This is a genomic window from Xanthomonas arboricola pv. guizotiae (genome assembly GCF_002940205.1).
Taxonomy (GTDB): Bacteria; Pseudomonadota; Gammaproteobacteria; order Xanthomonadales; family Xanthomonadaceae; genus Xanthomonas; species Xanthomonas arboricola_C.
This window is the reverse complement of record NZ_MDSK01000036.1, coordinates 1-51,192: the sequence shown is the minus strand read 5'-3', so window position 1 is coordinate 51,192 and position 51,192 is coordinate 1. Positions and strand designations below refer to the sequence as shown.

The following is a 51,192-nucleotide window of genomic DNA, read 5'->3' as shown; positions in this document are numbered from 1 at the left end:
CACCGGCGTCCGCACCAGGCGCTGGGAATGAAGACACCCGCCGAGGCTTATGCTTTAGCGGCATGACCTGTGCAGAAACCACTGGGTCATTACACCTGTGGCGGGGACCGCCGCGCTGGTGCAGAGCGCCCTGATCGCCGACGGCAAGCCGCCGCTGACACCTGCGGCGCTGGAGCGCCTGCTCAAGCGCAGCGCACGCGCGTTTCCGGTGCAGTTGCCGTTGAGCACGCCGGCCGGAAGCGGCATCGTGGATGCCGGCGCGGCCATCGATCGCGCACTGCGCCGCTGCGACAGCGGCGATGTGAGTTGCCAACTGGACGCGCAGACGCTGCGCAACAGCGTGCCCGAGCGCGGCGTGTCCAATGCGGCCGGCGATGCTGGCGTGTTCGCCTTCGAAGCGAATGCGGGTGCGGTGCTGAGCTTCATCAGCTTCGGTGGCAGCGGGCAGGCGGCGCTGTATGTCGCCTTGGGCCGCGCGCCGAGCGCGACCGACAACGACGGTATGTCCCGCCGCAGCGGGACCAGCCAGACGGTGCGCTTCACCGCACCGCGTGCCGGAACCTATTTCATCCGGCTCGACGGCAGCAGCTTCGATGGAGTGAGCCTGCTGGCGCGCCAATGATTCGACACCCGGCGGCACGACGGGGGTCCGTGTGTCGGTTTCCTGGCGCAGCGATGCAGGTCGAACCGGTCGCAGCGTGGACCATGACGGGCTGAGCCGTCGGCGCGGGGAGCGCTGGCCCGATTCCTGACCTATTCGTCGCGCGGTTTTGCGCAACCAAGCCTGCTGGCGTCCTGCCAGCGGGTTTTTTTGTCTGTTGCGGACATGCGCATTCAGCTTGGAAATGTCTCGCAAGACATGACCTAGATCGCTGTTTTCCAAAGAATTATCAAAAAAACAACAAAAGCAAGCGGAACTGTGATGAAAAGCACACGCAGCTTCGCTTTCTGTCAAAAACTTGACGTCCGATTTAACCTCTGTTAACACTCCGCTCAGTTCTATGGTTGGGTAGCGTTCACTTTTTGACTATCCAGGGTGCAGCCTCCCGCGCACCGCCATTTGGCCCATGGCGCCAATCACCACGGGGAACCGCAGCGGCTGGAAGGCCTCGCGATGGTGGGTGTTCGTCAAAAAACCAGTCCCAACATTCAGGAGCAGTGCGTCGATGAATCGGATTTATCGCAAGGTCTGGAACAAATCGTTAGGCGTGTGGGCCGTGGCATCGGAGTTGGCCAGCGGCGACAGCCCGGGCGCAGTGAGCAGCGCCGCATTCATCGACCGCCGCCAGAGCCGTTGCCTGGTTGCCGCGATCGCCCTGGCGCTGGGGAGCGCCGGCATCGCACTCCCCCTTTCTGCGATGGCGCAATCGGTCGAGGTCGGCCGCGGCGCGTCGGCACCTGCCGCCAATGCCACCGCCATCGGCGCCGGCAGTCGCGCCAGCGCCACCGGTGCGCTCGCCAGCGGTGCCGACAGCAGCGCCAGCGGCGTCAACAGCAGCGCGATCGGCCGCCAGACCAATGCGATCGGCGAAAACGCGGTGGCCATCGGCTACAACAGTTTCGTACGCCAGAGCGGCGAAAACGGCGTGGCGCTGGGTGCCAACGCCGGTGTGACCGGCGCCAACTCGGTGGCGCTGGGCGCAGGCTCGCGCACCCACGAAGACGATGTGGTGTCGGTCGGCAGCGGCACTGGCCGCGGCGGCCCGGCCACGCGCCGCATCACCAACGTCACTGCCGGCGTCAACGCCACCGACGCGGTCAACGTGGCGCAGTTGCGCGACGTGGCCGATGTGGCCGAAGACACCGCGCTGTTCTTCAAGGCGAGCCCGGGCGAAGACAGCGTGGGTGCCTATGTCGAAGGCGATAGCGCGCTGGCTGCCGGCGATGCCGCCAATGCGGTGGGCACGGCGACCACCGCGCTGGGGACCGGTGCCAATGCGGTGGCCGACAATGCCACCGCGGTCGGCGCCAATGCGCTCGCCTCCGGGCAGAACAGCGCGGCATTCGGCCATAACGCGAAGGCCAACGGCCCCGGCAGCGTGGCCGTGGGCGGTGCTGCGGTGGACGAAGACGGCGAGCCGTTGGTCACCAACGGCGGCGTGCCGGTCACCACCGGCGCCACCAGCGCCGGCGTCGGCGGAACCGCAGTCGGCGCCAGCGCCAATGCCGATGGCTTCGCCGCCTCGTCGTTCGGCGTCGGTGCGTATGCGGCCGGGACGCAGTCTTCCGCGTTCGGTGCGGTGGCCAATGCGACAGGCGATTACGCCACCGCCGTGGGCACGCAGACCAGCGCCAGCGGCACCAGCAGCACCGCTGTCGGTGGTCCGGTCGATTACATCCCGGGTCTGGGTTTCTTCGTGCAGACCCAGGCCAGCGGCGAAGCCTCCACTGCGCTCGGCGCCGGTGCGATCGCATCGGGCACCTACACCACGGCAGTGGGCACGCTCAGCGAAGCCTCCGGCACCGAAGCCACCGCGGTGGGATACTTCGCCTATGCGCCTGGCGAAGGCGCCACCGCAGTTGGCCCGGAATCCTGGGCCAGCGGCGAGCTGAGCACCGCGCTGGGTTACTACAGCACCGCACGCGGCGCCAACTCGGTGGCCCTGGGTGCCAATTCGGTGGCCACGCGCGCCAACACCGTGTCGGTGGGTGCGGCCGGCGACGAGCGTCAGATCACCAACGTTGCCGCCGGTACCGAAGGCACCGATGCGGTCAATCTGGATCAGCTCACCGCCGTGTCCGACGTCGCCGCCACCACCGCGCGCACGTTCGTGGCTACCGGCGAGGGCGCTGCGCTTGCCGAAGGCGTGGACAGCGTTGCGGCCGGTTCCAATGCATCGGCTTACGAGGATTACAGCACTGCGCTGGGGTCGAGCAGCCTGGCGTCAGCGGTCAACACCACTGCGGTCGGCAGTGGTGCGGTTGCCAATGTCAACAATGCCACCGCGCTGGGCTTCAACAGTATCGCCAGCGACCGCTATGCCACCGCCGTGGGTGCCGACAGCACGGCATCGGGTTTCTACGGCACCGCGGTCGGAGGCACCAGCGTGGCCAATGGCCGCGGCGGCACCGCGATCGGTTTCGAAAGTATCGCCAATGGTCTCGAATCCACCGCGCTGGGTTTTGCCAGCGTGGCCTGGGGTGACACCAGTACCGCAGTGGGTGCGGAAAGCACGGCCTACGGCGCGCGCAGCGTCGCGGTGGGCATCACCTCGGCCGCCAGCGGCAGCGTCTCGGTGGCCGTGGGCGATAACGCCTATGCCGGTGGTGGACGTGCGATCGCCCTCGGTTCGCAATCGGTCGGATACGGCGATCGCAGCATTGCGCTGGGCGCCGAAGCGTTCGTCGAAGGCGCTGACAGCATCGCAATCGGCGACAGCGCGCGGGTTTCGGTCGACAACAGCGTTGCGCTCGGCGTCGGCGCAGTGGCCGATCGCGCCAGCACGGTGTCGGTGGGCACGGCTGGCGGCGAGCGTCAGATCACCAATGTCGCCGCCGGTACCGAAGGCACCGATGCGGTCAATCTGGATCAGCTCACGGTAGTGTCCGATGGCGCCGCCAACACCGCGCGCACGTTCGTCGCCACCGGTGACGGCACGGCGATTGCCGACGGCGCCAACAGCGTTGCGGCAGGTTCCGATGCGTCGGCGCTTGCCGACAACAGCACGGCGCTGGGTGCCGGCAGTGTTGCCAGTGCCAGCGGCGCGACTGCGCTCGGTTACGAAAGCATCGCCAATGGGGCGGACTCCACTGCGCTGGGCGCGGGCAGCGTGGCGTTCGGCGACACCAGCACCGCCGTGGGTGGTGCGAGCGTGGCATTCGGTGCCGATAGTGCTGCCTTCGGCGCCAACGCCGCAGCCGGCGGTAGTGCATCCACCGCGATTGGCGCAAACAGCACTGCCTTCGGCGAGCGCACTGTTGCGTTGGGCGACTCCAGCAATGCGTCGGGCGACGACAGCATCGCGCTTGGTGCGAGCAGCCAGGCCGCTGCAGACGGCACCACGGCCGTCGGCAGCAATGCCAATGCCAGCATCGCCAACGCCACTGCGGTGGGTTTCAACAGCACTGCCTCGGCAGAGTCCAGCACCGTCGTTGGCAGCAGCAGTATCGCTAGCGGCCGCGGTGCAACCGCGGTCGGCTACGAAAGCATCGCCAATGGCGCCGCATCCACTGCGTTGGGTCTGACCAGCGTGGCATGGGGCGAGGGCGGCACCGCCATCGGGAGTGAAAGCGTGGCATACGCCGACAACAGCGTTGCGCTGGGTGCGGGTTCGCTCGCCGATCGCGCCAACACGGTGTCGGTCGGAACGGCTGGCAGCGAGCGTCAGATCGCCAATGTTGCAGCGGGCACCGAGGGCACCGATGCGGTGAATCTCGACCAGCTCAACGCCGTGGCTGGCACTGCTGAAACCACTGCGCGGTTGTTCGCAGGCACCGGAACCGGCACTGCCGATGCGCAGGGCGAAGACGCCACCGCAGCTGGTTCCAATGCTACGGCTGATGGCGATTACAGCAGCGCCTTCGGTTCCAGCAGCCAGGCCACCGCAATCGGTGCCGTGGCCATCGGCAGCGGTGCCAGCGCCACGGCGCAATACGCCAATGCAGCCGGTTACAACGCAGCGGCCAGCGGTTTTGGCAGCGTGTCCAACGGTGCCTTCAGCCAGGCCAGCGGCGACTACGCCGTGGCCGTGGGTGGCGAAAGCGAAGCGGCCGGTGCGCAGAGCACGGCGCTCGGTGCAGCGGCCGGCGCGTATGGCGATGGTTCGCTGGCAGTCGGCGCGTTGAGCGAGGCGCAAGGCAGCGAATCCACCGCAATGGGCTATTTCGCCAGTGCCAGTGGCGAATCGGCGACTGCCGTCGGTGCGGAAAGCGTGGCCAACGGCACCACCGCGGCGGCCTTCGGCTTCGGTGCCGAAGCCACCGGCAACTACACCACCGCCTTAGGTGGCTATTCCAGCGCCAGCGGTTTCAACAGCACCGCGCTGGGTAATTTCAGCACCGCCAGCGGTTCCAGCACGCTGGCCGTGGGTAGCGATGCAACCGCCACCGGTGCCTACAGCGTGGCGGCCGGCCAGGGCAGTGTGGCCAGCGGCTATAACAGCGTGTCGGTCGGTGGTGCCTTGCTCGGCTTGCTGCCCACCGAAGCCTCCGGCGATTTCTCCACTGCAGTGGGCGGCGCGGCGTGGGCGCCGGGTCTCAACAGCACCGCGCTGGGCAATTTTGCCGAATCCACCGGCGAAAGCAGCGTGGCGCTGGGTGCCGATTCGGTGGCCGATCGCGACTTTGCGGTCTCGGTGGGCAGCGCCGGCAACGAGCGTCAGATCACCAACGTGGCCGCCGGTACGCAGGGCACCGATGCGGTGAATCTGGATCAGCTCAACGCCGTTGCCGAAACCGCGCAATCCACCAGCAAGTACTTCCAGGCCAGCGGCAGCGATGACAGCGATGCCGGCGCCTACGTCGAGGGCGACAACGCGCTGGCCGCAGGCGAGGGCGCCAATGCCACCGGTAGCGGCGCCACGGCGTTGGGTGCCGGTGCGCAGGCGGTGGTCGATAACGCAACAGCGGTCGGCGTCAGTGCGCTGGCCAGCGGAACCGGCGCAGCAGCGGTGGGCAACAACGCCCAGGCCACCGGCGAAAACAGCAGCGCCGTCGGCAGCAATGCCCTGGCCAGCGAGGTCGGCGCCAGCGCAAACGGTGCCGGCGCGCAGGCGATTTCGACCTATACGACCGCGCTGGGCAGCGAAGCGGTGGCGTCGGACAACCAGGCCACGGCGGCCGGTTTCCGCAGCACCGCCTCCAATGTCGGCAGCGCCGCGTTCGGTGGCTACAGCGAATCCAGCGGCAGGCTGTCGTCGGCGCTGGGCTATGGCGCGGTTGCGTCCAGCGACTACAGCACCGCCGTGGGTGCCGCCGCACTGGCCTCCGGCGCAAGTGCAGTGGCCGTCGGCGAATTCAGCGAAGCCACCGGCGAAGAAAGCGTGGCCGTCGGCGGCAGCACGTTCTTCGGCTTCATCCCGGCGCGTGCCTCCGGCACCGGCGCCGCCGCATTCGGTGCGGGCGCGTGGGCCACGGCCGACTACACCACCGCCATCGGCTGGAATTCGTATGCCGACGGCGTCAATGCCACCGCGCTCGGTCAGAGCGCGGCGGCCCTTGCCGACAATACGCTGGCCCTGGGTGGCGGCAGCCGCGCCGATGCGGTCGGCGCCAGCGTGGTCGGTGTGGATGCCTCGGCGACCGGCATCAACAGCACCGGCGTCGGTCGTCAGGTCAACGCGATCGGCGAGAACGCGGTGTCGGTGGGCTACAACGCGTTCGTGCGCCAGAGCGCGGTCAACGGTGTGGCCCTGGGTGCCAATGCCGGTGCGACCGGTGCCGATTCGGTGGCGCTGGGCTCGGGCTCGCGCAGCTACGAAGCCGACACGGTGTCGATCGGTAGCGGCAACGGGCGCGGCGGCCCGGCCACGCGCCGCATCGTCAATGTCAGCGACGGCCAGGCGGCGACCGATGCGGTCAACAAGGGCCAGCTGGATGCCCTGGCGGCCGATGTGCAGACCACCAACGGCATGGTGCAAACCACCGGCGAAGGGGTGGCCAGCGCAACCGGTGAGCGCGCCACTGCCGCAGGCGCCGGCGCCACCGCCAGCGGCGCACGCAGCGTGGCGATCGCCTCCGGCAGCCGCGCCTCGGCCACCGGCGCCAGCGCCATGGGCGTGGATAGCAGCGCCAGCGGCGTGAACAGCACCGCGATGGGCCGGCAGACCAATTCCATCGGCGAAAACGGTGTGGCGCTGGGCTACAACTCCTTCGTGCGCCAGAGCGGTGCCAACGCGGTGGCGCTGGGTGCCAATGCCGGTGCCAGCGGGGCGGACTCGGTGGCGCTGGGCTCGGGCTCGCGCAGCTACGACGCCGACACGGTGTCGATCGGTAGCGGCAACGGGCGCGGCGGCCCGGCCACGCGCCGCATCGTCAATGTCAGCAACGGTGCGATTGCCGGTGCCAGTACCGATGCGATCAACGGCGGCCAGCTGTTCCAGTCGCTCAGCAACGCCGCCAGCTTCCTCGGCGGTGGCGCGGCGATCGGTGCGCAGGGCGTGTTCGTGGCGCCGACCTACGTGATCCAGGGTGCCGGCTACAACAACGTCGGTGCGGCATTGACCGCGTTGGACAGCAAGGTCACCGAGCTGGATGCGCGCGGCGGTACCGCAACGGCCAGCACCGCGGCACGCACGCTGTCGCTGCGCACTGCAGGGGTGCCTGCCGTGGCCACGAGCGCGGTGAGCGCATCGGGCAACGCCGTTGCCGATACCGGCGCAGGCGTGCAGGGCACGCCGACCGCCGCAGTGGTCGGCAGCATCACCCCGGCCGCAACGTCCACCGCCGTGGGCACGGCTGCAGTGGCCAACCACGTGACCGGCACGGCGATCGGCGGCAGCGCGTATGCGCATGGCCCCAACGACACCGCGATCGGCAGCAACGCACGCGTCAATGCCGATGGCAGCACCGCGGTCGGCGCCAACACGCAGATCGCGGCGGTGGCGACCAATGCGGTGGCGATGGGCGAGGGCGCGCAGGTCAGTGCGGCCTCCGGCACGGCGATCGGCCAGGGCACACGTGCCAGCGCGCAAGGTGCGGTCGCTCTGGGTCAGGGGTCGGTTGCCGATCGCGCCAACACGGTGTCGGTGGGCAGCGTCGGCGGCGAGCGTCAGGTGGCCAACGTGGCCGCCGGCACACGTGCCACCGATGCGGTCAACAAGGGCCAGCTGGACAACGGCGTTGCCGCGGCCAACAGCTATACCGACAGCCGCTACAACGCGATGGCCGACAGCTTCGAGACCTACCAGGGCGACATCGAAGACCGCCTGCGTCGGCAGAACCGTCGCCTGGATCGTCAGGGCGCGATGAGTTCGGCGATGTTGAACATGGCCGCCAGCGTCGGTGGCATCGCCACGCAGAACCGCGTCGGTGCCGGCGTCGGTTTCCAGAACGGCGAGTCGGCGTTGTCGGTGGGCTACCAGCGTGCGATCAGCCCGCGCGCCACCCTGACGGTGGGCGGCGCACTCAGCGGTGACGACCGTTCGATCGGTGTGGGTGCCGGCTTCGGCTGGTAACGCGCTGCTGCATGACACGCGGCGGCGCCGATGTGCGCCGCCGCGCCAGAGCAAGGCCTGGGGGGGCGGGCAAGGACCGTGGCTGGGCCGGCCAACGGATTCGATGGAGTGATGGCCTTACCGGGAGTGGCTGATCGAACGCGGCGCGCTGCATCGCAGTTGCGCCGCAGTTTCGAGAGCCGCTCCCAGCTGATCGACGAAAAACACGAAGAGGACTTCACCGTGATCGACAAGAATTTCCGTCTCTCCCCGCTGACCGGCGCCATCCTGATGATGGCGCTCGGTGCATCGGGCACGCTCGCTGCTGCCCCGAAACTGCTGGTCAAGGAACCGACCCAGGCAGCATCGGCCGGCGCTGCGTTCAGTAGCCGCCTGATCGTGCGCTACAAGGACAACACTGCTGCCGCGACCGATCGCGCCAGCAAGCTGAGCGCGGTACAGGCTGCGGTCGGCCGTGTCGGTGCGAGCACCGGCGCACGCAGCAGCGCAGCCGCCGCCAAGGCGACGTATGTGCGCACGCTCGGCATCGGCTCGGACCTGATCAAGCTGTCCAGCACGCTGACCACCGCCCAGGTGGACAAGGTGGTGGCCGAGCTCAAGAACGACCCGTCCGTGGCCGACGTGCAGATCGATCGCATGCTGCGCCCGGTCGAGATCAAGAAGAGCGTCGCCGCCACCGACGTGACCCCGCAACTGGTGCCCAACGATCCGCTGTACGCGCAGTACCAGTGGCATCTGAGCAACCCCAACGGCGGCATCAATGCGCCGGCCGCTTGGGATCTGTCGCAGGGCGCGGGCGTGGTGGTGGCCGTGCTGGATACCGGCATCCTGCCGGGCCATCCCGACTTTGCCGGCAACATCCTGCAGGGTTACGACTTCATCACCGATGCCGAAGTCTCGCGTCGTCCCACCGATGCCCGCGTGCCGGGCGCGCTGGATTACGGCGACTGGGAAGAGGCCGACAACGTCTGCTACACCGGCTCGGTGGCGCAGGAAAGCTCCTGGCACGGCACCCATGTGTCGGGCGCCGTGGCCGAGGCGACCAATAACGATGTAGGCATGGCCGGCGTGGCGCCCAAGGCGACCATCCTGCCGGTGCGCGTGCTCGGCCGTTGCGGCGGCTACACCTCCGACATCGCCGATGCGATCGTCTGGGCGTCCGGCGGCACGGTCGCTGGCGTGCCGGCCAACACCAACCCGGCCGAGGTGATCAACATGAGCCTGGGTGGCGGCGAGCCCTGCGATTCGGCCACCCAGCTGGCGATCAACGGCGCGGTCGCGCGCGGCACCACCGTGGTGGTGGCGGCCGGCAACAGCGGCGAGGATGCGGCCAACCATTGGCCGGCCAGCTGCAACAACACCATCACCGTGGGTGCCACGCGCATCACCGGCGGCATCACCTACTACTCCAACTACGGCAGCAAGGTCGACCTGTCCGGCCCGGGCGGCGGTGGCAGCGTGGATGGCAATCCGGGCGGTTACATCTGGCAGGCCGGCTACACCGGTGCGACCACGCCGACCTCGGGAACCTATACCTATATGGGTTTGGGTGGCACCTCGATGGCATCGCCGCACGTGGCCGGTGTCGTCGCCCTGGTGCAGAGCGCGGCGATCGGTCTGGGCGATGGCCCGCTGACCCCGGCCGCGGTGGAAGCCCTGCTCAAGCAGACCAGCCGTCGCTTCCCGGTGACCCCGCCGGCCAGCACCCCGATCGGCAGCGGCATCGTCGATGCCAAGGCCGCGCTGGAGGCGGTGCTGGTGGAGCCCTGCGACCCGGCCACCGAGAGCTGCGCGCCGACCGCCATCGCCCTGACCAACAAGGCCCCGTTGACCGGCCTGAGCGGTGTCGGTGGCAGCTCCACGCTGTACAGCTTCGAAGCCAAGGCCGGTGCCGTGCTCAGCTTCATGACCTATGGCGGCACCGGCGATGTGTCGGTGTACGTCAGCTTCGAGGCCGAGCCCAGCGCCACCAGTTACGACGCCAAGTCGACCCGCCCGGGCAACAGCGAAACCGTGCGTTTCACTGCCCCCAAGGCGGGCACGTACTACATCAAGTTGGTGGGCGCTGCCGACTACGCGAAGCTGACGCTCGTCGCACGACAGTAAGCCGTCCCGGAGTGTGACCGAGGCCCCCGGCCAACTACCGGGGGCATCGTTTTTCAGGACGATTCAGATGCGTGCGGTTGATCGTCGCGGCAAACTGCTACAGTCGGCGCCGGACCAGTGGAGACGAGTGTGAACGCGGTTGCCGTCGATCCAATTGAGCATCGCAGTGCGGAGACACGCATCGTCGAAGCGCTGCTTGAACGCCGTCGCCTGAAAGACACCGATCTGCTGCGCGCGCGCCAGTTGCAGACCGAATCCGGTATGGGCCTGCTGGCCTTGCTGGGCCGTCTGGGCCTGGTGTCCGAACGCGATCATGCGGAGACCTGCGCCGATGTACTGGGTCTGCCGCTGGTGGATGCACGCCAGCTCGGCGATACCCCACCGGAAATGCTGCCGGAAGTGCAGGGGCTGTCGCTGCGCTTCCTCAAACAATTTCATCTATGCCCGGTCGGCGAACGCGATGGCCGGCTGGAGTTGTGGATCGCCGATCCCTACGACGATTACGCGATCGACGCGGTGCGGCTTGCGACCGGCTGCCCGCTGTTGCTGCAGGTCGGCCTGCGCTCGGAAATCGATGACCTGATCGAACGCTGGTACGGCCAGGGCCGCAGCGCGATGGGCACCATCGTGGAAACCGCCGATGGCGATGCCAACAGCAGCGACGATATCGAAGCGTTGCGCGATCTGGCGTCCGAAGCGCCGGTGATCCGGCTGGTCAATCTGGTGATCCAGCACGCGGTGGAACTGCGCGCATCGGACATCCATATCGAACCGTTCGAGAGCCGGCTCAAGGTGCGTTACCGCGTGGACGGCGTGCTGGTGGAAGGCGAAAGCCCGCCGGCCAAGCTCACCGCCGCGGTGATCAGCCGCATCAAGATCATGGCCAAGCTCAACATCGCCGAACGCCGGCTGCCGCAGGACGGCCGCATCATGCTGCGCGTGCAGGGCAAGGAGCTGGACCTGCGTGTCAGCACCGTGCCCACCGCGCACGGCGAGAGCGTGGTGATGCGCCTGCTCGATCGCGAAACGGTGGTGTTCGACTTCTACAAGCTCGGCTTCACCGAAGAGTTTCTGCCGCAGTTCCGCAAGGTGCTGGAGCAACCGCACGGCATCATGCTGGTGACCGGCCCGACCGGTTCGGGCAAGACCACCACGCTGTACACCGCGTTGAGCCAGCTCAACACCTCGGACGTGAAGATCATCACCGTCGAGGACCCGGTGGAATACCAGATCGAAGGCATCAACCAGATCCAGGCCAAACCGCAGATCGGGCTGGATTTTGCCAACGCGCTGCGCAGCATCGTGCGTCAGGATCCGGACATCATCATGATCGGCGAAATGCGCGATCTGGAAACCGCGCGCATCGCGATCCAGTCCGCGCTCACCGGCCATCTGGTGCTGTCCACGCTGCACACCAACAACGCGGCCGGCGGCATTACCCGTCTGCTCGACATGGGCGTGGAAGACTATCTGCTCACCTCCACCATCAACGGCATCCTGGCGCAGCGCCTGGTGCGCAAACTCGACCTGGCCAACGCCGAGCGCTACCTGGCATCGCCGGAAGAGATCGAACGCTTCAACCTGCGCCGGCTGCAACCGGACGGCGAGATCTACCTGTATCGTCCGCGTGCCTCGGCTGCCGCGCCGACCGGTTACCTGGGCCGCACCACCATCGTCGAATTCCTGGTGATGAACGACGAACTGCGGCGCGCGGTGATGCGCCGCGCCGGCATGGGCGAGATCGAACAACTGGCGCGCAAGGCCGGCATGCGCACCATGTACGAGGACGGCCTGTCCAAGGCCTTGCGCGGCGAAACCACCATCGAAGAAGTGCTGCGCGTGACGGAGGATGCGTGAGAGTCAACGCAGCCACAACGAGCATCGGGTGCTCAGGGTCGGAAGATAAGCAGAGCAGCGTCCTGGCAATGCGTTGTGTACGCTCGCGTGCGCGCCCGGTGGCGCCAACGCAGCGCAGGATCCTGCTTTTCCCGATTCCCGAATCCCGAATCCCCACTCCCGGCCGTCCAGCCTGATGCCCCTGTACCGCTACAAAGCGCTCGACGCCCACGGCGAGATGCTCGATGGCCAGATGGAAGCGGCCAGCGACGCGGATGTTGCGCTGCGCCTGCAGGAGCAGGGCCACCTGCCGGTGGAAACGCGCCTGGCCACCGGCGAAAACGACTCGCCGTCGCTGCGCATGCTGCTGCGCAAGAAGCCGTTCGACAACGCCGCGCTGGTGCAGTTCACCCAGCAGTTGTCCACGCTGATCGGTGCCGGCCAGCCGCTGGACCGTGCGTTGTCGATCCTGATGGATCTGCCCGAAGACGACAAAAGCCGGCGCGTGATCGGCGATGTGCGCGACACCGTGCGTGGCGGCGCGCCGCTGTCCTCGGCACTGGAACGCCAGCACGGGCTGTTTTCCAAGCTCTACATCAACATGGTGCGCGCCGGCGAAGCCGGCGGCAGCATGCAGGACACGCTGCAGCGCCTGGCCGATTACCTGGAGCGCAGCCGTGCGCTGCGCGGCAAGGTGATCAACGCATTGATCTATCCGGCGATCCTGCTGGCGGTGGTCGGCTGCGCGTTGCTGTTCCTGCTCGGCTATGTGGTGCCGCAGTTCGCGCAGATGTACGAAAGCCTGGACGTGGCCTTGCCGTGGTTCACCCAGGCGGTGTTGAGCGTGGGCCTGCTGGTGCGCGACTGGTGGCTGGTGTTGATCGTGGTGCCGGGCGTGCTGGGGCTGTGGCTGGATCGCAAACGCCGCAATGCCGCGTTCCGTGCCGCGCTGGACGAATGGTTGCTGCGGCAGAAAGTGGTCGGCAGCCTGATCGCACGGCTGGAAACCGCACGGCTGACGCGCACCCTGGGCACCTTGCTGCGCAACGGCGTGCCGCTGCTGGCGGCAATCGGCATTGCGCGCAACGTGATGTCCAATCTGGCGCTGGTCGAGGATGTCGACGCCGCGGCCGACGACGTCAAGAACGGCCATGGCCTGGCGATGTCGCTGGCACGCGGCAAGCGCTTCCCGCGGCTGGCGCTGCAGATGATCCAGGTCGGCGAAGAATCGGGCGCCCTGGACACGATGCTGCTCAAGACCGCCGACACCTTCGAGCTGGAAACCGCGCAAGCCATCGACCGCGCGCTGGCCGCGCTGGTGCCGTTGATCACGCTGGTGCTGGCCTCGGTGGTGGGGCTTGTCATCATTTCGGTGCTGGTACCGCTGTATGACCTGACCAATGCCATCGGTTGAGAGCGGCCAGCAAAGCAACTGCGCAGTCGCCAGGCGGACGCGGCCGGTGCTCGGAATCCTCATGTACCACTCGTACACTGCGGTTCCTGTGCGCCGTCCGCGCCCACCTGGCGACTGCTCGCTACGTTTTGCCAGCCACCCTCAGGCTCAAACCGATTCACGACAACGTTCCGGTGACCGCGCGACACCCATGCGGGAACCATTGCAATGCCCGCCGTGTCATCTTCAGGCGGCAGCATCTTTCATCGACGTGCAAGGAAATCGTTCATGATCAAGCGCTCCATCACCCGTAGTCCGTCGCGCGCAGGCCAGGCCGGCATGAGCCTGCTGGAAATCATCATCGTCATCGTGCTGATCGGTGCGGTGCTGACCCTGGTCGGCAGCCGCGTGCTCGGTGGTGCCGATCGCGGCAAGGCCAACCTGGCCAAGTCGCAGATCCAGACCCTGGCCGGCAAGATCGAGAATTTCCAGCTCGACACCGGCAAGTTGCCGGGCAAGCTCGATGACCTGGTGACCCAGCCGGGCGGCAGCAGCGGCTGGCTGGGCCCGTACGCCAAGCCGGCCGAACTCAACGACCCGTGGGGCCACACCATCGAATACCGCGTGCCCGGCGATGGCCAGCCGTTCGATCTGATCAGCCTGGGCAAGGACGGCCGCCCCGGTGGCAGCAGTTACGACGCGGACATCAAGTACCAATAAGCCGTTCGCCATGCGCGTTGCGTCTCAGCCGTTGCGTCATCCGCATGGAGTGGTCGGCCCTGGTCGTCCCCGCGCGCGTGGCAGTTCGTTGCTGGAGATGTTGCTGGTCATTGCCCTGATCGCGATGGCCGGCGTGCTGGCCGCCGCCGCGCTCAATGGCGGGATCGACGGCATGCGCCTGCGCACCGCCGGCAAGGCGATCGCCTCGCAGCTGCATTACACGCGCACCCAGGCGATTGCCACCGGCACCCCGCAGCGGTTTCTGATCGATCCGCAGCAGCGCCGCTGGGAAGCACCCGGCGGCCACCACGGCGATCTGCCGTCCTCGCTGGAGGTACGCTTCACCGGCGCGCGCCAGGTGCAGTCGCGGCAGGATCAGGGCGCCATCCAGTTCTTCCCCGATGGCGCGTCCACCGGCGGGCGCATCGATCTGCGCGTCAAGGACGCGACCTGGCGTGTGGACGTGGGCTGGATCACCGGCGAAGTGCGTTCCGGGCAGTTGCGGACGCCGGCGCCATGAAGCGCCAGCGCGGCTACACGCTGATCGAGGTGATCGTCGCCTTCGCGTTGCTGGCGCTGGCGTTGAGCCTGTTGCTGGGATCGCTGTCAGGTGCCGCACGTCAGGTGCGCGCGGCCGACGAGAGCACGCGCGCCACCCTGCATGCGCAGTCGTTGCTGGCGGCGCAGGGCATGGACAAGCCGCTGCTGCCCGAGCAGCAGCAAGGCACCTTCGAAGACGGGCATTTCCGCTGGTCGATGGATGTGCGCCCGTACGACGAGCCGCGACGCAATCCGCAGGCGCCGATATCCCCCGGTGCGCACACGCTGCTGCAGCTGACCCTGGTGGTGCGCTGGGGCGAGCAGCCCAATCAGGTCCTGCAGTGGCGCACCTTGAGGCTGGTGGCTGCGGCGCAACCGGGCAGCGCGCCATGAGGCGCTCGCGCAGTGCCGGTTTCACCTTGATCGAAGTGTTGCTGGCGACGATGTTGCTGGTCGGCGGGCTGGCATTGGCGTTCGCCACCTTGCGTTCGGCCAGTGCGGTCAGCCAGCGCGGCGAGGCGATCGCCCAGCGCAGCGAACGCGTGCGTGCGGTGGAAGAATTCCTGCGCCGGCGGCTGGCGGCGGCACTGCCGATCGCGATGGGCATCGACCCGCAGAGTCAGCAGCCGATGCTGTTCATCGGCGAGCCGCAGCGTCTGCGGTTTGCCGCCGATGTGCCGGATTACCTGGGCCGTGGCGGGCCGTACCTGCATGACCTGTCGGTGGCCGGCGATGGCCAGCAGCGCACGCTGCGGATCGCCTTGACCATGCTGCAATCGGGCAAGCCGATCGAAGAGGGCACCACGCTGCCGCCGGAAACACTCGCCGACGACGTGCAGCAGGTGAGCTTTCGGTATCGCGGCATGGATCCGCAGAGCGGCCGCCTGAGCGCGTGGTTGCCGCAGTGGGAATGGCACGACCGTCTGCCGTTGCTGGTGCGCATCGAGATCCGTAGCGGCGGTGCCGCCTGGCCGCCGCTGGTGGTGGCCTTGCCGCAATCCAGCAACCCGGGAGCGGGGCAATGAGCGCAATGCGCGGTGCCGCGCTGGTGTTGGTGCTGTGGCTGATTGCGCTGCTCACCGCGATGATCGGCGCATTCGCGCTGACCGCGCGGGTGGAAGCGCTGCAGGGCAGCATGCTGCGCAATGGCGCGCAGGCGCAGGAATACGCGCGCTCCGGGCTGGAATACGCAGTGTCCCGCCTGCAGAGCACCGACACCCAGGCACGCTGGCTGGCAGACGGCCAGCGCTATCGTTGGCAGATGGACGATGCCACGGTGGAAATCCGCATCACCGACGAAAGCGGCAAGGTGGACCTGAACATGGCCGAGCCCGCGCTGCTGGCCGGGCTGGTACGCGCGGTCGGTGGCGAACAGGGCCGCGATACGCGCATTGCCGGCGCGATCGTCGACTGGCGCGATGGCGACTCGCTGAGCCAGCCCGGCGGTGGCGCGGAAGACCGCGATTATGCCGATGCCGGATTGCCGTACGGCGCCAAGGATGGCCCGTTCGAAACGCTGGGCGAGTTGCGCCTGGTGCTGGGCATGGATGGCGAGCTGTATCGCAAGCTGTTGCCCAACCTCACGCTGTATAGCGGGCGTTCGCGCCCGGAAGCGCGCTTTGCGCCGGGTCCGGTGCTGACCGCGATGGGCCTGGATGCGCGGCAACTGCTGGCCCAGCGTGACGCGCCGCCGGGTTTGCCGGGCAGCGAGGCGACGGTCGGTGGGTCGGACACTTATAGTATCGAGAGCCGGGCGCGACTGAGTCAGGGACGCGAGGCTGTGTTGCGGGCGGTCGTGTCGACGAGCGCGTCTGCATTACCAGGGTCGGCCTATACCGTGTTGCGTTGGGAAGAGGGAGCAGCAGTGCAATGACCGCATGGCGGGATACCTTGGGTCGTATCGGCGTACGCGCCATGCCGGGAGCCGGAGGCTTCTGGCGTTGGTGGCAACAATCGCTGCTGGCCTGGCTGCCGCAGCGCTGGCAATGGCAGTTGGGTCTGTCGCAGGCACGCCTGTTGTTGCAACAGGACGGCGACACGCTGCAGTTGCTGCGCCAGCGCGACCACAGCAGCGACAGCGTTGCCAGCCTGCCGTGGCCGGTGCATCCGCAGGAAGTGAACGCCTTGCTGCCGACCGCGCTGGAAGGCCTGCCGCGGCATTGGCTGCTGCCGGCCACGCATGCGCTGCGTCGGCCGTTGCGCCTGCCTGCAGCGGCAGCGGCGCGCCTGCAGGATGTGGCGCGTTTCGAGATCGACCGCCAAACCCCGTTCACCGCCGACCAGGTGTATTTCGATGCACGCGTGCTCGACGTGCGCGAAGACGGCCAGCTCGATGCCGAATTGGTGGTGGTGCCACGGCGCATGATCGATGGCCCTGCCGGTGTGCCGGACGCATGGAACAGCGCGCTGTCGGGCATCGATGTGGCCGATGCCAACGGCCTGCCGCTGGGTGTGAACCTGCTGCCGCCGGCACGCCGCCTGCGCCGCAGCGACCCGATGCAGCGCTGGAATCTGTTGCTTGCCGCCGCCGCGCTGGTGTTGCTGGCGGTGGCCGGCTGGCTGCTGCTGGACAATCGCCGCCAGGCTGCCGACGACCTGCGCGCCAAGGTGCAGGCCAACGCCGCACGCGCACGCCAGGTCGCTGCCGAACGCCAGCAATTGCTGGATCTGGTCGAAGGCGCACGGTTCTTCCAGCAGCAACGCGCCACTCGCCCGACCTCGGTGGAGATCTGGGACGAGCTGAGCCGGCGCCTGCCCGCTGGCACCTATCTGGAAAAATTCTCGGTCGAAGGCGGGCAATTGCAGTTGATCGGATTGAGCAACGAAGCCTCCTCGCTGGTGCGGCGCCTGGAAGGCTCGCCACTGTGGCGCACGCCCTCGCTGACCGGCGTGCTGCAGAGCGATGCCGGTCGCAACGTCGACCGCTTCACCATCACCGCCGAACTGGCCGGCCCCGATGCCAAGGAGGCGGCCGATGCCACGCAGCGTTAAGCGCGATCGCTGGATCGCTTTGGGCCTGCTGTTGCTGGTGATCGGCGTGGCCTATCTGGTGCTGGTGCACCCCTGGTTCACCCAGCCGATGATCGCCGTGCAGGACGACCTGCAAGCGTTGCGCGAGCGCGAGCTGCGCGTGCGTGTGCAATTGCAGCAGGCGCCGGAAGTCAGCAAACGGCTGCGGCAGGCGCGCCAGACCCTGGAAAGCCGCCCGGGCTTCCTGCCGGAAACCTCGGCCGAACTGGCCTCGGCCGGCCTGGTGCAGCGGCTGGAACGCGCCGTGGTGGAAGCCAGCCCCGGCAACCGCAGCTGCGCGATCAGCAACCGCTCGCCGCTGCAGCCGGAAAGCAAGGACCGCTTCACCCGCGTTGCGGTGCAGGTGCGCCTGCGCTGCGGCACCCCGGAGCTGGCCTCGGTGCTGTACAGCCTGGAAAACGGCACCCCGCGGCTGTTCGTGGACAACCTCAACGTGATGGCGCAGCGCTACCAACTCTCGCCCAACGAAAGCGGCAACGGCCTGGACATCGCCTTCGAACTGGCCGGCTACCTGCGCCCCGGCGCCAGTGCCGCGCCGTTGAACACCGACGCCGCGCCCGCCGCACCCGACGCCGCGGAGGCCAGCAATGCGCCTTGACATGATCGGTCTGCGCACCTGGCTGCTGGCCACCGTGGTCGGCTGGGCGCTGCTGGTGTGCGTGCTTGCGGTGGCCGGGCTGGGCAAGCGCGTGGAGCTGCTGCCGGACGACCCGGCCCTGGTGCAGCGCCTGCCCACCCTGCCGGCCCCGGCACCGGAACGGCTGGGCGCGTTCGAAAAATATTCGGAGATCGCCGCGCATCCGGCCTTCGCCGAAGACCGCCTGCCGCATCCGTTCTTCCTGTCCGGCAATGACGGCAGCAGCGCCGCCTCGACGGTGCGCCTGACCGGCGTGCTGCTGACGGACAACTTCAAGATGGCCACGCTGACGCTGGACCCGCAGGATTCGGTGCGGGTGCAGCTCGGCGGCGAAGCGGTCAAGGGCTGGCGCCTGCTCGCGCTGCAGCCGCGCAGTGCCACCATCGAAGGCCCCAGCGGCACGCAGACGTTGAAGCTTGAGGTGTTCAACGGCCAGGGCGGGCAACCGCCCACCGCCAATGCTGCGGGACGCGGTGCCGCCGCTGCGACTCCGCCGTTGCCGTCGCCCGACGCTGCTGCAGTGGCACCGACACAGCCGCCGCAAACGCAGCCCGCCACCCCTGTGCAACAGCCTGGCGGCCAGGCACCGCCGACCGTGGCGCCGCAGCGCAGCGATGGCGCGCAGGAAGCCCCACGCCCCTCCGACGATCAGATGCGCGCCATCCGCGAACGCATCGAAGCCCGACGCCGCCAGCTGCAACAGCAGCGCCAGAGCGGCTCTACCCCCGGTCAGACCCAATGAGTGAACGCATGACGCCGCGCCTGTTTCCCGTGTCCCTGCTGATTGGCCTGCTGGCCGGTTGCGCCACCACTCCCCCACCGGACGTGCGCCGCAACGCGCGCCTGGATCCGCAAGTCGGCGCTGCCGGCGCCACCCAGACCACCGCCGAGCAGCGCGCCGAGGGCAATGCCAGCGCCAAGCCCAGCCCGGTGATCCGGCGTGGCAGCGGCACCATGATCAACCAGAGCGCGGCGAGCGCGCCGGCACCGACGCTGGGCATGGCCAGCAGCGGCAGCGCCACCTTTAACTTCGAAGGCGAGTCGGTGCAGGCGGTGGTCAAGGCGATCCTGGGCGACATGCTCGGGCAGAACTACGTCATCGCGCCCGGCGTGCAGGGCACCGTGACCCTGGCCACGCCCAATCCGGTCTCGCCGGCGCAGGCCTTGAACCTGCTGGAAATGGTGCTGGGCTGGAACAACGCACGCATGGTGTTCAGCGGCGGCCGCTACAACATCGTGCCGGCCGACCAGGCGCTGGCCGGCACCGTCGCGCCCAGCACCGCATCGCCGTCGGCCGCGCGCGGTTTCGAAGTGCGCGTGGTGCCGTTGAAGTTCATCTCCGCCAGCGAAATGAAGAAGGTGCTCGAGCCCTACGCGCGCCCGAACGCCATCGTCGGCACCGATCCGGCGCGCAACGTGATCACCCTGGGGGGCACCCGCGCCGAGCTGGAAAACTACCTGCGCACCGTGCAGATCTTCGACGTGGACTGGCTGTCGGGCATGTCGGTGGGCGTGTTCCCGATCCAGTCCGGCAAGGCCGAAAAGGTCTCGGCCGATCTGGAGAAGGTGTTCGGCGAACAGAGCAAGACACCCAGCGCCGGCATGTTCCGTTTCATGCCGCTGGAAAACGCCAACGCGGTGCTGGTGATCACCCCGCAGCCGCGCTACCTGGACCAGATCCAGCAGTGGCTGGACCGCATCGACAGCGCCGGCGGCGGCGTGCGGCTGTTCTCGTACGAGTTGAAGTACATCAAGGCCAAGGACCTGGCCGATCGTCTCTCCGAAGTGTTCGGTGGCCGTGGCAATGGCGGCGATTCCAATGCATCGCTGGCGCCGGGCGCGGAAACCAGCGTACTTGGCGGCGCGCTCGGCAACCGCGACAGCAGCATGGGCGGCAGCTCCGGCACTACCGGTGGCAGCATCGGCGAAAGTGGCGATGGCAGCTCGTCGGGCAGCAGCTTTGGCGGTAGCAGCGGGAGTGGCAGCAGCAGTGGTGGCCTGGGGAATGGCACGCTGCAGCTGTCGCCGCGCAGCAATGGCAATGGCGCGGTGACGCTGGAAGTGGAAGGCGACAAGGTCGGTGTGTCTGCAGTTGCCGAAACCAATACCTTGCTGGTGCGTTCAACTTCGCAAGCATGGAATTCGATCCGCGACGTCATCGAAAAGCTCGATGTAATGCCGATGCAGGTGCATATCGAAGCGCAGGTGGCTGAGGTGAGCCTGACTGGTCAGCTAAGCTATGGAGTTAATTGGTACTTCGAGAATGCGGTCAATGCGAGCGTGAACGCGGATGGAAGTGGCGGGGCTGGATTACCATCTGCTGCAGGAAGAAATATCTGGGGTGATTTATCCGGAAGTATCACGAATAATGGACTCTCATGGACTTTCTTGGGGAAAAATGCAGCTGCGATTATTAGCGCGTTGGATCAAATTACAAATTTAAGGCTCCTTCAAACTCCGTCGATCTTTGTTAGAAATAATGCCGAAGCGACGCTAAACGTTGGGTCTCGTATTCCTATTAATTCGACGTCAATCAATACGGGTCTAGGTAGCGATAGTACTGTTTCTTCAGTGCAATATATTGATACGGGGGTCATTTTAAGAGTGCGGCCGCGGATAACAAAGGACGGGATGGTGTTTCTGGATATAGTGCAGGAGGTAAGTACGCCGGGTGCTCGCCCTGCAGCATGCACTGCTGCGACTACCACTAGCGTTAATAGTGCAGCCTGCAATGTTGATATAAATACCAGGAGGGTCAAAACCGAGGCGGCGGTGCAGGATGGCGATACTATTATGCTTGCCGGCCTAATTGACGATAGTACTTCTGATGGTAGTAATGGTCTGCCACTGCTAAGTAAATTGCCTGTTGTTGGTGCTCTTTTTGGACGTAAGACACAGAATACGAGCCGTCGCGAGGTTATTGTTCTCATCACGCCTTCTATAGTGCGTAATCCGAAGCAAAGTCGTGATTTGACAGATGAGTATTCTAAAAAGTTTAACGCGATGCATCCTTTGGATCGAGAAAGAAAATGATTTAAAGGCAGGGGTGTAATACACGGATGAAAGGAGTTTTTATGGCGAATTTAAGTTGGGGTGTTAAGAGGTTTACAGCAGTTGCACTGCTTTTTTGTACCTTTATTGGAAATGCGTTGGCGGACTCAATAGTATATGATGATTTCTATGGGACTGCGAGATATTCAACAATTGAAGGGGCTTTGGTAACCGCGAAAAATAATGCTCTAAGTGAGGCTTTTCGTTTGGGTTATAGTAATTGCACGTTTGTTGGATATCAGTCTAGGCGACCGAATTCCTACGACCCTAATTGGTATGAGGTAACTGCGGCTTATACCTGTCAAAAATGGGTTCCGTTTCCGTAGTTTTATTGGTTTAATTTGGATAGTGCCCGTTAATGGCGGGCACTATCTTTAAGATATTTTTTTCGGTTGGTATTGCGTTGGAGAGTAAATTTGGACCCAGTCGTCTTGCTTCCGGTCGGCACCGACGACGAGGCGCTGGATGCCTGTCTGGGCGCACTGGATGCCGCCACGCCCGCCGGCACGCGGGTGTGGCTGGCCGACGACGCGCAGGCCGGCCCGCGCGGCCGCGCGGTCATCGAACACTGGCTGGCGCGCACGCGGCTGCAGGCGCATCACACCCGTCGTCAGCGCATGCTCGGCGAGGTGGCCCATCTGGACGAAATGCTCAGCGGCTGCGGCGATGCCGATGTGGTGGTGCTGGGTGTGGATGCCTGCCCGCTGCCGGGTTGGTTGAATCAGCTCGACGCCTGCTTTGCGCGCGATGCGGCGATCGCCACCGCCACCCCATGGAGCAATGTGGGCGAAGCCTGCAGCTGGCCACGCCTGGGCGAACTCAATCCGATGCCTGCCGCGCCGGAGCGGCTCGCCGCTGCGTGTGCGGCGATGCCGCCACTGCATCCGGAACTGCCGTCGGCAATCGGCCACGCGGTGCTGCTACGCGGCAGCGCGCGGCGCAAGGCCGGCGGCCTGGACGCCAGCAGCTATGGCTCCTGGTATGCCGCACTGGTGGACCTGAGCCTGCGCATGGCTGGCCTGGGCTGGCGCAACGTGCTGTGCGACACCGCCTTCGTCGCCTCCCCGCACGAAGGCCGCCCTGCCGATGGCGACATGGATGCACTGGCCACACGCTGGCCGGCCTGGCACGCACGCCTGGCCAACTTCCTGATGCACGACCCGCTGCGTGCGCAGCGCGATCAACTCTCGCAGTTGCTAGCCGATTTACCGCCGCCGGATCCACAACGCAGGCTATTTGACGCGTAGAACAGCTGCTAAAGCGGCATGCTCACCGTCAGGCGGGCGCAGTCGGTGTTCGGTGGACTCGTACAGTGCAGTTCTTGAGCGCTGTCCTACGCAACCTGACGACTGCTCGCCGTACGGTGAGTGCAGTGGCTTTGTCGGCCGTATGTTGGTGGATGCTAAGGGACGTCCAGGTCAAACGCCGAGTGGGTCGAGGGCGCGGTGCCCTCACCGCTAGCGGGACACGCCGTGAACCCGTCCCTGGGGGCTCGGTGGCGGCATCCATGCCGCCACACGGTCCCGCAATCGGCGAGGACACCGCACCAGAGAGTGAGTCGGTTGCTTTGTTGAAAACATGCCCACCGACCATCTCGACTGGTCCTTGCCCGCCCACCGTCGCGGGACCTTACGCGGCATGGATGCCGCGTAAGAGCTTACAAGGACGTACTTGCAGCGTGTCCTGCGATGGTGGGCGGGCAAGGGCCCTGCAGCCAGGCCGCAGGGCAGTGACTGACGTGACGTCGTCTTGTTAGCCGATCAAGAAGCCGACCGCATCGGTGCCTCGGTGCGTACCACCACATCCAGCGCATCGTGGCGCCAGGATTCGATATCCAGTTCCACCGCGCGGCCGTCTTCGGCGAAGCTGATCCGCTGCAGTCGGAAGCAGGGTGTGCCGGTGGTGGACTGCAGCAACAGGGCTTGCGCGGCGTCCAGCCCGGCCGGATGCATCGACACTTGCGCGCGGCTCAGGAACAGCCCGAGTTTCTGGTTGAACACGCTAGACAGCGAGCCGGCCAGGTCGTGCTCCAGCAGGCCCGGCGCCCAGGCGGCCAGCACCACGTTGGTTTCCAGCAGTACCGCGCGGCGGTCGATCCAGCGCCGGCGTTGCAGCACGAAGACTTCTTCGTACGGCGTCTCCAGCCGTAGTGCGGCCGCGTAGGCAGGCCCCGCTGCCTGTCGGGTGGCACTCAACAGCTCGGTGCGCGGTTTGCGTCCTTGCGCCGCCACGTACTGCATGAAGCCGGCGATGCTGGTGGGGTCGTAGCGCACGCGCGGTGCGCTGACGAACCAGCCGCGCCGGTTCTCGCGGTAGATGCGGCCCTGCGCTTCCAGTTGCTGCAAGGCCTCACGCAAGGTGATGCGGGTGCAGCCGAAGCGTTCGGCAAGCTCGCGCTCTACCGGCAGGCGCTGATCCGGGCCCCATTCGCCGGCGGCGATCTGCGCGGAAACGATTTCGGTGATGGCGTGTTGGCGCGACGCGCTCATGCGGCGACCTGCCGATGGTGGCTGCGGCGCAGGTACAAGGCAGTCAGGTGAGAGAGGTGCATGCGGCGATGGTAAAGAAGAACGCGCCCGCAAACCGCAGGTGGCTCAGGCAAGGCCTGCCAGGTTCTGCTGCTGTTGGGTTTTCCAGCTGCGCCATCCATACAGCGCCAGCAGCACGAAGCCTGCATACAGCAGTGCGGTGGGATATAGCCCCTTGCTGACGAACACGCCCACGTAGATGCAATCGAGCACGACCCACAATATCCAGTTGGCGATGCGTTTGCGTGCGGCCCAGACGCTGGCGACCAGGCTGAAGCTGGCCAGCGCCGCGTCCAGCCACGGCAGTGCGGCATCGGTGCGGTGATGCATGTAGGCGCCGAGCGCGGCAGCGAACACCGCACCGATGCACAGCGAGATCCACAGCTCCGCCTGCGGCATCGGCAACGGGCGAATGCGTGTCTGTGCGGCCATCCCGCGCTGCCACTGCCACCAGCCGTACAGCTGGGTCAGCACGTAGACGCCTTGCAGCAGCATGTCCGAGTACAGCTTCCACTGATAGAACAGCCAGGCATACAGCGCCACCGCCACGATGCCGACCGGCCAGCACCAGCGAATGCGCCGCGCGGTCAGCCAGACGCCGAGCAGGTTGATCACGACGGCGATGGATTCGAGCAACGACATGCAGTGCCTGATGGAAGGTGGAGAGCGGTGGGAGAGCTGCAACCCATGCAAAACAGCGGTGCAGCCGGAAGCGGATGCTGCGCGATGCCCCGAATCGGCGTGCAATGCAAGCGCGGCAGCGCCCTACCGCCGAGTCCCTGCCTTCAGCGGGTACCTGCTGCCTTCAGTCGGTGCCCGAAACACCCACAAGCACGGGTGCTTGCGCCTCGACGTCCTCCCCCGCCTGCGGGGCAAGGTGCCCGAAGGGCGGGTGGGAGCGCCAGCCCTCAAAAATCCACTTGCACGGTCAGACGCGCCGTCCGCGGCGCACCCGGGAACAGATACGCATCGCCCTGGTATTCGCCGGAATCGCGCCAGTAACGCTTGTCGAACACGTTGTCCACGTTCAAGCGCCAGGTGGTGGCCAGCCCGCCCAGCGCGGTGGCGTAGCGCGCGCCCAGGTTCGCCACGGTGTAGGCCGGCACGCTGGCATTGCCGAGCCGGTCGGCGAACTTGCGCCCGCTGTACTGCATGCCTGCCAGCAGCGCCAGGCCATCGATGCCGGGCACGCTGTAATCGGCTTGCACGCTGGCGCGCAGCTTGGGCACGTTGATGGCCTGGTGACCTTCGTACGCGGCAATGTCGGTGTCTTCGGCGCGCGCACGGATCGCCGCGACGCTGGCGAAGATGCGCAGCTGCGCGGTGGCCGCGCCATCGGCCGACAATTCCAGGCCGCGGTTGTGCAGGCGGCCCTGTTGCACATAGCGCAGGCCACCATCGGCCTGCGGCTGGGTGAACTGGTAGGCCTGGCGGATGTCGAACAGCGCCGCGCCCAGGCGCAGACCGTCGAGCTCGACTTTTGCGCCGGTCTCCAGCTGATAGGCATTGGTCGGCGGCAGGATCTCATCGGCGTTGTCGGCAAACCACGGGGCGGTGCCGCCGGCGGCCAGGCTCTTGGCATAGCTGGCGTACAGCGACACCTGCTGCTGCGGCTTGAACAGCAGCGCGGCCTGCGGCAGCAGCGTGTCCTTGCGCGTGCGTCGCTCCAGCACACCATCGCGGTCGAAGCTGCGCTCGTCCAGGCGCACGTAACGCGCGCCCAGCGACAGCTCCCATTGCGGTCCCAGCCCGATCCGGTCGGCGACCACCAGGGCACGTTGGCGGCTGTCCAGGCGCCGTTGCTTCGGGTCCAGCGCGACGTCGGTCTGTGCAAACACCTCCGGGTCGCGGTCGATGCTGCCGCTGCCGACGAATTCGTTGACCGAACCGAAGCGATCGATGGTGCGGCGTAGCCAGTCGCCGCCAATGCTCAGGCGGTGATCCAGCGCGCCGGTGAGCACACGGCCTTCCAGCGTGGCGCGCAGTTGATCGTGCACGCGGGTGTCGTCGGGGCTGCGGTAGTCGTAGACGTCGTACTCGCCTTGCGCGCTGAAGAAGTTCGGGGTGACGCTGTCGGCGCAACTGGCCGCGCCATAACAGCCCCAGGCGAACGCGGAGAAATCGTTGATCATCGAGCGGCTGCGTGATGCTTCAGCGGTGGCGCGCCAGTCGTCGTTGAAGTGGTAGGTGTAGCGCAGCTGCGCATTGAGCGAATCCATCTCCACCGGCCGCGACCACGGCTGGTAGCCGAGCAGGCGATGCACATCGATGTCGCGCGGCACCTGCGTGCCACCGAGCAATTGGTAGCCGGGTACCGAGCGTTGCTGGCGATGCTGGTATTCCACATCCAGCTGCAGCAACGACTGCGGGCTTATCTTCCAGTCGCCGGCCAGTGACAGGAAATTGCGATAACCGTCGGCGTGGTCGACATAGCTGTTGATGTCTTCGCGCGCGGCATTGACGCGCAGGCCCAGGCTGCGCTCGGCGCCGAACCAGTCGCCCAGGTCGGCGGCGACATAGCGCGAGCCTTGTTCGTCGGTGCCCAGGGTCACGCTGCGCACGTGCTCGGGCCGCTTGGTGCGGTAGTCGATCAGTCCGGCCGGTTCGTTGACACCCGATTGCAGGCCGGCCAGGCCCTTGAGGAGTTGCACCTGCTGCTTGTTTTCCAGTGCAATGGATTGCTCGCCCACCGCGCTCAGGCCGTTGATGCGGTAACTGTTGGCGGCGTTGAGGGAATAGCCACGCACGACGAAATTCTCGTAGTAGCCGATCGGGGCGTAGGCGTCGCCGGCGGAGGCATCGGCGCGCAATACCTCGCTGAGCACGCGTGCCTGACGGTCGAGCAATTGCTGGCGATCGATCACCGCGATCGAGGCCGGCGCATCCAGCAGCCGCGTGGCACCGAAGCCGGTCAAGGCCGTGCTGGCGTCGGCGCGTTCGCCGTGCACGTTGACCGCATCCAGTTCGACCGCCTCGGCACCGGGTTGTTGCTGCGCGAGTGCAGGCGTGGCGACACATAGCGCAAGTGCAAGCGCGAGCGGGCGGCGGTGGGGCAGGGGGGCGGACAGGTGCATGCGCAGGGCTCGAAAAGGAGAAGAAAAAACGCTCATGGCAACCGGCGCGCGCGCGCGCGCAGGTGATCGAGCAGGCACTGGCCATCGGCGCTGGCAAACCAGTCCGCATGGCCGAGCAGGTAACGGTGATAGGCGATATCGGCGTTGTCGGCCGAGCGGGTGATGCCGGCGAAGTAATCGATCTCGCTCAGGGCGAAATCGGCATGCACGATCGGCAGCAAGGCGGCCAGCTGCCGCAGCTGCGCGGCGCCCAGTGCGCAGTGCCTGGCGTAGCCGTCCAGCAAGGCGTCGAGTTGCTCCAGCTGCGGCTGCGGGCGTTGCCCCGCATCCAGGTTCAACCATGGAATCAGATTGCGTTCGATTGCCGTGGCCAGGTCGAACATCGCAAAGCTGCGGTCGCACAGGCCGAAGTCGAACACCGCGCTGACCTCGACGTCGCCATCGTCGTGGGTGCGCCACAGCAGGTTGGAGGCATGCCAGTCGCCATGCGTCCACAGCGGTGGCAGGGCGCCGGGCGCCGACAGCACCGGCCAGGCCCGGGCATGCCAGGGCAGCAGGTGGTCGGTCAGGTCGCGGCGCCAGGGCCGGTCCTGAAAATTGGCGGCCAGGCCGGGGCGCGACAGCAAGGCCTGTTCCACCGCCCGGATCGGGTCGGCCTGCACGAACAGGGCCAGGTTGGCGACCAGCACGCTGCTTCGGCGTGGCGGCGCATCGAAGCCCTGCGCTGCCAGATGCAGGCGTGCCAGTGCGGCGCCTGCCGCCGACGCATGCGGGGTGCTGCTGAAGGGCGTCCACGACAAGGCATCCCGATACAGATCCTGGCCGCGACCTGCGCGCTGCACTTCGTAGACCCAGTCCGCATCGGCCAGGGCGGTGCGGCCCGCGGCATCGTGCAGCACCTCGACCACCGGCGCGCCGGCCCAGCGCAGATGCGCCATGAAGCCGTGCTCTTCGCGCAGCGTAGCCACACTGCGCACGCTGCGGTGATGTCGCTTGACGATGAGCGTGCCGCTGACGGTGTCCACGCAGGCGGCGGCGGAAAACGGGCGTGCGCTATGCCAGCGAATCCGCGCACCATCGCCAGGCGCGGAAAAGTGCTGCAGCACGCGATGGATTTCGTCGGCGGTCAACACCGGCCAGTCCGGCAGCGCCAACTCCAGGCTCATGCCATGCACTTGGTGCGAGGTGCTCATGCGCCCGGCTCCGGCAATGTGGTGCGGGCTGGTGGTATAGACCAGCCAATCGGTGCCGAAGCGGCGGACCCGGCGCGCGCGCCGGCGACAACACGGACGGCGCTGCCAGGCCGTCGTTGCGGCGCGCGCGCCATCAGGCGGTTGCGCTGCAGGGAATGAAAAGGCAGCGCAACACCGAAAGGTCGCTGGCCGTCATCTCGATACTGAATGTGGGGCGCGCCATGGGCGGCGCTGCGCAAAACCGCTGGGCGGTTCCGGGCGCGCAGTATGCCTGTTGCCGCTGCCAGCCGCCATGTCGGCGCTGGCACGCGCGCGATGGCGTTGCGCTGCCCCGGCACCGGATAATCGCCGGATGAGTCCCGTCCAGATTGCCGCCGTCGTCGTCACCTATCAGAGCAGCAGCACCATCGATGCGTGCCTGTCGCGGCTGCGCGCGGCCGAGGGCATCAGCGAGATCCGGGTGGTCGACAACGCCTCCAGCGACGACACCCTGGAGGTGGTGCAGCGGCATGCCTTGGCCGATGCGCGGCTGCATTTCATCGCCAATCCGGACAACCCGGGCTTTGCGAGCGCCTGCAACCAGGGCGCGCGCGACTCGCAGGCGCCCTGGCTGGTGTTCATCAACCCGGACCTGATGGTCGAGCGCGACACCCTGGCGCAGCTGTGCGCACGCGCGGCCGGGCACGCGGCGGTGCTGTTGGGCGTGGAGCAGGTGGACGAGGACGGGCAGCCGGATGCCGCCGTGCGCCGCCGCGATCCGGATTTTGCCGCCATGCTGCGCGCACCGCGCGCTGCCGCCCAGCTCGCGGTGCCGGTCGATCCGGCTGCGCCCCTGCAGGTGGTGGACGCCATCTCCGGTGCCTTGATGCTGATGCAGCGCAGCCTGTTCGACCGGCTCGACGGCTGGGATGGCGCCTACCGCCTGCATGCCGAAGACCTGGACCTGTGCCGGCGGGCACGTCAGGCCGGTGCGCTGGTGGCGGTGGCCAACGATCTGCGGGTCGTGCATGTGCGCGGCGTATCCAGTCGTGCGCGGCCGTTCTTTGTCGAATGGCATAAGCACCGCGGCCTGTGGCGCTATTTCCGCAAGTTCGAGGCGGGCCGGCGGGGGCCGGTCACCCGGCTTGGCGTATGGCTGGCGATCTGGACCCACGCGGCCGCCCAGGTACCGAAATTGCTGCGAAAGAGATGAGTGTGCCCGCGTTAAATTTGTGATAAATCAGTGATGGGTGGCGAGACCCAACTGTGATACGTTTCGCCTCGAAGTGTGATCAATCACTAGCTTCCTGTCCCTTCCGGGTCCCCCATCAGGAATCGTGCAATGTCCTTACAGAACGACCCGCAATTGCGGGGACGTCAGCCGTGCGCCGCCGCGCTGCAGCCCAGTCCGGTTGTCTCGCCCTCTTCTCTTGATTCCATCGCTCGCCGCGTGCCGGCGGCTGCGCTGTCGGCGCTCGCGCTGAGCTGCCTGATGGCAGCCTTGCCGGACACGGCCGTGGCAGGCGCCTGGACCCAGCCGCAGGGCGACACCCTGGTGATCGTCAAGGCGCTGCATAGCGATGGCCGCGGTTGGTTCGACGACAGCCATCACCGCACCACGTTCGGTGACGGCCAACAATTCGACGGAAACGGGCGTAGCCGCCAGGACCAGCTGAACGTCTACGTCGAGCATGGCCTGACCGACAAGCTGAGCTTCATCGGCAATTTCTATTTCACCGAAGTCGGTTTCAGCAATTACGGCGGCGATGGCCGGACCCGCACCAGTACCACTGGTCTTGCCGATCAGGAAATTGGCCTGCGCTATGCGCTGCCGAGCGCGCAAGAGGACGTCTGGCGCAGCTCGGTGCAGGCATTGGTCAGCATCCCGGCCTACGGCCGCAGCAAGACCTACCATCCGAATAATCCCGAAGCGAATTCCGATCCTGCGCTTGGCCTCGGCGACTACGGCCTGGAGCTGCGTTACAGCCGCGGCCGTGGTTACACGCTGGGCGGGCGTAACGGCTACGTCGATCTGGGTGGCGCGGTGCGCCTGCGCGGCAGTGCCGCTTCCGACGAAGTGCGGGTGGACGCGTCCACCGGCCTGAGCCTGACCCCGAGCTGGCTGCTGCTCGGCGAAGTCAACGTGATCCAGGGTCTGGGCAACGGACGCAACAACTTCGACGTTCCCGGCTCTGCTGGCGGCGTCGGCTTCGTCGCTACCGGCACCAACTACGACCTCACCAAGCTGCAGCTGTCCACGCTGTACACCGCGCCGGGCGGCAGTCAGTGGCAAGTGGGATATCAGCAGCCAGTGATGGGCCGCAACACCGCTGCCGCAGGTGGGCCATTCGTGGCCGCCTGGTGGCGGTTCTAAGGACGCCACGACAATGACGGTCAGCTGCGAAATGGACGCGCTGGGACGGGCACCGGACATCGGCCGCGAACGCGGTCTGTTGGGTCGCGCACTGGTCACCGCAGGCGTCATCACCGACGAACAGCTGCGCTCGGCGCTGGCGTTGCAACAGCGCTGGAACTCGCGCCTGGGCGATGTGATCCTGGCCCAGCGCGGCGTGCCGGCGCAGCGGTTCTATGCCATCGTTGCCGCGCACTTCGGCCTCGAGTTCATCGACCTGGTGCAGCAGCCGCCGGATCCGGAACTGCTCACCCCCGGCGATCTGGAAAGTTACGCGCAGCGCCTGCTGCTGCCGTGGCGTCGCGAAGACGGCGTGCTGGTGCTGGCCGTGGCCGATCCCGACCCGGCGGTGTTCGCCTGGGCGCGTGCGCACTATGGCGGGGACGTGCGTTTTGTCGGCACCGCCAAGTTCGACATCATCTGGAGCCTGCAGCGCTATGCCGACGAACAACTCACCGACAACGCGCTGAACCTGCTCGCAGCGCATGCGCCGACGTACTCGGCGCGCCAGGTGGTGACGCGCGGGCAGAAGTTCACGCTGTGGGCAATCGCCGCGGTGCTGGTGATCGCGATGCTGTTGTTCCCGGTGCCGGCCCTGATCACCGTCAACGTGCTGGTGGCGCTGGGCTTTCTGGCGACCTTCGGACTGAAGCTGTTGCTGGTGTGGTTCGGCTCGCGCCACCGCATCGACATCAAGGTCACCGAGGACGACGTCGCCGCGCTGCGCGATGACGACCTGCCGGTCTATACCGTGCTGGTGCCGATGTACAAGGAGCCGGAAGTCCTGCCGATCCTCGCCAACGCGCTGCGCAAGCTGGATTACCCGATCAGCAAGCTCGACGTGAAGCTGGTGCTGGAGGCGGACGATGTCGACACCATCGAGGCCGCCAAGAAACTCGGTCTGGAGGCGTTCTTCGAAATCATCCGGGTGCCGCCGTCGCAGCCCAAGACCAAGCCCAAGGCCTGCAACTACGCGCTGCATTTTGCGCGCGGCGAACTGCTCACCATCTACGACGCCGAAGACAAGCCCGAGCCGGACCAGCTCAAGCGTGTGGTGGCGGCGTTCCGCAAGGCCGACAAGGATGTGGCGTGCATCCAGGCGCGGTTGAATTACTACAACGCCGACGAGAACTGGCTGACGCGGATGTTCACGCTGGAGTACACGCTCTGGTTCGACTTCTACCTGCCGGCGCTGGAATACCTGCGCATTCCGATTCCGTTGGGCGGCACCTCCAACCACTTCCGTCTGGATGTGTTGCGCCAGGTGCGCGCATGGGATCCGTACAACGTCACCGAAGACGCCGACCTGGGCGTGCGGCTGATCCAGAACGGCTACCGCGTCAACGTGGTCAACTCCACCACGTTCGAAGAAGCCAACGTCAGCATTCCCAACTGGATCCGGCAGCGTTCGCGCTGGCTCAAGGGTTATATGCAGACCTGGCTGGTGCACATGCGCGACCCGGTGCATCTGTATCGCAGCACCGGCTTCAAGGGCTTCTGGGGCTTTCAGTTCTTCATTGGCGGCAATTTCTTCATCGCCTTGGGTGTCCCGGTGATGTGGACCTTGTGCCTGATCAGCGTCGTGAGCGGTGCGCGGATATTCGATGCGATCTTCCCGCCATGGCTGGCTGCAGTGTCATTGGTCAATCTGCTGCTGGCCAATGCGTTCTTCATCTACACAACGCTGGTGGCCGCGTTCAAACGCGACTACTTCCGGCTGGCGCCGTACGCACTGACCGTGCCGTTCTACTGGGTGTTGCAGTCGATCGCCGCCTACAAGGGTCTCTGGCAGCTGATCCACAATCCGTTCTATTGGGAGAAGACCACGCATGGCATCAGCAAGCATTCGGAAAACGAGCGCCGCGCCGCACTCGAAGAGTGAGTCGGCGGTTTCGCGTCGTCACAGCGGGCTGCCGGCGTTTCTGGTTGCCGTGGTGGCCCTGTCGCTGCTGAGCCAGCCGCTGCTGCTGCAGTCGGTCGGCGCTGCCGCACCGGCAATCGCACCAGCGGCCGGCTTGCCGGCAACCGGTCTGTTGTCGTGGGCGATCAATCTGGGGCTGCACCGCTGGAATCTGCCGTTCCAGGTCTGGCCGTTCCTGGCGGTCGCCGCCAACGCGCTGTTCCTGTCGCTGCTGTGGCGTGATCTGGCCGGTGTGTTCGGGCGCGGCTGGGCCAGTGGTTTGACCCTGCTGGTGGGCTGCAATCCGCTGTTCCTGCTGCCGATCGCCGCAGGCGGAAGCCAGGCGGTGGGTCTGCTGGCGTTCTACGGCTTGTGCCGCACCTTGCGCCGCCTGCAGACGCCGGTAGAGGCCTTCACCTATCTGCGCATCGCCGGCTGGTTGTGCATCCTGTTGTGCCTGGATCTGCAGACACTGGCGCTGTCGACGATGGTGGCACCGTGGCTGCTGTTGGTGATGCCGCCGCAGATGCTGCGCAAGGCGCCGGGTTCGTTCTACCTGGTGTGCTATCTGCCGTTCGCGTTTCTGGTCGGCATGTGGGCCTACGTCAATCTGGCCGTGTTCAACGCCCCGTGGCCGACGCTGTCCAGCATCGGGCAGGGCGCGCATCCGCTGCCGTTGCCGCTGGCCGAGCATGCGCAAGGCTGGTTGCCGGCCGTGCGCTGGGGCGTGGCGGCGGTGGTCTGCTTCCCGGTGCTGGCGCTGCTGGCCCGCAGCCGCAGCGGCGCGCTCACGCGCGGCGTGCTGGCCAGTGTCGGCACCGTGGTCTGTGCGGCGGCGCTGTCGTTCGCCTTCGGCTGGGCCGGGTTCGACGCCTTGCTGCTGCTGTGGGTGCCGGCAGCGTTGCTGCTGCGCGCGCTGCATGCCGATCAGCGCAGCCAGGCCGCCGGCCTGCTGTTGCTGGGCCTGATCGGTGCGGCCTGGGTACAGCCGCAGGGCTGGGGTAGCTGGATGCGTGCGGCGCCTGCCGATACGCAATCCTTGCTGCAGGGCGAGGCGGTGGTCATGCGCGCGCCGGTAGCGTTGCCGACCGGCGCGGCGACGCCGGCAGCGGACGCCGTGCAGGCGCAGCCCAGCGTGACGACTGTCGCGGACGTGGCCGCACCCACGCAACTCGCTGCCGGTGCCACCACGCCTGCTGACACCGCTGCAATGGTGCAGCCGGACAAGAACACTGCGGTCATCGGTGCAATGGACTGCGCGCCTACCACGACCGCGTCCACCAACGAGGCATCCGCCACATGTTCAAACGCGTTCTGAGCACCGCGTTTCTGGTCGGGGCGTGCATGCTGGTCAATGGCTGCAACGCCGATGCATCGACGTGGATGGGCGCCAACGTCAAGGTCTCGGCCAATGCGCCGTGGCAAAGCGAGGCGGCGGGGCAGTCGCTGGACGCGCTGGCCAGGACCGGCGCCAGCAAGGCGTTGCTGGTCGCGTTCGTGTGGCAGGCCAACCCGCAGTCGAACGACCCGGTGCTGGGCAGCGACAGCAGCGTGGAGGCGATGCGCGCGGCGTTGCGGCAGAGCCACCACGCCGGCCTGCAGGCCACGCTCAAGGTGCATGTGTGGATCCCCGGGCATTGGGCCGGCGACACCGCGCCCACCGACCAGGCAGCCTGGTTTGCCGCGTATCAGAACGCGTTGCTGCCGTTGGCCAGACTGGCCGAAGACGAGCACGCCGAAGCGCTGGTGATCGGCACCGAACTGCGCAAGCTGCAGGACGCGCCGCAGTGGCCCGGCCTGGTGGCGGAAGTGCGCAAGGTCTACCACGGCAAGCTGCTGTACGTGGCCGACGGCATGGAACACGCCGAAAGCTTCCGCTACTGGTCCTTGTTCGATGCGGTGGGCACCAGCCTGTATCCGCGGCTGTCCGAAGCGGCCGCCACGCGCACGGCCGAGATGAACGCCGCCGCGCAGCGCCTGCAGCAACTGGGGCAGCGCGTGGGCAAACCGGTGTGGGTGGCGGAGCTGGGCCTGCGTTCTGCACGTGGCAGCCTGGCCGCGCCATGGGAGAGCCCGGAGCAACGCGCCGCCGCAGTGGATACCCGCCTGCAACTGCAGGTGTTGCAGCAGTGGCGCAAGGTGCTGCAGGCGCACGCCGTGGAAGGCATTGCGCTGTGGTGCTGGTACACCGATCCCAAGGCCGGTGGTCCGGGCGACAGCGACTTCACCGTGCAGGGCAAACCGGCGCAGCAGGTGCTGGCGCGCTGAGCGATGGCGCCTGGCACTCTCCTACGGAGTGCCAGGCGCAATTGCCGAGGTGCATTACCGGGGCGAAGCGCCAAGGGAAATCGCCAGGCGCACTGCCGCTGCGGGCATAATCCGGCAGCATGATCATCCATTCGCTGCTCGACACCGACCTGTACAAATTCACCATGATGCAGGCGGTGCTGCATCAGCATCCGGCCGCGCAGGTCGACTACCGCTTCAAGTGCCGCACGCCCGGCGTGGATCTGGCCCGGTTCATCGACGAGATCTCGCGCGAGATCGATGCGCTGTGCCGGTTGCGGCTGCGCGAGGACGAAGTGGCCTATCTGCGCGGCCTGCGCTTCATCAAGCCGGATTTCGCCGACTTCCTGGCGCTGTTCCATCTGGACCGCAAGTACCTGCAGCTGTCGGCATCGACCACCCATCCGGGCGAGATCGAGCTGACCATCCGCGGCCCGTGGCTGCACACCATCCTGTTCGAAGTGCCGTTGCTGGCGATCATCAACGAGGTGTGGTTCCGCAACACCTCCGAGCCGGATTACGAACAAGGCCGCAGCCGCCTGCGCGAGAAGGTGAGCAGCCTGCGCAGCATGCCGGCCGGCTGCAAGATCGCCGACTACGGCACCCGGCGGCGCTACTCGCGGCACTGGCACGGCGAGTTGCTGCCGTTGCTGCGCGATGGCCTGGGCGAGCAGTTCGTCGGCACCAGCAATGTGTATTTCGCCAAGCATTATGGCCTGACCCCGCTGGGCACGATGGCGCACGAGTACCTGCAGGCGTTCCAGGCGCTGGGGCCGCGGCTGCGCGACTCGCAGGTGGCCGCGCTGGAATCGTGGGCGCGCGAGTACCGCGGCGATCTGGGCATCGCCCTGTCCGATGTGGTCGGGCTGGACGCGTTCCTGCGCGACTTCGATCTGTATTTCTGCAAGCTGTTCGATGGCATGCGCCACGATTCGGGCGACCCGTTCGAGTGGGGCGAGCGCGTCATCGCCCACCTGCAGGCACACCGCATCGACCCCGCGACCAAGGTGCTGGTGTTCAGCGACGGCCTCAATATCGACAAGGTGATGCGGCTGTACGCGCACTTCCACACCCGCTGCCGGCTGGCGTTCGGGGTCGGCACCAGTCTCACCAACGACCTGGGGCCGGCACCGCTGCAGATCGTGATCAAGATGGTCCGCTGCAATGGGCAGCCGGTGGCAAAGCTCAGCGACTCGCCGGGCAAGAGCATGTGCGAGGACGCCGGTTACCTGCGCTATCTGCGCGATGTGTTCGGCCTGCCGCCGATGCCGGAACCGGGTGACCACGCGCGGCAGTGACTGACGTGTAGCGGCGGCTTGTGCCGATGCTTGGCGCGGTGTCGGGGAATGGCCGGAAAAGTGCGATGCAGCGCTCAATTGGCTGCCGGGTTCGTTAACATTGGCATCACGCTTGCTTCACTTCCGATGCACGCGATGTTGATGTTTGTCCCTTTCCCGCACGACGCCCGAATGACTGCACCCGATCCATTGTCGCTGTACCGCGCGCGCAGCTGCTCCCGGCAGTGGCTGGGGTTTGTGCGAGCGATGGCCGCCGAGTTTGGCGCCGAGTTGCCCGAGGACGATCTGGCCCCGTTGATGGCGCGCATCGGCCGGCGCTTCGCGCGCGAGCACCGGCTGGCGCACTGCGCGACCCTGGAGGAGATGCAGCAGGCCGCCAACGCCGTGTGGGAGCGCTGCGATTGGGGCCAGTGCGCGATGCACGAACACGCCGACCACGTGCGGATCCAGCACGCCAGCGCGCCGTTGGGCGTGGCACTGGATGGCGTGGCGTGGAGCGACGGGTTCCTGCAGGGCGTGTACGAAGGATGGTTCCAGCAACTTGGGATGCTGGCAGGCCTGGCGGTGCAGACCGCGCCAGGCGACAGCATGGATCTGCGCAACTTCATGTTGCTGCGGACGGCATGAACGGGTGAAGTCGGGCAAGGGGGAGTGTGATGGCACCGAAGAACACCAAGGCAACCTCCGGGCACGACGATGTGTCCGGCCTGTTCGCGCGGTTGGGGACGCCGGCGAGCGCGGGCTATCAGGATTTCGCCCACAGCCAGCTGCCGCCGCGCAGTCCGGGAGTGACGCAAACGCCGGTCCCGGCAGCGGTCGAACAGACCGCCGCTGCGGCGGATGCCGCGCAGACGCCAGTGCCGCTGCCGGCGCCTGCTGCATCAGCGCCTAGTGTTTCGCCTGTCGTGCAGGCAGCGCCGGCGGCGCATCGGTCACTGCCTGTCGAAGAGACGGCAGGCCCGCCGCTCGATGTGCTCGCGCCGCTACGTAAATTGCGCCAGCTCGACGAGCCCGCAGTGCCTGCATCGCAGCCAGGCGAGCGCCAGGCGCAGACGCCGTTGGAGCGCTTGTTCCAGCGGCTGCTGCAGGCGGACGCGCCCAGCTCGACGCAAAGCCCGCTGCAGCGACTGCGCTCGCGCTGATCAGCACCACCGTGTGACTTTCGGCAAGCGCCGCTGCGCTCGCCTGTTTCGCCTTGTTCTGACGCACACCGCCACGCTTGGAGGATTATCTGATGACCGCTGCCAGCCGCCGTTCCGGATCACCGCTGTCCACGCTGGCGACCTGGGCGCTGTGGTTGCTGGGCGGCTTGCTGCTGGTGTTCGTGGTCGCCGTGCCGATGGACGTCACCCGGCAACTGGTGTTTTCCGGGGTGCTGTTCGCCGTGGCGCTGGCGGTGCGCAAGCGCGGCGGGCGGGTGGTGATCCTGACGATGATGGGCATGTCGCTGGCGGTGTCGTGCCGCTACATCTGGTGGCGCACGACCCAGACCATGGGCGTGGGCAGCGCGGTGGATTTCATCCTGGGCCTGGGCCTGCTGGGCGCGGAGCTGTATGCCTTCGTGATCCTGGTGCTGGGCTATTTCCAGGTGCTGTGGCCGCTCGACCGCAAGCCGGTGCCGTTGCCGGCCGACCAGGCCCTGTGGCCGAGCGTGGACGTGTTCATTCCCACCTACAACGAGCCGTTGTCGGTGGTGCGCACCACCGTGCTGGCGGCCAGCGTGATCGATTGGCCGGCCGGCAAGATCACCATCCATCTGCTCGATGACGGCCGCCGCGACGCATTCCGCGACTTCTGTGCCGAGGTCGGCATCAACTACGTCACCCGTACCAACAACGCGCACGCCAAGGCCGGCAACATCAATGCCGCGCTGAAGAAATGCAGCGGCGAGTACGTGGCGATCTTCGACTGCGACCACATTCCCACCCGCAGTTTCCTGCAGGTGGCGATGGGCTGGTTCCTGCGCGACACCGGGCTGGCCCTGGTGCAGATGCCGCACTATTTCTTCTCGCCCGACCCGTTCGAACGCAACCTGGGCACGCACGGCAAGGTGCCCAACGAAGGCGAGCTGTTTTACGGCCTGCTGCAGGATGGCAACGACCAGTGGAACGCCACGTTCTTCTGCGGCTCCTGCGCGGTGATCAAGCGCAGCGCGCTGGAAGAGGTGGGCGGGGTGGCGGTGGAAACCGTCACCGAGGACGCCCACACCGCGCTCAAGCTGCAGCGCCGCGGCTATCGCACCGCCTACCTGGCGGTGCCGCAAGCCGCAGGCCTGGCCACCGAGAGCCTGTCCGGGCATGTGGCGCAGCGCATCCGCTGGGCGCGCGGCATGGCGCAGATCGCGCGTATCGACAATCCGTTGCTGGGGCGCGGGCTCAGGCTCTCGCAGCGGCTGTGCTACCTCAACGCGATGCTGCACTTCTTCTACGGCTTGCCGCGCATCATCTACCTCACGGCGCCGCTGGCCTATCTGTTCTTCGGCGCGCACGTGATCCAGGCCTCGGCGTTGATGATCCTGGCCTATGCTTTGCCGCATATCCTGCAGGCCAATCTGACCAACCTGCGGGTGCAGAGCCGCTTCCGCCATCTGCTGTGGAACGAGGTCTACGAGACCACGCTGGCCTGGTACATCTTCCGTCCCACCCTGGTTGCGCTGCTCAACCCCAAGCTGGGCAAGTTCAACGTCACGCCCAAGGGCGGGCTGGTGGCGCGCAGTTATTTCGATGCGCAGATCGCCAAGCCGTACCTGTTCCTGCTGTTGCTCAACCTGGCCGGTGCGGTTGCCGGGGTGCTGCGCCTGATCTATGTCGGCGGCAGCGGCGAGCAGCAGACGATCTGGTTCAACCTGGCCTGGACGCTCTACAACATGGTGCTGCTGGGCGCCACCATCGCCACCGCCAGCGAAACCCGCCAGGTGCGCAGCGCCCATCGCGTGCCGCTGGATGTCCCGGTCACTCTGTATCTGCCCGATGGCAGCGTGCTGCCCAGCCGCTCGCTGAATTTTTCCACCGGCGGCATGGCGATCAGGCTCGCCCAGCCGCAGCCGATCGAACCCGGCTTGGCGGTGCAGATCGGCCTCAGTCACCGCGGCGTGGAGCAGACCTTGCCGGCGGTGGTGCGGCAGGACCGCGACGGCCAGGTCAGCGTGCAGTTCACCGCGATGTCGATGGAACAGGAGCGCTGGCTGGTGGCCTCGACCTTTGCGCGCGCCGACATCTGGCTGTCGCAATGGGGCCGGCACGACCGCGATGCGTTCTGGCGCTCGATGGGCCAGGTGCTGGCCGCCAGCGCGCGCGGCTTTGGACGCCTGGGCGGACATATCGCGCTCAGTGCGCGTCAGGGCTTCCGCCCGGCGCGCGCGCTGGATCTGGAGTCGTGAGCGTCAGGCCTGCCGTTTCCCTTTTCCCTGCAAGGAAGCAACCGATGCGCATATCCCCGGCCGTGTTGACCTGTGTGCTCACCCTGCTGACCGGCCTGGCGCAGGCGCAGCAGGCGGTGCCGGCAACGTCGACGACCACGCTGGCCGGGCAGGCCGGCACCGCCGCGAGCGCGCCGCCCGCACCGACACCGATGCCGGCCGGCAGCACCCGCACCTCCAGCCTGCGCGAGCTCGGCATCGATTACGAAATCACCCTGCGCGGCGTGCAGGGCAGTGCCGGCGTGCCCTTCGGCGTGCGCAGCGACGAGATCGTCACTGCCGCCACGCTCAACCTCAAGTACAGCTATTCGCCCTCACTGTTGCCGGACCTGTCGCATCTGAAGGTCACCATCAATGGCGTCACCGTGGGCAGCTTGCCCGCCGACAAGGCCAATGCCGGCAAGCTGCTCTCGGCCGATCTGCCGATCGACCCGCGCCTGGTCACCGATTACAACCAGCTCAACCTGCAGTTGATCGGCCATTACACGCGCGAGTGCGAAGACCCGGACCACAGCAGCCTGTGGGCGAATGTGGACGCGGCCACCAGCCTGTCGCTGACCACCACGCCGCTGGCGCTGGCCAACAACCTGGCGTTGTTGCCAGTGCCGTTTTTCGATGTGCGCGACACGCGTCGGCTGGAATTGCCGTTCTACTTTCCGCAGCGGCCGGACCACGCCACGCTGCAGGCGGCCGGCGTGGTCGCCTCGTGGTTCGGCACCCTGGCCGGCTATCGCGGCGCGGTGTTCCCGGCATCCACCGATGCATTGCCGGCCACCGGCAACGCGGTGGTGTTCGCCACGCCCAGCACGCTGCCGGCGCAGTTCGCCACCGCCGACAGTGGCGTGGCCGATATCCGGGGGCCGACCGTGGCAGTGGTGGTCAACCCGACCGATCCGAACGGCAAGCTGCTGCTGGTGCTCGGCCGCAACAGCGAAGACCTGCAACGCGCGGCCACCGCGCTGGCCTTGCGTGCGCCGTTGACCGGGGCGGTGGCCCGCATCGGCGAGGTCAGCGCGCCGGCGCCGCGTCAGCCGTACGACGCGCCCAAGTGGGTATCCAGCCAGCATCCGGTGCGCTTCGGCGATCTGGTGACCCAGCCCGGCCAGCTCAATGTCAGCGGCTATCACCCGGACCTGATCCGGGTCGGCCTGCAGTTGCCGCCGGACCTGTTCGTGTGGGAGCGCGACGGCATTCCGGTGGCGCTGAAATACCGCTACACGGTGCCGGACGTGGATAACAAGTCCGCGCTCAACGTCAGCATCAACGAGTCGTTCGTGACCACGCTGCCGCTGACCGGCCGCCCGTTCGCCGAGTCCACCCCGAGGCGCTGGTGGAACAGCCTGGGCGCGCGCGGCAGCATGCCGGTGCACCAGGACCTGACATTGCCGGTGGGTGCGTTCTCGGCCAACAGCCAGTTGCGCTTCCACTTCTTCTTCGATCGCCCGCAGGGCGAGCAGTGCAAGAACACTTTCCCGGACGTGTCCGGCGCCATCGATGCCGATTCCAGCATCGACCTGAGCGGTTTTCACCACTACATGGCGATGCCGAACCTGGCCGCGTTTGCCAATGCCGGTTACCCGTTCACGCGCCTGGCCGATCTGTCCGAATCCACCATCGTGCTGCCCGACAATCCGGGCGACCAGGACCTGGGCAATGTGCTGACCCTGCTTGGACGCTTCGGCGCCTCCACCGGGTATCCGGCGCTGCATGCGCAGATCGTCGGCGCCGGCGCCGTGCAGCAACACGCCGACCGCGACCTGTTGCTGCTCGGCAGTGCGCAGTCGCAGCCACTGTTCAAGCGATGGCGCGCGCAGCTGCCGGTGGACCAGGACGGGCAGACGACCCGCTTTGCGCTGACCGATTGGGTGCTGGAAAAACTGCCGGGCTTCCTGTCCTTCGATGCGCGCCGCACCGACCTGCCGACCACCACCGACATCGCCCTGCAGCCGCAGCCGGACGATGTGCTGTTGATGGGCTTCGAATCGCCGCTGAAATCCGGCCGCAGCGTGGTCGCGTTCCAGAGCGAAGACCCGGCCAACATGAGCCGTCTGTTCGATGCCTGGTTCGACCCGGCGCTGCTCAAGGATTTCCAGGGCAGCGTGGTGTTGCTGCAGCAGAAAAAGGTCACCAGCCTGGTCGGCAACCAGACCTATTACGTGGGCCATCTGCCGCTGCCGACCTGGTTGCGCTGGTACTTCTCGCATCACCCGGTGTGGCTGGCCTTCACCGTGGTGTTGCTGGCGTTGTTGCTGGCCCTGGCCGCACGCGTGCTGCTGCGCCGGCATGCCGCCGAGCGGCTCAACGAAGGCGGTAGCGCATGAGCGCGCGTGACCGCGCCGCGGTGATGACGCGCCGCAGCCTGCTGCGCGCCGGCGCGCTGGCCGGCCTGGCCGCATTGCTGCCCACGCGCGCAGCGGCGGCGGCCGGCCAATGCGGGCCGTGGCCGCTGTGGAATGCCTTCGTCGACAAGCACATCCAGCCCGACGGGCGGGTGGTGGATTTCCTCAACCCGGACCAGCGCTCGACCTCCGAAGGTCAGTCGTATGCGCTGTTCTTCGCCCTGGTCAACAACGACCAGGTGCTGTTCGAGAAGGTGCTGGGCTGGACCCGCCACAACCTGTGCGGCGGCCGCCCGGACCTGAATCTGCCGGCGTGGTTGTGGGGCCGCGATGGCAGCGGCAGCTGGCGCGTGCTCGATGCCAATACCGCCAGCGATGGCGAGCTGTGGATTGCCTACGCGCTGCTGGAAGCCGGCCGGCTGTGGCGCCGGCCCGGTTACCTCAAGGCCGGCCAGCAGATCCTGCAGCTGATGCGCCAGCAGGAGGTGGCCACGCTGCCGGGCCTGGGCGCGATGTTGCTGCCCGGCCGCAGCGGCTTTGCCGGGAAGCAGCGCTGGACGCTCAATCCCAGCTACCTGCCGATCCAGGTGCTGCGGCGCTGCGCCAACGCCGATCCCAAGGGGCCGTGGGCGGCGATCGCCAGCAATGCCGCACGCGTGTTGCGCGAGAGCGCGCCGGTGGGCTTTGCGCCGGACTGGACGGTGTGGGATGGCGAGCGCTTCGGCCCCGACCCGAAGCGCGGCAACGTCGGCAGCTACGATGCGATCCGCGTGTATCTGTGGGCCGGCATGCTCGATGCCGGCGAGCCGCTGCGCAGCGGCTTGCTGCGCGACCTGTCCGGCCCGGCCGACCTGCTCGCCGCACAGACTCCGTTTGCGGAAAAGATCGACACCGCGCGCGGCGTGGGCAGCGGCGCATTGCCGGTGGGGTTTTCCGCCGCGCTGCTGCCGTACCTGAGTGCGATGGGCCAGCCCGCGCTGCTCAAGGCGCAGGCACAGCGCATTCCCGCCGCCGCGCAAGCGGCCGCCGCTGCGCTGCCGTACTTCGAACGCACGCTGGCCCTGTTCGGACAGGGCTGGCTTGAGAACCGCTACCGCTTCGCCGCAGACGGGCGCCTGCTGCCCGCCTGGAGAACCCCTGCATGCTCCGCAAAAAACTGACCCCGCTGTACCTCGCCGGCATGATCGACCTATGCCTGCTCGCCTCGCCGGTGCAGGCGCAGGCCAGCGCCACCCAGCAACTGGTCGAGCAGGGCAATTACTGGCATGACCAGGGCCGCGACGATCTGGCCGCCGACACCTGGCGCAAGCTGCTCGGCGTCGATCCGGATCAGCCCGACGCCTTGCTCGGCCTGGCGCAGATCGATCTGGCGCAAGGCCGTCAATCCGAAGCGCGCAAGCGCCTGCAGCAACTCGACGCCGCGCACCCGCAATCGCCACAGGCACAGCGCCTGCGCGTGGCGATCGGCGCCCGTGGCAGCAGCGCTGCCGGCGAAGATCCGAACCTGCGCAACGCACGTCGCGCCGCCGCGGCCGGGCGCTATGTCGAAGCCGCGCGCAGTTACGAAGCGCTGTTCGCCGGCAAGCCGCCGCCGCCGGCGTTGGCGTTGGAGTACTACCAGTCGCTGGCCGGCACCCCCACCGGCTGGGAGCGTGCGCGCGACGGTCTGCAACGCCTGCAATCCAGCGACCCGGGCAACCCGTCCGTGCAACTGGCGCTGGCGCAGGTGCTGAGTTACCGCGAACCCACCCGCCGCGACGGCATCGCGCAGCTGCGCACGCTGGCGCAACGCGCCGATGTCGGCGGGCCGGCGCGCAGCAGCTGGCGCCAGGCGCTGCTGTGGCTCAACGCCGGCATGGCCGATGCGCCGCTGTACCAGGCCTTCCTGGCCGGCACCCCGGCCGATGCGGACGTCACCGCCAAACTCGGCCAGCCGCGCGAACAACGCAGCGCCGCCGCCGCGCCGGCCGACCCCACTGGCGTGCTGCTGGGCGAAGGCTTCCGCGCGCTGGGCGCCAATAATCTGGGCGCTGCCGAACAACGCTTCACGCAGGTATTGCGCGCACGTGCGCGTGATCCGGAAGCGCTCGGCGGCCTGGGCTCGGTGCGCCTGCGTCAGCAGCGCTTTGCCGAAGCGCAGGAGCTGCTGCGCCCGGCCGCGGCGAATAACGGCAAATGGAAAGGTGCGCTGGATAGCGCGCGCTACTGGCTGCAGCTGCAGCAGGCCGAGGCCGCACGCACACGTGGCGATCTGGCACAGGCGCGCCAGCTGGTGGAGCAGGCGGTGCAGCTGCTGCCCAACGAGCCGGCCGCGCAGGTGGCGCTGGGCGGCTTGCAGGCCGCCGGCGACCCGGCCGCCGCCGAGGCAAGCTACCGCAAGGCGCTGTCGCACGATGCCGACAATGCCGGCGCGCTGCAGGGCCTGGTCGGTTTGTACAGCCGCCAGGGCCGCATGCAGGAAGCCAGCGACGTGTTCAATCGCCTGCCTGCCGCAGAACGTGCCAAAGCCGGGGGGCAGGCCTTGCTGCGTTCCAACGTGCAGCGCGCGCGCGCCCGCCAGGCGCTGGAAGCCGGCGATGCGGTCAGCGCGCAGACCGAGCTGGAAGCGGCGATGGTCGAGCGCCCGGGCGATGCCTGGATCCGTCTGGATCTGGCCCGCCTGTACCAACAGGCCGGCCGCCCCGACCAGGCCCGCAGCGTGATGGACGGCCTGCTCGCCGTGCATGGCGACCAACCCGAAGCGCTGCAGGCCAACGCCTTGCTGGCGCAGGAAAGCGGCGACTGGCAGGGCGCCTACGACAGCCTGGAGCGCATTCCGGTCGCATCGCGCACGCCGGAGATGACCCAGCTGCGCACCACCGCCTGGATCGAACTGCAGGCGCGTCAGGCACGGTTGCTGGTGGAGCAGGGCAGGCCGGGCGACGCGCAGCAGTTGCTGGCGCGCACCGAAACCGCGCTGGGCAATCAGCTCGACGACCCGCAGTTGCTGGCCGCACTGGCCGGCGCACATGCCGATGCCGGCAACGCCCCGCGTGCGCTGACCCTGGCCCAGCGCCTGGTCACCGGCGCCACGGTGCGCAGCGAAGATCGCCTGCAATATGCCGGCGTGCTGCTGCGCGCGCACCAGGACGCCGAACTGTCGGCGGCGCTGCGCCAGTTGCAGGCCACCACCCTGACGCCGGAACAGCTGCGTCGTTATCAACGCCTGCGCAGCGCCTACACACTGCGCCAGGTGGATGCGCTGCGCGAACTCGGCAACCTGGAAGGCGCCTACGACGCGCTGTCGCCGATCCTGGCCCAGCAGCCGGACAGCCGCGATGCGCAGGCCGCGCTCGCGCGCCTGTATGCCGCCTCCGGCGACCAGCGTCAGGCGCTGGCGATCTACCAGCAGATCCTGCAACGTCATCCCGACGACCTGGATACGCTCACTGCCGCCGCCAACAGTGCGGCCGCGCAGTCGGACCTGCGCAATGCCGAGCATTACCTGCAACGCGCGCTGGCGCAGGCACCGGAGTCGCCGGAGGTGCTGGCCGCGGCCGGCCGCGTGTATCGCAGCGCCGGCAAGAACCGCAAGGCCGAGCAGTATTTCCGTGCCTCGCTGGCCGCGCAGCAGCGTCAGGCCGGGCAACTGGACAATGGCCTGCCGTCCGCGCGTGGTCCGTCCGCGGTCGCGTCCTCCAGCCGCCCGCTCAATCCGTTTTCCGGCATGACCGGCGGCATGCCACGCTCGCCGGCGGTGTTGTCCGAGCGCATGGATGCCGGTAGCGCCTATGGCGACGTGGCGGTTGCACCGGTGGCAGCATCGCCGGGCTCTGCACGGTTCGCCGCTGCCGCACCGATTGGTGCGTCTGCCGACAACGGCGGCGATACGTTGCCGCCGCCGGTCAGCACCAGCGCTGCGCCTGCCATGCTGCCGGTCTCCAGCTCCAGCGGCCGCATGCGCGGGTCGTCGCGCGGCGATGGGCTGCTTGCCGCGCGCGCGATTGCGCCGATCGCCGTGGACGCCGGTCCACGTCTGACCAAGCCCGCCGCACAGGCATTGCCGCCGCTCGGCAGCGGCAACGGCGTGCTCGACGAGTTGCGTGCGGTGCAGTCGGAAAACAGCGACAACCTCGCCGGTGGCGCGCTGTACCGCTCGCGCGATGGCGAAGACGGTCTGGGCCGCCTGGACGATATCGAAATGCCGGTCCAGGCCGAGTTCGCGGTCGGCGACGGCAAGCTCGGCGTCACCCTGACCCCGACCATTGTCGATGCCGGCACGCTGACCACCGATTACGTCACCGCCAGCCGCTTCGGCAGCGGCCCGCAGACCGCCATCAACGATGCGCTGGCGGCCGATCGCGGCCCGATCGATACACTGGTCAGCTCGTCGATGTACCAGTTGCTCGCCACCGAAGGCGACACCGCCGCCACGCGCGAACGCCTGCGCCGCTACACCTTGAATACCGGCTTGTTCAACGAGCTGCTGGTGGAGAACAACAACAGCAATGCCGCTGCGCTGGCCGCGTTGGCCAACGAACCGTTGCCGGCCTATCTGCTCAGCATCAACGCTTCCAACACGCCGATTGCGCAGCTGGCACGCGACATCCTGGGCAATGCCGCGCTCAGCGAACAGTTGGGCGCAGGTGATGCGGCGGCGTTGCGCGCGCTGGCCGCCAGCACCGCCGCCGCGCAGCAGACCCCCACCGGGCTGGCCGACACACTCAACGCCATGGCCGCCAGCGGCAACGGCAGCCGCCGGCTCAGCCAGGACGACACCGGCGTGGGCGTGGGCCTGCGCTATCGCAACGGCGGTTTCAGCGCCGATGTGGGCAGCACGCCGATCGGATTTCAGGAGCAGAACGTCATCGGCGGCGTGGGCTATCGCGGCGAACTCGGCGATACCGTCAGCTGGTCGGCCGAGGCATCGCGGCGTGCGGTCACCGACAGCGTGCTGTCGTTTGCCGGCGCGCAGGACGCCCGCAGCGGCCGCGAATGGGGCGGCGTCACCAGCAACGGCATCTCGCTGTCGGCCACCGCCGACAACGGCCTGCTCGGCGGGTACGCCAACCTGGCCGCGCATCGTTTGCTGGGCAACGGCGTCGCCGACAACGAGCATCGCCAGGTCGACCTGGGTTTCTATGTGCATGCATTGGAAACCGAGCATCAATCGCTCACTGCCGGCGTCAATCTGACCACCATGCAATACGACAAGAACCTCAGCGGCTTCACTTACGGCCACGGTGGCTACTTCAGTCCGCAGGACTATGTCGACCTGGGGTTCCCGGTGCACTGGAGCGGACGCACGGCCGGGCAGACGGTGAACTGGAAGGTCGACGCCAGCATCGGCGTGCAGCACTTCAGCACCGACGCCTCGCCGTATTTCCCCACCGACCCGACCCTGCAACAGGCGGCCTACGATGCCGCATCGCTGGCGGCGCTGCTCGGCCTGGTCAACCGCTACACCGACCCGGTATACGCGGGCGAAAGCCGTACCGGCGTGTCCTACAACCTCAGTGGCGCGGCCGAATGGCAGGTGGCACCGCAGCTGTTCCTGGGCGGGCGGCTGATGTTCAACAACGCGCGCGACTACAACCAGTTCAGCAGCAATCTTTACCTGCGTTTCGTGATGGATCGCCTGGGCGCTGCACTGGGGCGTGCACCGCAGGTGCTGACCTCGCCGTACGCTGCCGACCATTGATGGTGTGGCAAGCGTGCTGCGTCGTCGCTAGGGCGCGCAGCGGCTGCGTGCAGCACGTGCACGCAGTGGGCGTGATGCTGCGGGTGGCGGCATCGTGCATGGCGTTCGCATCGCCTCTCTGGCGGCGTGGTCCAAGTCGCCGCAACGCTGCGTAGAACGCTGCACGACACGATTGCGGATAGACGAACGGCGCCTCCCGGCGCCGTTCGCATTACATCAACTCACGTACCACGTTCGTCGCTTACGGACGCACCTTGGTGGCGCAGACGAACACCGCCGCCTGTTGCAAGCGGCTGATCACGCCCTGGCTCTGCAGTTCGCGCACGTGCTCGTCCATGCAGGTCAGGTAACCCAGGCGATTGCCGACGTTCTGCGCCTTGCACAGGCTGCTTTCGGCAGACACATTCGCACCCGGAATCAAACCGCCGGTCTCCACCGTCGGCACCTGCGTGCTGCAGGTCCCCAACTTGGCCGGCCCGCTGTTCAAGGTCCACCCGATATCGGCAAACAGCGCCGGGGTCAGGTCGATGTTGACGTGCGCCTGCACTTCCGGTGTGTCGAACGGTTCCATCAAGGCGTTCGGCTGCAGATCGGTATCGAAGTGCGAGAAGGTCGAACCGCCGGCCACCACGCTGGGCGAATACAGGCGCGTGCGGCCTTGGCTGTCGGTGCCCTGCAGCAAGTCCGGATCTTCGTACAGCGCCGCAACAACGAAGGCGGTCTTCAGACGCGCGCCATCGGCCTGCGACACCATGATCGCGGGGATGGTGATGTCGGTGATCGGCGGTGCTGCGTTGCCCATCGTCTGCACACCTGCGGCGTTGTTGGCGACGATCACGCCCACTGCGCCGTTGAGCTGCGCATTCTTCACCTTGATCGCAAAGGCACAGGTACCGCGGTCGATCAGCGCCACCTTGCCGGCCACATCGGCCGCATTGACGAACGGCGTTTCGCAGCCATCGCTGGCCGACGGTGCCGCCACGCCATCGTTGACCGTCACCACCGAACGCGCCGGGAAATTGGCCGCCGTGGCCAGTGGCCCGAAGCTGGCAAAGCCCACTTCGAACTTGCCTGCAGCGCTGGCCGGTGCGGTCACGCGCAGCAGGGTGCGCGGATCCAGGATCAATGCTGCCTCGCGGTTCACGCGCGTCCCGGCCCACACCGTACGGCCGGGCGTGCGCATCGCTTCGGCACGCAGGGCGTTGGTCATGGTCGGGTCGTCGAACCGCTTGTTCTGGACGTTGTCGTAGGCCTGCGAGGTATAGACGTCGGTCAGGCCGCTGCCTGAGCCCAGCACGCCGGTGGTCTTGTTGAGGAAGCCCGCCGCGCCCAGACCGTGGCCGATCTCGTGCATCACCACGTTGAGGAAGTTGATCTGGCCGGCCGGCGTCTTGCCGTCCAGACCCAGATACCAGCCCGAGCCGGCCAGGCAATCGTCCTTGCCCAGGTCGCCGTTGAACTGCGAAAACACGTCGGCCGGATCGGCCGGATCCGGCACCAAGTCCTGTCCGGCGATCGCATCGCCCAGCGCGGACGGATACAACGTGTTGGGCTTGGCGCCGGGGAAATTGTTGACGATCCAGTTCGGGCCGGCCTGGCCCAGCGTGCCGCCGGTGGCGGTACAGGTCAGCCGCGCGAACGAGGCATACACCTTGATCTCGACATTGCTTTGCAGCACCGCGCCCCACAGATCCATCGCGTACTGGTAGGCGATGCGACGCTGCTCGCCGACCGAGCGCCCCGGGTTACCGCCCAATGGCGCAGCGCTGGTGGGGTCGTTCAAGCCGACGCTGGTGCCGGCATCGCCATTGTCAGGGTGACATTGGCGGCGCTCGCGTGCAGCGGCGCGATGGCCGCAGCCACGGCCACGGCCAGGGACAACAGCAACAAGGGCTTATTCATGCGGCAGCGCTCCGTGCTCGGCGTGGGCGGGTTGGGTGGCGGCGTCTTCGCTCTGCTCGATGACGATGCGGCCATCGGCCTGACGGGTCGCCACCAGCGAGCTCATCTGCGTGGCCGGCAACTTGCGCGCCACGGTGCCGTTGGGCAGGCGTCGCTCGGTCGCGCGCGCGGCAGATTCGGTCTGCGGAACCGCGGTGCGGGCAGCGCTGCTGCGGGCAGCCGACGCAGCCTGCTGATCCAGCGCCGCGCTCTCGGCGTCGGTCAGCGGGCGCAGCTTGCCGGTGACGGGATCGATACCCACCTTGGAACTGCTGCTTGCAGCCTCTTGCGCCATGGCCAAGGCCGGCAGGCAGACGACACACAACACACCGGACAGCATCCATCCGGGCTTACGAAAGCTCATCATCGTTGGGGTTTCCTTGAGTCCAACAGGGAAAAGGGACGCCGTGCAGACACCGGCATCGGGGGGAGTCCTTCCGTTTCAGTCTGTTCATGACTGGATCATGAATCCGTGATGCGTGTCAATCTTTCGACATATGGGCCGCTGAATGCGAAGCGATAGCCTGAAACGGTTATCGGCGTGCTTGCATTGGGCGCATTTCAGGAGTTTCGGCGGTCGCCTGTACCCGGAGCGGCCATATTTTTGACGCGAACCCACTGTGCCGGAAGCCTCCCTTCTCCCCCTTGGGAGAAGGTGCCCCGAAGGGGCGGATCGTGGGGACGGGCGAAGCCTGCTGGAGGTTGAGAGCAGGGTTGGAGTGCACCTGAGCTGCGCTCCCGTACCCTCACCCCAACCCCTCTCCCGGGGGGAGAGGGGCTTGTTCCGCCTCAGCCCCAGTCCCGCCGGACATTTCGCGCCAACCAAGGTCTGGACGCTTCGCCTTCGCCCCTTGGGAGAAGGTGCCCCGAAGGGGCGGATGAGGGTACGAGCGACAGCATTTTCTGCGCGCGCCTCGCGCTATTTCTGCGCGCAGCGCATGCCATTCGAGCGCAGCGCGTTACAGTCTTGCTCGCTCCGCGCACCAGGTCCCCATGCACGCCGTCATCTATCACAACCCCAATTGCGGGACTTCCCGCAACACGCTTGCCCTGATCCGCCATACCGGCATCGAGCCGCAGATCGTCGACTATCTGCAGCGCCCGCCCACCCGCGAAACACTGCAGTCACTGATCGCCGCCGCCGGCATCACGGTCCGCCAGGCCATGCGTCAGAAAGGCACTCCGTATCTGGAACTGGGACTCGACGATCCCACGCTGGACGACGCAGCGTTGCTGAGCGCAATGCTCACGCATCCGATCCTGATCAACCGCCCCTTCGTGCAAACCGCATTGGGGGCGCGCTTGTGCCGCCCCTCCGAACGCGTACTCGACCTGCTGCCGCCCGCAACGAGCGGCTTCGTCAAGGAAGACGGCGAACGCGTGCTGGACGCGGCCGGGCAACGCGTAACGGGCTGATAGACAGATACCCGAAACACGCAGTCATCCCACACCAAACGCAGTCACCTCAGATCAAGAGGCGAAACGCCAAGCAGCGCCACTGACGCCCCAGCTACCAATTACTAATTCCCCATTCCGGACTCCCCATTCCCCGATTCCCCATTCCCCAACCTCACCCCACCTACCGCACAGGTCTTAAAATCGCTGCAACGTTTCCCGGGAGCAGCTAGGGCCTGTTAACACATCCGAAGCCCATCAACGACCAGGACGAAGTTGAGGAATCCAAGGAACATGACGTCCAACTTCTCGAAGCGCGTG

General features: G+C 67.1%; 32 protein-coding genes, 1 other RNA gene and 3 pseudogenes. 30 read left to right on the top strand and 6 right to left on the bottom strand.

Features of this window, described 5'->3' with window-relative positions; translation table 11 throughout:
* Positions 1-97: 97 nt before the first annotated feature.
* The 17 genes and pseudogenes from XarbCFBP7408_RS18195 to XarbCFBP7408_RS18120 all read left to right on the top strand — a co-directional run.
* Positions 98-622: pseudogene (locus tag XarbCFBP7408_RS18195) on the top strand (PPC domain-containing protein); the annotation flags it as partial.
* A gap of 445 nt (positions 623-1,067) precedes the next feature.
* Positions 1,068-1,250: pseudogene (locus tag XarbCFBP7408_RS23540) on the top strand (ESPR domain-containing protein); the annotation flags it as partial.
* A gap of 108 nt (positions 1,251-1,358) precedes the next feature.
* Entirely contained in the window at positions 1,359-8,114 is a 6,756-nt protein-coding gene (locus tag XarbCFBP7408_RS18190; protein WP_429001793.1) for an ESPR-type extended signal peptide-containing protein, read from the top strand.
* Between the two features lie 222 nt (positions 8,115-8,336).
* Positions 8,337-10,220, top strand: coding sequence for a diffusible signal factor-reguated S8 family serine peptidase (locus tag XarbCFBP7408_RS18185; RefSeq protein ID WP_104564154.1), 1,884 nt, complete (start codon positions 8,337-8,339; stop codon positions 10,218-10,220).
* Between the two features lie 129 nt (positions 10,221-10,349).
* Positions 10,350-12,077 (top strand): type II secretion system ATPase GspE, encoded by a 1,728-nt coding sequence (gspE, locus tag XarbCFBP7408_RS18180; RefSeq protein ID WP_029218997.1) that lies wholly within the window; start codon positions 10,350-10,352, stop codon positions 12,075-12,077.
* A 175-nt stretch (positions 12,078-12,252) separates the two neighbouring features.
* Entirely contained in the window at positions 12,253-13,470 is a 1,218-nt protein-coding gene (xpsF, locus tag XarbCFBP7408_RS18175; protein WP_039510376.1) for a type II secretion system protein XpsF, read from the top strand.
* A gap of 61 nt (positions 13,471-13,531) precedes the next feature.
* Positions 13,532-13,607: non-coding RNA, sX9 sRNA (locus tag XarbCFBP7408_RS18170), on the top strand.
* A gap of 130 nt (positions 13,608-13,737) precedes the next feature.
* Positions 13,738-14,169, top strand: coding sequence for a type II secretion system major pseudopilin GspG (gene gspG, locus XarbCFBP7408_RS18165; protein WP_104564149.1), 432 nt, complete (start codon positions 13,738-13,740; stop codon positions 14,167-14,169).
* A gap of 10 nt (positions 14,170-14,179) precedes the next feature.
* The gene (gene xpsH / locus XarbCFBP7408_RS18160) at positions 14,180-14,689 is read left to right on the top strand and encodes a type II secretion system protein XpsH (RefSeq protein WP_104564148.1); all 510 of its coding nucleotides are present in this window, start codon (positions 14,180-14,182) and stop codon (positions 14,687-14,689) included.
* The gene (gene xpsI / locus XarbCFBP7408_RS18155) at positions 14,686-15,102 is read left to right on the top strand and encodes a type II secretion system protein XpsI (protein ID WP_104564147.1); all 417 of its coding nucleotides are present in this window, start codon (positions 14,686-14,688) and stop codon (positions 15,100-15,102) included. The genes xpsH and xpsI overlap by 4 nt, the downstream gene beginning before the upstream one ends.
* Entirely contained in the window at positions 15,099-15,734 is a 636-nt protein-coding gene (locus XarbCFBP7408_RS18150) for a type II secretion system protein J (protein ID WP_104564146.1), read from the top strand. Before xpsI ends, XarbCFBP7408_RS18150 begins: the two co-directional genes overlap by 4 nt.
* Positions 15,731-16,582, top strand: a complete 852-nt coding sequence (locus XarbCFBP7408_RS18145; protein WP_104564145.1) for a general secretion pathway protein GspK — start codon at positions 15,731-15,733, stop codon at positions 16,580-16,582. Before XarbCFBP7408_RS18150 ends, XarbCFBP7408_RS18145 begins: the two co-directional genes overlap by 4 nt.
* A complete protein-coding gene (locus XarbCFBP7408_RS18140) occupies positions 16,579-17,700 on the top strand; it encodes a PilN domain-containing protein (RefSeq protein ID WP_104564144.1) in 1,122 nt (373 codons plus the stop codon). Before XarbCFBP7408_RS18145 ends, XarbCFBP7408_RS18140 begins: the two co-directional genes overlap by 4 nt.
* Complete coding sequence (gene gspM / locus XarbCFBP7408_RS18135) at positions 17,684-18,337, top strand: type II secretion system protein GspM (protein ID WP_016901906.1); 654 nt, start codon at positions 17,684-17,686, stop codon at positions 18,335-18,337. The genes XarbCFBP7408_RS18140 and gspM overlap by 17 nt, the downstream gene beginning before the upstream one ends.
* A complete protein-coding gene (gene xpsN, locus XarbCFBP7408_RS18130; protein ID WP_104564143.1) occupies positions 18,327-19,118 on the top strand; it encodes a type II secretion system protein XpsN in 792 nt (263 codons plus the stop codon). Before gspM ends, xpsN begins: the two co-directional genes overlap by 11 nt.
* Positions 19,115-21,409, top strand: a complete 2,295-nt coding sequence (gspD, locus tag XarbCFBP7408_RS18125; RefSeq protein ID WP_104564142.1) for a type II secretion system secretin GspD — start codon at positions 19,115-19,117, stop codon at positions 21,407-21,409. Before xpsN ends, gspD begins: the two co-directional genes overlap by 4 nt.
* Positions 21,410-21,843: 434 nt before the next feature.
* Positions 21,844-22,674, top strand: coding sequence for a glycosyltransferase family 2 protein (locus tag XarbCFBP7408_RS18120; protein WP_104564141.1), 831 nt, complete (start codon positions 21,844-21,846; stop codon positions 22,672-22,674).
* A gap of 513 nt (positions 22,675-23,187) precedes the next feature.
* Here XarbCFBP7408_RS18120 and XarbCFBP7408_RS18115 read toward each other — a convergent pair.
* The 4 genes from XarbCFBP7408_RS18115 to XarbCFBP7408_RS18100 all read right to left on the bottom strand — a co-directional run bounded on the left by XarbCFBP7408_RS18115 (position 23,188) and on the right by XarbCFBP7408_RS18100 (position 28,222).
* Entirely contained in the window at positions 23,188-23,916 is a 729-nt protein-coding gene (locus XarbCFBP7408_RS18115) for a UTRA domain-containing protein (RefSeq protein WP_104564140.1), read from the bottom strand.
* Positions 23,917-24,021: 105 nt separating this feature from the next.
* Positions 24,022-24,597, bottom strand: coding sequence for a nicotinamide riboside transporter PnuC (gene pnuC, locus XarbCFBP7408_RS18110; RefSeq protein WP_104564139.1), 576 nt, complete (start codon positions 24,595-24,597; stop codon positions 24,022-24,024).
* A gap of 266 nt (positions 24,598-24,863) precedes the next feature.
* Entirely contained in the window at positions 24,864-27,029 is a 2,166-nt protein-coding gene (locus XarbCFBP7408_RS18105) for a TonB-dependent receptor (protein ID WP_104564138.1), read from the bottom strand.
* Between the two features lie 32 nt (positions 27,030-27,061).
* Positions 27,062-28,222, bottom strand: a complete 1,161-nt coding sequence (locus tag XarbCFBP7408_RS18100) for a phosphotransferase enzyme family protein (RefSeq protein ID WP_104564137.1) — start codon at positions 28,220-28,222, stop codon at positions 27,062-27,064.
* A 352-nt stretch (positions 28,223-28,574) separates the two neighbouring features.
* Between XarbCFBP7408_RS18100 and XarbCFBP7408_RS18095 the strand changes: the two genes are divergently transcribed.
* The 12 genes from XarbCFBP7408_RS18095 to XarbCFBP7408_RS18040 all read left to right on the top strand — a co-directional run bounded on the left by XarbCFBP7408_RS18095 (position 28,575) and on the right by XarbCFBP7408_RS18040 (position 47,535).
* Positions 28,575-29,414, top strand: a complete 840-nt coding sequence (locus XarbCFBP7408_RS18095; RefSeq protein WP_104564136.1) for a glycosyltransferase family 2 protein — start codon at positions 28,575-28,577, stop codon at positions 29,412-29,414.
* A gap of 129 nt (positions 29,415-29,543) precedes the next feature.
* Positions 29,544-30,575, top strand: coding sequence for a hypothetical protein (locus tag XarbCFBP7408_RS18090; RefSeq protein WP_181107004.1), 1,032 nt, complete (start codon positions 29,544-29,546; stop codon positions 30,573-30,575).
* A 13-nt stretch (positions 30,576-30,588) separates the two neighbouring features.
* The gene (locus XarbCFBP7408_RS18085) at positions 30,589-32,496 is read left to right on the top strand and encodes a glycosyltransferase family 2 protein (protein WP_104564135.1); all 1,908 of its coding nucleotides are present in this window, start codon (positions 30,589-30,591) and stop codon (positions 32,494-32,496) included.
* Between the two features lie 49 nt (positions 32,497-32,545).
* Complete coding sequence (locus tag XarbCFBP7408_RS18080; RefSeq protein ID WP_181107002.1) at positions 32,546-33,832, top strand: hypothetical protein; 1,287 nt, start codon at positions 32,546-32,548, stop codon at positions 33,830-33,832.
* Positions 33,814-34,782 carry a glycoside hydrolase family 113 gene (locus XarbCFBP7408_RS18075; protein WP_104564133.1) on the top strand — a complete coding sequence of 323 codons (969 nt, stop codon included), beginning with the start codon at positions 33,814-33,816 and terminating at the stop codon, positions 34,780-34,782. Before XarbCFBP7408_RS18080 ends, XarbCFBP7408_RS18075 begins: the two co-directional genes overlap by 19 nt.
* A 119-nt stretch (positions 34,783-34,901) precedes the next feature.
* Positions 34,902-36,098: a nicotinate phosphoribosyltransferase gene (gene pncB / locus XarbCFBP7408_RS18070; protein ID WP_104564132.1), complete on the top strand. Its 1,197-nt coding sequence runs from the start codon at positions 34,902-34,904 to the stop codon at positions 36,096-36,098.
* 171 nt (positions 36,099-36,269) lie between these two features.
* Positions 36,270-36,725, top strand: a complete 456-nt coding sequence (gene bcsD, locus XarbCFBP7408_RS18065; RefSeq protein ID WP_104564131.1) for a cellulose biosynthesis protein BcsD — start codon at positions 36,270-36,272, stop codon at positions 36,723-36,725.
* Positions 36,726-36,754: 29 nt separating this feature from the next.
* Positions 36,755-37,240, top strand: coding sequence for a hypothetical protein (locus tag XarbCFBP7408_RS18060; RefSeq protein WP_104564130.1), 486 nt, complete (start codon positions 36,755-36,757; stop codon positions 37,238-37,240).
* Between the two features lie 92 nt (positions 37,241-37,332).
* Entirely contained in the window at positions 37,333-39,477 is a 2,145-nt protein-coding gene (gene bcsA / locus XarbCFBP7408_RS18055; protein ID WP_104564152.1) for a UDP-forming cellulose synthase catalytic subunit, read from the top strand.
* Positions 39,478-39,521: 44 nt separating this feature from the next.
* Positions 39,522-41,837: a cellulose biosynthesis cyclic di-GMP-binding regulatory protein BcsB gene (bcsB, locus tag XarbCFBP7408_RS18050; RefSeq protein WP_104564129.1), complete on the top strand. Its 2,316-nt coding sequence runs from the start codon at positions 39,522-39,524 to the stop codon at positions 41,835-41,837.
* Positions 41,834-43,015, top strand: a complete 1,182-nt coding sequence (gene bcsZ / locus XarbCFBP7408_RS18045) for a cellulose synthase complex periplasmic endoglucanase BcsZ (RefSeq protein ID WP_258072199.1) — start codon at positions 41,834-41,836, stop codon at positions 43,013-43,015. Before bcsB ends, bcsZ begins: the two co-directional genes overlap by 4 nt.
* Positions 42,997-47,535 (top strand): cellulose biosynthesis protein BcsC, encoded by a 4,539-nt coding sequence (locus XarbCFBP7408_RS18040; protein ID WP_104564128.1) that lies wholly within the window; start codon positions 42,997-42,999, stop codon positions 47,533-47,535. The genes bcsZ and XarbCFBP7408_RS18040 overlap by 19 nt, the downstream gene beginning before the upstream one ends.
* A 241-nt stretch (positions 47,536-47,776) precedes the next feature.
* Here XarbCFBP7408_RS18040 and XarbCFBP7408_RS18035 read toward each other — a convergent pair.
* Together XarbCFBP7408_RS18035 and XarbCFBP7408_RS18030 are read right to left on the bottom strand one after the other, a co-directional pair.
* Positions 47,777-49,437, bottom strand: a pseudogene (locus XarbCFBP7408_RS18035) (PA domain-containing protein).
* Positions 49,430-49,843, bottom strand: coding sequence for a post-PEP-CTERM-1 domain-containing protein (locus XarbCFBP7408_RS18030; RefSeq protein WP_181107000.1), 414 nt, complete (start codon positions 49,841-49,843; stop codon positions 49,430-49,432). The pseudogene XarbCFBP7408_RS18035 and the gene XarbCFBP7408_RS18030 overlap by 8 nt, the downstream one beginning before the upstream one ends.
* Positions 49,844-50,469: 626 nt before the next feature.
* On the opposite strand from XarbCFBP7408_RS18030, the gene arsC reads away from it, so the two are divergent.
* Positions 50,470-50,892, top strand: coding sequence for an arsenate reductase (glutaredoxin) (arsC, locus tag XarbCFBP7408_RS18025; protein ID WP_104564125.1), 423 nt, complete (start codon positions 50,470-50,472; stop codon positions 50,890-50,892).
* Positions 50,893-51,192 lie beyond the last annotated feature (300 nt).

Coding starts and splice junctions, on each gene's coding strand:
- XarbCFBP7408_RS18190 (WP_429001793.1), top strand. CDS start 1,359: ATGGCGCAATCGGTCGAGGTCGGCCGCGGCGCGTCGGCACCTGCCGCC.
- xpsF (WP_039510376.1), top strand. CDS start 12,253: ATGCCCCTGTACCGCTACAAAGCGCTCGACGCCCACGGCGAGATGCTC.
- gspG (WP_104564149.1), top strand. CDS start 13,738: ATGATCAAGCGCTCCATCACCCGTAGTCCGTCGCGCGCAGGCCAGGCC.
- xpsH (WP_104564148.1), top strand. CDS start 14,180: ATGCGCGTTGCGTCTCAGCCGTTGCGTCATCCGCATGGAGTGGTCGGC.
- xpsI (WP_104564147.1), top strand. CDS start 14,686: ATGAAGCGCCAGCGCGGCTACACGCTGATCGAGGTGATCGTCGCCTTC.
- XarbCFBP7408_RS18150 (WP_104564146.1), top strand. CDS start 15,099: ATGAGGCGCTCGCGCAGTGCCGGTTTCACCTTGATCGAAGTGTTGCTG.
- XarbCFBP7408_RS18145 (WP_104564145.1), top strand. CDS start 15,731: ATGAGCGCAATGCGCGGTGCCGCGCTGGTGTTGGTGCTGTGGCTGATT.
- XarbCFBP7408_RS18140 (WP_104564144.1), top strand. CDS start 16,579: ATGACCGCATGGCGGGATACCTTGGGTCGTATCGGCGTACGCGCCATG.
- gspM (WP_016901906.1), top strand. CDS start 17,684: ATGCCACGCAGCGTTAAGCGCGATCGCTGGATCGCTTTGGGCCTGCTG.
- xpsN (WP_104564143.1), top strand. CDS start 18,327: ATGCGCCTTGACATGATCGGTCTGCGCACCTGGCTGCTGGCCACCGTG.
- gspD (WP_104564142.1), top strand. CDS start 19,115: ATGAGTGAACGCATGACGCCGCGCCTGTTTCCCGTGTCCCTGCTGATT.
- XarbCFBP7408_RS18115 (WP_104564140.1), bottom strand. CDS start 23,916: ATGAGCGCGTCGCGCCAACACGCCATCACCGAAATCGTTTCCGCGCAG.
- pnuC (WP_104564139.1), bottom strand. CDS start 24,597: ATGTCGTTGCTCGAATCCATCGCCGTCGTGATCAACCTGCTCGGCGTC.
- XarbCFBP7408_RS18105 (WP_104564138.1), bottom strand. CDS start 27,029: ATGCACCTGTCCGCCCCCCTGCCCCACCGCCGCCCGCTCGCGCTTGCA.
- XarbCFBP7408_RS18100 (WP_104564137.1), bottom strand. CDS start 28,222: ATGAGCACCTCGCACCAAGTGCATGGCATGAGCCTGGAGTTGGCGCTG.
- XarbCFBP7408_RS18095 (WP_104564136.1), top strand. CDS start 28,575: ATGAGTCCCGTCCAGATTGCCGCCGTCGTCGTCACCTATCAGAGCAGC.
- XarbCFBP7408_RS18090 (WP_181107004.1), top strand. CDS start 29,544: ATGTCCTTACAGAACGACCCGCAATTGCGGGGACGTCAGCCGTGCGCC.
- XarbCFBP7408_RS18085 (WP_104564135.1), top strand. CDS start 30,589: ATGACGGTCAGCTGCGAAATGGACGCGCTGGGACGGGCACCGGACATC.
- XarbCFBP7408_RS18075 (WP_104564133.1), top strand. CDS start 33,814: ATGTTCAAACGCGTTCTGAGCACCGCGTTTCTGGTCGGGGCGTGCATG.
- pncB (WP_104564132.1), top strand. CDS start 34,902: ATGATCATCCATTCGCTGCTCGACACCGACCTGTACAAATTCACCATG.
- bcsD (WP_104564131.1), top strand. CDS start 36,270: ATGACTGCACCCGATCCATTGTCGCTGTACCGCGCGCGCAGCTGCTCC.
- XarbCFBP7408_RS18060 (WP_104564130.1), top strand. CDS start 36,755: ATGGCACCGAAGAACACCAAGGCAACCTCCGGGCACGACGATGTGTCC.
- bcsA (WP_104564152.1), top strand. CDS start 37,333: ATGACCGCTGCCAGCCGCCGTTCCGGATCACCGCTGTCCACGCTGGCG.
- bcsB (WP_104564129.1), top strand. CDS start 39,522: ATGCGCATATCCCCGGCCGTGTTGACCTGTGTGCTCACCCTGCTGACC.
- bcsZ (WP_258072199.1), top strand. CDS start 41,834: ATGAGCGCGCGTGACCGCGCCGCGGTGATGACGCGCCGCAGCCTGCTG.
- XarbCFBP7408_RS18040 (WP_104564128.1), top strand. CDS start 42,997: ATGCTCCGCAAAAAACTGACCCCGCTGTACCTCGCCGGCATGATCGAC.
- XarbCFBP7408_RS18030 (WP_181107000.1), bottom strand. CDS start 49,843: ATGATGAGCTTTCGTAAGCCCGGATGGATGCTGTCCGGTGTGTTGTGT.
- arsC (WP_104564125.1), top strand. CDS start 50,470: ATGCACGCCGTCATCTATCACAACCCCAATTGCGGGACTTCCCGCAAC.